Annotated in this window: 54 protein-coding genes (2 of these 54 only partly in view); 23 read left to right on the top strand and 31 right to left on the bottom strand. The window is 66.2% G+C overall.

Annotated elements, in window-relative coordinates:
• From betA to EPK82_RS06885, 8 genes are all read right to left on the bottom strand, one after another.
• On the bottom strand, nucleotides 1-1430 hold the 5' portion of the coding sequence (gene betA, locus EPK82_RS06920) for a choline dehydrogenase (protein ID WP_134676146.1). 277 nt of this gene lie to the left of the window's left edge; the window shows 1430 of its 1707 coding nt (coding positions 1-1430); its start codon is at nucleotides 1428-1430; its stop codon lies off the left edge, out of view.
• 119 nt (nucleotides 1431-1549) lie between these two features.
• The gene (gene betB, locus EPK82_RS06915) at nucleotides 1550-3022 is read right to left on the bottom strand and encodes a betaine-aldehyde dehydrogenase (protein WP_037050004.1); all 1473 of its coding nucleotides are present in this window, start codon (nucleotides 3020-3022) and stop codon (nucleotides 1550-1552) included.
• A gap of 156 nt (nucleotides 3023-3178) precedes the next feature.
• Nucleotides 3179-3769 (bottom strand): transcriptional regulator BetI, encoded by a 591-nt coding sequence (gene betI, locus EPK82_RS06910; protein WP_134676145.1) that lies wholly within the window; start codon nucleotides 3767-3769, stop codon nucleotides 3179-3181.
• Nucleotides 3770-3907: 138 nt separating this feature from the next.
• Complete coding sequence (locus tag EPK82_RS06905; RefSeq protein ID WP_037049999.1) at nucleotides 3908-4759, bottom strand: glycine betaine ABC transporter substrate-binding protein; 852 nt, start codon at nucleotides 4757-4759, stop codon at nucleotides 3908-3910.
• Between the two features lie 207 nt (nucleotides 4760-4966).
• Entirely contained in the window at nucleotides 4967-5911 is a 945-nt protein-coding gene (locus EPK82_RS06900; RefSeq protein ID WP_134676144.1) for a choline ABC transporter substrate-binding protein, read from the bottom strand.
• A 28-nt stretch (nucleotides 5912-5939) separates the two neighbouring features.
• Nucleotides 5940-6824, bottom strand: a complete 885-nt coding sequence (locus EPK82_RS06895) for an ABC transporter permease (RefSeq protein WP_037049993.1) — start codon at nucleotides 6822-6824, stop codon at nucleotides 5940-5942.
• Nucleotides 6817-8022: a quaternary amine ABC transporter ATP-binding protein gene (locus EPK82_RS06890; protein ID WP_134676143.1), complete on the bottom strand. Its 1206-nt coding sequence runs from the start codon at nucleotides 8020-8022 to the stop codon at nucleotides 6817-6819. The genes EPK82_RS06895 and EPK82_RS06890 overlap by 8 nt, the downstream gene beginning before the upstream one ends.
• Nucleotides 8023-8984: 962 nt before the next feature.
• Nucleotides 8985-9929 (bottom strand): ABC transporter substrate-binding protein, encoded by a 945-nt coding sequence (locus EPK82_RS06885; RefSeq protein ID WP_134676142.1) that lies wholly within the window; start codon nucleotides 9927-9929, stop codon nucleotides 8985-8987.
• A gap of 761 nt (nucleotides 9930-10690) precedes the next feature.
• On the opposite strand from EPK82_RS06885, the gene gbdR reads away from it, so the two are divergent.
• Nucleotides 10691-11785, top strand: a complete 1095-nt coding sequence (gbdR, locus tag EPK82_RS06880) for a choline metabolism transcriptional regulator GbdR (RefSeq protein WP_037049985.1) — start codon at nucleotides 10691-10693, stop codon at nucleotides 11783-11785.
• 94 nt (nucleotides 11786-11879) lie between these two features.
• Here the strand turns inward: gbdR and EPK82_RS06875 are convergent, their stop codons facing one another.
• The 7 genes from EPK82_RS06875 to EPK82_RS06845 form a co-directional block, all read right to left on the bottom strand.
• Nucleotides 11880-12131 (bottom strand): hypothetical protein, encoded by a 252-nt coding sequence (locus EPK82_RS06875; protein WP_037049983.1) that lies wholly within the window; start codon nucleotides 12129-12131, stop codon nucleotides 11880-11882.
• Nucleotides 12132-12176: 45 nt separating this feature from the next.
• Complete coding sequence (etfB, locus tag EPK82_RS06870; RefSeq protein WP_134676141.1) at nucleotides 12177-12950, bottom strand: electron transfer flavoprotein subunit beta; 774 nt, start codon at nucleotides 12948-12950, stop codon at nucleotides 12177-12179.
• Nucleotides 12951-13024: 74 nt separating this feature from the next.
• Nucleotides 13025-14254 carry an electron transfer flavoprotein subunit alpha gene (etfA, locus tag EPK82_RS06865; protein ID WP_134676140.1) on the bottom strand — a complete coding sequence of 410 codons (1230 nt, stop codon included), beginning with the start codon at nucleotides 14252-14254 and terminating at the stop codon, nucleotides 13025-13027.
• 88 nt (nucleotides 14255-14342) lie between these two features.
• On the bottom strand, nucleotides 14343-16304 hold the full coding sequence (gene dgcB / locus EPK82_RS06860; RefSeq protein WP_134676139.1) for a dimethylglycine demethylation protein DgcB: 1962 nt from the start codon (nucleotides 16302-16304) through the stop codon (nucleotides 14343-14345).
• Between the two features lie 114 nt (nucleotides 16305-16418).
• Nucleotides 16419-18479 carry a dimethylglycine demethylation protein DgcA gene (gene dgcA, locus EPK82_RS06855; RefSeq protein ID WP_037049972.1) on the bottom strand — a complete coding sequence of 687 codons (2061 nt, stop codon included), beginning with the start codon at nucleotides 18477-18479 and terminating at the stop codon, nucleotides 16419-16421.
• 89 nt (nucleotides 18480-18568) lie between these two features.
• Entirely contained in the window at nucleotides 18569-19099 is a 531-nt protein-coding gene (locus EPK82_RS06850) for a DUF5943 domain-containing protein (protein ID WP_037049967.1), read from the bottom strand.
• Between the two features lie 147 nt (nucleotides 19100-19246).
• Entirely contained in the window at nucleotides 19247-20224 is a 978-nt protein-coding gene (locus tag EPK82_RS06845) for a dipeptidase (protein WP_037049964.1), read from the bottom strand.
• A gap of 488 nt (nucleotides 20225-20712) precedes the next feature.
• On the opposite strand from EPK82_RS06845, the gene EPK82_RS06835 reads away from it, so the two are divergent.
• Genes EPK82_RS06835 through EPK82_RS06820 form a run of 4 tightly spaced genes read left to right on the top strand, consistent with a single transcriptional unit; the run spans nucleotide 20713 to nucleotide 25839 of the window.
• On the top strand, nucleotides 20713-21195 hold the full coding sequence (locus EPK82_RS06835; RefSeq protein ID WP_134676137.1) for a formate dehydrogenase subunit gamma: 483 nt from the start codon (nucleotides 20713-20715) through the stop codon (nucleotides 21193-21195).
• The gene (locus EPK82_RS06830; protein ID WP_134676136.1) at nucleotides 21189-22748 is read left to right on the top strand and encodes a formate dehydrogenase beta subunit; all 1560 of its coding nucleotides are present in this window, start codon (nucleotides 21189-21191) and stop codon (nucleotides 22746-22748) included. Before EPK82_RS06835 ends, EPK82_RS06830 begins: the two co-directional genes overlap by 7 nt.
• A complete protein-coding gene (gene fdhF / locus EPK82_RS06825) occupies nucleotides 22745-25621 on the top strand; it encodes a formate dehydrogenase subunit alpha (protein ID WP_134676135.1) in 2877 nt (958 codons plus the stop codon). The genes EPK82_RS06830 and fdhF overlap by 4 nt, the downstream gene beginning before the upstream one ends.
• Complete coding sequence (locus EPK82_RS06820) at nucleotides 25618-25839, top strand: formate dehydrogenase subunit delta (protein ID WP_037049955.1); 222 nt, start codon at nucleotides 25618-25620, stop codon at nucleotides 25837-25839. Before fdhF ends, EPK82_RS06820 begins: the two co-directional genes overlap by 4 nt.
• Nucleotides 25840-25847: 8 nt before the next feature.
• Here EPK82_RS06820 and EPK82_RS06815 read toward each other — a convergent pair whose 3' ends face one another.
• A complete protein-coding gene (locus tag EPK82_RS06815; RefSeq protein WP_134676134.1) occupies nucleotides 25848-26798 on the bottom strand; it encodes a GlxA family transcriptional regulator in 951 nt (316 codons plus the stop codon).
• Between the two features lie 213 nt (nucleotides 26799-27011).
• Between EPK82_RS06815 and choX the strand changes: the two genes are divergently transcribed.
• The 4 genes from choX to EPK82_RS06795 all read left to right on the top strand — a co-directional run bounded on the left by choX (nucleotide 27012) and on the right by EPK82_RS06795 (nucleotide 30589).
• Nucleotides 27012-27944 (top strand): choline ABC transporter substrate-binding protein, encoded by a 933-nt coding sequence (choX, locus tag EPK82_RS06810; RefSeq protein ID WP_134676133.1) that lies wholly within the window; start codon nucleotides 27012-27014, stop codon nucleotides 27942-27944.
• A gap of 98 nt (nucleotides 27945-28042) precedes the next feature.
• Nucleotides 28043-28930: a BKACE family enzyme gene (locus EPK82_RS06805; RefSeq protein WP_037049944.1), complete on the top strand. Its 888-nt coding sequence runs from the start codon at nucleotides 28043-28045 to the stop codon at nucleotides 28928-28930.
• A 105-nt stretch (nucleotides 28931-29035) separates the two neighbouring features.
• Entirely contained in the window at nucleotides 29036-30001 is a 966-nt protein-coding gene (locus EPK82_RS06800) for an L-carnitine dehydrogenase (protein ID WP_134676132.1), read from the top strand.
• Between the two features lie 111 nt (nucleotides 30002-30112).
• On the top strand, nucleotides 30113-30589 hold the full coding sequence (locus EPK82_RS06795) for a thioesterase family protein (RefSeq protein ID WP_037049939.1): 477 nt from the start codon (nucleotides 30113-30115) through the stop codon (nucleotides 30587-30589).
• A 7-nt stretch (nucleotides 30590-30596) separates the two neighbouring features.
• Here the strand turns inward: EPK82_RS06795 and EPK82_RS06790 are convergent, their stop codons facing one another.
• On the bottom strand, nucleotides 30597-30992 hold the full coding sequence (locus EPK82_RS06790; RefSeq protein ID WP_037049937.1) for a YkgJ family cysteine cluster protein: 396 nt from the start codon (nucleotides 30990-30992) through the stop codon (nucleotides 30597-30599).
• 309 nt (nucleotides 30993-31301) lie between these two features.
• Between EPK82_RS06790 and EPK82_RS06785 the strand changes: the two genes are divergently transcribed.
• From EPK82_RS06785 to EPK82_RS06755, 7 genes are all read left to right on the top strand, one after another.
• Nucleotides 31302-34937 carry a DUF2339 domain-containing protein gene (locus EPK82_RS06785; protein WP_134676131.1) on the top strand — a complete coding sequence of 1212 codons (3636 nt, stop codon included), beginning with the start codon at nucleotides 31302-31304 and terminating at the stop codon, nucleotides 34935-34937.
• The gene (locus EPK82_RS06780) at nucleotides 34934-36277 is read left to right on the top strand and encodes a DUF3999 domain-containing protein (protein ID WP_134676130.1); all 1344 of its coding nucleotides are present in this window, start codon (nucleotides 34934-34936) and stop codon (nucleotides 36275-36277) included. The genes EPK82_RS06785 and EPK82_RS06780 overlap by 4 nt, the downstream gene beginning before the upstream one ends.
• 194 nt (nucleotides 36278-36471) lie before the next feature.
• Nucleotides 36472-38142 carry a histidine kinase N-terminal 7TM domain-containing diguanylate cyclase gene (locus tag EPK82_RS06775; protein WP_134676183.1) on the top strand — a complete coding sequence of 557 codons (1671 nt, stop codon included), beginning with the start codon at nucleotides 36472-36474 and terminating at the stop codon, nucleotides 38140-38142.
• A gap of 62 nt (nucleotides 38143-38204) precedes the next feature.
• Nucleotides 38205-39212, top strand: a complete 1008-nt coding sequence (locus EPK82_RS06770; protein WP_037049929.1) for a class 1 fructose-bisphosphatase — start codon at nucleotides 38205-38207, stop codon at nucleotides 39210-39212.
• A gap of 3 nt (nucleotides 39213-39215) precedes the next feature.
• Complete coding sequence (locus tag EPK82_RS06765; protein ID WP_037049927.1) at nucleotides 39216-39830, top strand: DUF924 family protein; 615 nt, start codon at nucleotides 39216-39218, stop codon at nucleotides 39828-39830.
• 71 nt (nucleotides 39831-39901) lie between these two features.
• Entirely contained in the window at nucleotides 39902-40153 is a 252-nt protein-coding gene (locus EPK82_RS06760) for a hypothetical protein (RefSeq protein ID WP_134676129.1), read from the top strand.
• 12 nt (nucleotides 40154-40165) lie between these two features.
• Nucleotides 40166-40708, top strand: coding sequence for a lipocalin family protein (locus EPK82_RS06755; RefSeq protein WP_134676128.1), 543 nt, complete (start codon nucleotides 40166-40168; stop codon nucleotides 40706-40708).
• A 37-nt stretch (nucleotides 40709-40745) separates the two neighbouring features.
• Here EPK82_RS06755 and EPK82_RS06750 read toward each other — a convergent pair whose 3' ends face one another.
• On the bottom strand, nucleotides 40746-41183 hold the full coding sequence (locus tag EPK82_RS06750; protein WP_134676127.1) for a hypothetical protein: 438 nt from the start codon (nucleotides 41181-41183) through the stop codon (nucleotides 40746-40748).
• A gap of 186 nt (nucleotides 41184-41369) precedes the next feature.
• Here EPK82_RS06750 and pip point away from each other — a divergent pair, with 186 nt between their 5' ends.
• Nucleotides 41370-42341, top strand: a complete 972-nt coding sequence (gene pip, locus EPK82_RS06745) for a prolyl aminopeptidase (RefSeq protein ID WP_037049918.1) — start codon at nucleotides 41370-41372, stop codon at nucleotides 42339-42341.
• Complete coding sequence (gene dtd, locus EPK82_RS06740; RefSeq protein WP_047590082.1) at nucleotides 42338-42775, top strand: D-aminoacyl-tRNA deacylase; 438 nt, start codon at nucleotides 42338-42340, stop codon at nucleotides 42773-42775. Before pip ends, dtd begins: the two co-directional genes overlap by 4 nt.
• On the opposite strand, the gene EPK82_RS06735 is transcribed toward dtd, so the two are convergent.
• Nucleotides 42738-43235, bottom strand: a complete 498-nt coding sequence (locus tag EPK82_RS06735) for a DoxX family protein (RefSeq protein WP_208651096.1) — start codon at nucleotides 43233-43235, stop codon at nucleotides 42738-42740. The two genes, dtd and EPK82_RS06735, sit on opposite strands and share 38 nt — an antisense overlap.
• Before the next feature lie 89 nt (nucleotides 43236-43324).
• On the opposite strand from EPK82_RS06735, the gene EPK82_RS06730 reads away from it, so the two are divergent.
• Entirely contained in the window at nucleotides 43325-43912 is a 588-nt protein-coding gene (locus tag EPK82_RS06730) for a TetR/AcrR family transcriptional regulator (protein ID WP_167494328.1), read from the top strand.
• Between the two features lie 49 nt (nucleotides 43913-43961).
• Here EPK82_RS06730 and EPK82_RS06725 read toward each other — a convergent pair whose 3' ends face one another.
• From EPK82_RS06725 to ubiE, 9 genes are all read right to left on the bottom strand, one after another.
• The gene (locus EPK82_RS06725) at nucleotides 43962-44672 is read right to left on the bottom strand and encodes a 16S rRNA (uracil(1498)-N(3))-methyltransferase (protein ID WP_134676125.1); all 711 of its coding nucleotides are present in this window, start codon (nucleotides 44670-44672) and stop codon (nucleotides 43962-43964) included.
• Nucleotides 44669-45463, bottom strand: coding sequence for a twin-arginine translocase subunit TatC (tatC, locus tag EPK82_RS06720; protein WP_037049910.1), 795 nt, complete (start codon nucleotides 45461-45463; stop codon nucleotides 44669-44671). The genes EPK82_RS06725 and tatC overlap by 4 nt, the downstream gene beginning before the upstream one ends.
• Nucleotides 45460-45801: a Sec-independent protein translocase protein TatB gene (tatB, locus tag EPK82_RS06715; protein ID WP_037049907.1), complete on the bottom strand. Its 342-nt coding sequence runs from the start codon at nucleotides 45799-45801 to the stop codon at nucleotides 45460-45462. Before tatB ends, tatC begins: the two co-directional genes overlap by 4 nt.
• A 3-nt stretch (nucleotides 45802-45804) precedes the next feature.
• On the bottom strand, nucleotides 45805-46038 hold the full coding sequence (gene tatA, locus EPK82_RS06710) for a twin-arginine translocase TatA/TatE family subunit (RefSeq protein WP_037049905.1): 234 nt from the start codon (nucleotides 46036-46038) through the stop codon (nucleotides 45805-45807).
• 30 nt (nucleotides 46039-46068) lie between these two features.
• Nucleotides 46069-46401, bottom strand: coding sequence for a phosphoribosyl-ATP diphosphatase (locus EPK82_RS06705; RefSeq protein WP_037049903.1), 333 nt, complete (start codon nucleotides 46399-46401; stop codon nucleotides 46069-46071).
• Nucleotides 46394-46792: a phosphoribosyl-AMP cyclohydrolase gene (gene hisI, locus EPK82_RS06700; RefSeq protein WP_037049899.1), complete on the bottom strand. Its 399-nt coding sequence runs from the start codon at nucleotides 46790-46792 to the stop codon at nucleotides 46394-46396. The genes EPK82_RS06705 and hisI overlap by 8 nt, the downstream gene beginning before the upstream one ends.
• Before the next feature lie 70 nt (nucleotides 46793-46862).
• Nucleotides 46863-48446: a ubiquinone biosynthesis regulatory protein kinase UbiB gene (gene ubiB / locus EPK82_RS06695; RefSeq protein ID WP_134676124.1), complete on the bottom strand. Its 1584-nt coding sequence runs from the start codon at nucleotides 48444-48446 to the stop codon at nucleotides 46863-46865.
• Entirely contained in the window at nucleotides 48443-49060 is a 618-nt protein-coding gene (locus EPK82_RS06690) for a ubiquinone biosynthesis accessory factor UbiJ (RefSeq protein WP_134676123.1), read from the bottom strand. Before EPK82_RS06690 ends, ubiB begins: the two co-directional genes overlap by 4 nt.
• Nucleotides 49060-49830 carry a bifunctional demethylmenaquinone methyltransferase/2-methoxy-6-polyprenyl-1,4-benzoquinol methylase UbiE gene (gene ubiE / locus EPK82_RS06685; protein WP_047587328.1) on the bottom strand — a complete coding sequence of 257 codons (771 nt, stop codon included), beginning with the start codon at nucleotides 49828-49830 and terminating at the stop codon, nucleotides 49060-49062. Before ubiE ends, EPK82_RS06690 begins: the two co-directional genes overlap by 1 nt.
• A 147-nt stretch (nucleotides 49831-49977) precedes the next feature.
• Between ubiE and EPK82_RS06680 the strand changes: the two genes are divergently transcribed.
• The 3 genes from EPK82_RS06680 (at nucleotide 49978) to EPK82_RS06670 (ending at nucleotide 51769) form a co-directional block, all read left to right on the top strand.
• Nucleotides 49978-50253, top strand: a complete 276-nt coding sequence (locus tag EPK82_RS06680; RefSeq protein WP_037049889.1) for a polyhydroxyalkanoic acid system family protein — start codon at nucleotides 49978-49980, stop codon at nucleotides 50251-50253.
• Nucleotides 50254-50463: 210 nt separating this feature from the next.
• Entirely contained in the window at nucleotides 50464-50910 is a 447-nt protein-coding gene (locus tag EPK82_RS06675) for a phasin family protein (protein ID WP_037049887.1), read from the top strand.
• 10 nt (nucleotides 50911-50920) lie between these two features.
• Nucleotides 50921-51769: a phasin family protein gene (locus EPK82_RS06670; RefSeq protein WP_037049885.1), complete on the top strand. Its 849-nt coding sequence runs from the start codon at nucleotides 50921-50923 to the stop codon at nucleotides 51767-51769.
• Nucleotides 51770-51843: 74 nt separating this feature from the next.
• Here EPK82_RS06670 and EPK82_RS06665 read toward each other — a convergent pair whose 3' ends face one another.
• Nucleotides 51844-52458, bottom strand: a complete 615-nt coding sequence (locus tag EPK82_RS06665) for a TetR/AcrR family transcriptional regulator (protein ID WP_037049882.1) — start codon at nucleotides 52456-52458, stop codon at nucleotides 51844-51846.
• 91 nt (nucleotides 52459-52549) lie between these two features.
• Nucleotides 52550-54109 carry an MFS transporter gene (locus EPK82_RS06660; protein WP_134676122.1) on the bottom strand — a complete coding sequence of 520 codons (1560 nt, stop codon included), beginning with the start codon at nucleotides 54107-54109 and terminating at the stop codon, nucleotides 52550-52552.
• Between the two features lie 93 nt (nucleotides 54110-54202).
• Between EPK82_RS06660 and EPK82_RS06655 the strand changes: the two genes are divergently transcribed.
• Entirely contained in the window at nucleotides 54203-55033 is an 831-nt protein-coding gene (locus tag EPK82_RS06655) for a helix-turn-helix transcriptional regulator (RefSeq protein ID WP_134676121.1), read from the top strand.
• Nucleotides 55034-55045: 12 nt separating this feature from the next.
• On the opposite strand, the gene phaC is transcribed toward EPK82_RS06655, so the two are convergent.
• Nucleotides 55046-55225 carry the 3' end of a class II poly(R)-hydroxyalkanoic acid synthase gene (gene phaC, locus EPK82_RS06650; protein ID WP_134676120.1) on the bottom strand. It continues 1503 nt past the right edge of the window, so the window shows 180 of its 1683 coding nt (coding positions 1504-1683); its start codon lies beyond the right edge, outside the window — the gene reads right to left on this strand; the stop codon is at nucleotides 55046-55048.

The following is a 55225-nucleotide window of genomic DNA, read 5'->3' as shown; positions in this document are numbered from 1 at the left end:
GACGGGTGGAAGGCGGTTTCCGCGTGCTCGCGAATGAAGGCATCGAGCTGCGCGTCGCTCTGCACGTCGGCGCCCGGGCTGATCTCGCGGCCGCGGTAGGGATCGAGCGCCGGTTGCGCCATAATCTCGCGGGTCAGGCGGATGCCGTCGCGGAATTCCTGCCAGTCCTGTTCGCTGCTCATGTAATTGAAGAGGATGCTCGGGTGCTGGCGCGGGTCCTTGGACTTGAGCTGGACGCGGCCACGGCTCGGTGAGCGCATGGAGCCGACGTGGGCCTGGAAGCCATGTTCGCTCACCGCGTTGCTGCCGTTGTAGTTGATCGCCACCGGCAGGAAATGGAACTGGATGTTGGGCCAGGCGAACTCCGGGCGGGTGCGGATGAAGCCGCCAGCCTCGAACTGGTTGCTGGCACCGATACCCTTGCCGCCGAACAGCCATTGCGCACCGATCGCCGGCTGGTTGTGCAGCTTCAGCGCGGGGTACAGCGACACCGGCTTGGTGCAGGCGTACTGCAGGTACATCTCCAGATGGTCCTGCAGGTTCTGCCCGACACCCGGCAGATCGTGGACCAGGGTGATGTCCAGTTCGCCGAGCAGCGCCGCGGGGCCGACGCCGGAGCGTTGCAGGATCTGCGGCGAGGCGATGGCGCCAGCGCACAGCAGCACCTCGCGGCGGGCGTGGGCGGTGTGGGCGTCGTTCGAGTTGCCGAGCAGGTAGCTGACGCCGCTGGCGCGCTTGCCGTCGAAGAGGATGCGGTCGCTCGTGGCGTGGGTGACGATGGTCAGGTTCGGCCGCTCGCGGGCCTGGTCCAGATAGCCGCGTGCGGTGCTGGCGCGGCGACCTTGCGGGGTCACGGTCCGGTCCATCGGGCCGAAGCCTTCCTGCTGGTAGCCGTTGAGGTCGGAGGTGCGCGGGTAGCCGGCCTGCACGCCGGCCTCGACCATGGCGTGGAACAGCGGGTTGTTGCCCGCCTTGGGCGTGGTCACGCTGACCGGGCCGTCGCCGCCGTGGTAGTCGTCGGGCCCGATGTCGCGGGTTTCCGCCTTGCGGAAGTAGGGCAGGCAATCGAGGTAGGTCCAGTCTTCCAGGCCCTTGGCCTTGGCCCAGTTGTCGAAATCCAGGGCGTTGCCGCGGATGTAGCACATGCCGTTGATCAGCGACGAACCGCCGAGGCCCTTGCCGCGCCCGCACTCCATGCGCCGGTTGTTCATGTGCGGCTCGGGGTCTGTCTCGTAGGCCCAGTTGTAGCGGCGCCCCTGCAGCGGGTAGGCCAGGGCGGCGGGCATCTGGGTACGGAAGTCGAGGCGGTAGTCCGGGCCGCCGGCTTCGAGCAGCAGGACGCTGACGTCCGCATCTTCGCTCAGGCGGGTGGCCAGGACGTTACCGGCCGAACCGGCACCGATGATGATGTAGTCGAATTCCTGAGGCATGGCTCCTCCTGTTGCCCGGCGGTTATCCGGGAGAACGCGGGTGACTGTCCCCGGATCAGGGCCGGGGCTAGGGGGCGGCAATTCGGGCAGGTGCGGATCGCTCCTGCCCTGGCGGGTGGTCAGAACACCGAGGCGTAGTCGCCCAGCTCCACCTGCACCGACTTGATGCGCGTGTAGTGGCCGAGCGTGACCAGGCCGTTCTCGCGGCCCACGCCGGACTGCTTGTAGCCACCGACGGGCATCTCGGCCGGCGATTCGCCCCAGGTGTTGATCCAGCAGATGCCGGCTTCCAGCTTGTGGATGACCCGGTGCGCGCGATTCAGGTCGCGGGTCACCACGCCGGCGGCGAGGCCGTAGTCGGTGTCGTTGGCGCGGCGGATCACTTCTTCTTCGTCGTCATAGACGAGGATGCTCATCACCGGGCCGAAGATTTCCTCGCGCACTATGGTCATGTCGTCCCGGCAGTCGGTGAACACGGTGGGGGCCACGTAGGCGCCGCTGGCGTAGTCGCCGTCGGTCACACGCGAGCCGCCGATCAGCAGGCGCGCGCCTTCGCTGCGGCCCTTGTCGATGTAGCCGAGCACGCTTTCCATGTGCGCGAAGCTCACCAGCGGGCCGAAGTTGGTGGCGTCGGCCAGCGGGTCGCCGAGGCGGATGCGCTTGACCCGCTCCAGCACCTTGGCTTCGAAGCGCGCCTGCAGCATGCGCGGCACGAACACGCGGGTGCCGTTGGTGCACACCTGGCCGGAGCTGTAGAAGTTGGCCATCACCGCGATGTCGGCGGCGCGGTCCAGGTCGGCGTCCTCGAAGACGATCAGCGGCGACTTGCCGCCCAGTTCCATGGTCACTTCCTTGAGACTGGAACTGGAGGCGCTGGCCATGACCTTCTTGCCGGTGACGGTGCCGCCGGTGAAGGAGACCTTCTCGATGCCCGGATGCTCGGTCAGCCATTGGCCGACCTCCCGGCCGCTGCCGGTGAGCACGTTGAACACGCCGGCTGGCAGACCGGCTTCGCTGTAGATCTCGGCCAGCTTCAGGGCGGTCAGCGAGGTGACCTCGCTGGGCTTGAAGATCATCGCGTTGCCGGCGGCCAGGGCCGGGGCGGATTTCCACAGGGCGATCTGGATCGGGTAGTTCCAGGCGCCGATGCCGGCGACCACGCCCAGTGGCTCGCGGCGGGTGTAGGCGAAGGAGGTGTCGCGCAGCGGAATCTGCTCGCCCTCGATGGCCGGAATCAGGCCGGCGTAGTACTCCAGCACGTCGGCGCCGGTGACGATGTCGACGTAGCGGGTCTCGGAGAGCGGCTTGCCGGTATCGAGGGTTTCCAGCTCGGCCAGCTCGTCGTTGCGCTCGCGCAGGATGTCCACCGCCTTGCGCAGCACGCGCGAGCGCTGCATGGCGGTCATCGCCGCCCACACCTTCTGGCCCTCGGCTGCGCAGGCCACGGCCCGGTCGACATCCGCCTGACTGGCACGTTGCACCTTGGCCAGCACCTCGCCGGTGGCCGGGTTGATGCTGTCGAAGGTTTCTCCACTGCTGGCGGCGACGTACTGGCCACCGATGTAGAGCTGCTGTTCGGCGAAACGGGGCATGGGCTGTCCTCTGGATTCGGTCATCTGCTTGAGAACAGCCTATTTTATTTAAATTGAACGATCAATCAATAAAAACGACAGCATGCAGCCAATCACGACATGGCGACTGATCATGGAGTCAGCAGGCCGGGGTCTATGCGGTGGGTTACACCGGGCTTACGGCGTCTTGCTCAGCTGCAGGTCGAGGTAGTCGTAGGCGATGCGGCGTGCCTGCCCGGTGTCGAAGGCTTCGCCGGAGAGCGCACCGCGCAGCCACAGGCCGTCGATCAGCGAGGCCAGGCCGCGAGCGGCGAGGCGTGCCTGATCCTGTGGCAAGGCGCGATGGAACTGGCCGCAGAGGTTGGAGTAGAGGCGATGGTCGTTGACCCGCTGCAGGCGCCGCAGCGCCGGGTGGTGCATGCTGCTGGCCCAGAATGCCAGCCAGGTCTTCATGGCGGGGCCACTGACCTGACTGTCGTCGAAGTTGCCGTCTATCATCGCGCGCAGATGGGCGCTGGGGGCGTCGTCGCCGAGTGCCAGGCGGCGTTCGGCCACGGCGTCGCGCAGCGCCTGCATGAGGTGGCGCATGGTCGCCTCGAGCAGGCCGTTCTTGTCCTTGAAGTAGTGGCTGATGATGCCGTTGGAGACCCCGGCCAGTCGTGCGATATAGGCGATGCTGGCGTCGGCCATGCCGACCTGGTCCACGGCTTCCAGGGTGGCGGCGATCAGTTGAGAACGGCGAATGGGCTGCATGCCGACCTTGGGCATCGGTCTCTCCGTGCGGGCGGGGGAGCCGAAGTCTAGGCGGATTTTGATCGGGCGATCAATTAAACCTGCGCTCGAGCGAGCGTCAGAAACGACGAAGCGGGCCAGGGGCCCGCTGCGTCTGCTCGATGAAACCGAGCCTTACTTCAGCCAGCTGTCGACGCGCTCCGGGTGGGCGGCGATCCAGTCCTTGGCGGCCTGCTCCGGCTTGGCGCCTTCGCGGATGGCAAGCATCACGGCGCCCACTTCCTCGCCGCTCCAGGACAGCTTGGAGAGGAACGCGGCGGCGTCGGCGGCCTTGCCCTTCAGCTCCGGGTTGGCCACGGTGTCGACGCGCTCGTCATCGCCGTAGACCTTCTTCGGATCTTCGAGGAAGCGCAGTTTCCACTTGGCGAACATCCAGTGCGGGATCCAGCCGGTGACCACGATCGGCTTCTGTGCCTTCTCGGCGCGGGTCAGGGCAGTGGCCATGGCCGGGCCGGAGCTCGGCATCAGCTTGATGCTGGCCAGGTTGTATTCCTTGATGGCGTCTTCGGTGCGGCGCATCACGCCGGCACCGGCGTCGATGCCGGTGATCTTGCCGTCGAAGTCCTTGGCGTATTTCTCCAGGTCCTCGATGCTCTTGGCCTGCACGTACTCAGGCACGATCAGGCCGATCTTGGCGCCGGAGTAGTTGGTGCCGAGGATTTCGACCTTGTCCTTGAGCTTCTCGTAGTACTCGCCGTGAGTCGCCGGCAGCCAGGCGGAGAGGGTGGCGTCGAGGTCGCCACGGGCCACGCCCTGCCACATGATGGCCGGCTCGACCGGCTTCAGTTCGACCTTGTAGCCGAGTTTGCTCTGCAGGATCTCGCCAGCGACGTGGGTGACGGCGACGCTGTCGTCCCAGCCGTTGACGTAACCGATCTTGAGAGTGGGTTTTTCGGCAGCGAGGGCGCTGCCCATGCCGATGGCCAGGGCGGCGGCGCCGAGGCAGAGATGCTTGAATACGCGCATGTTCTTGTGCTCCGTCAGTTGAGTGGCAGTTGCAATATCGTTGACTGGCTCGTTCTCATTGCGGGCCTTGCGAATCCGTGTTGCGCAGCAGATTGCCGGTTCGCGGGCAGATTCTCCCCGCCACGACCAGAGGTCGGCACCTGGGTGCTGGAGGGGAGATTCCAGGCCCGGACCTGAGGTCGCGGGCCTGAATCGGGTCGTGGCCTGTTACAGCCCGACGTGTTTCTTCACGGCAGCTACACCGTCCTGGCCGTCGAAGGTGGTGACGCCGCTCAGCCACTGGTCGAGGATCGCCGGGTTGGCCTTGATCCACTCCTTGGCGACGGTCTGCGGGTTCTCCTTCTCCAGCACCTTCTCCATCAGCTGGCTTTCCATTTCCACGGTGAACTGCAGGTTGCCCAGCAGCTTGCCGACGTTCTCGCAGCGAGCCTCGTAGTCCGGCGGGACCACGGTGTAGACCTTGGCTGCGCCGTAGTCGGGGCCGAACACATCGTCACCGCCGGACAGGTAGGTGATGTCGTACTGGGTGTTCATCGGGTGCGGCGCCCAGCCGAGGAAGACCACTGGCTCCTTCTTCTTGATGGCGCGCGATACCTGCACCAGCATGCCAGCTTCGCTGGACTCGACCATGCGGAAGCCGCCGAGGTCGAACTGGTTGTTCTTGATCATGCCGTCGATCAGCAGGTTGCCGTCGTTGCCCGGCTCGATGCCGTAGATCTTGCCGCCCAGCTGGTCCTTGAACTTGGCGATGTCCTGGAAGCTCTTGAGGCCGGCCTCGGCTGCGTAGGTCGGCACTGCGAGGGTGTACTTGGCCCCTTCGAGGTTGGCCTTCTCCAGCACCTTGACGCCGTTGTCCTTGAGGAACGGCTCGATCACCGAGTCCATCGAGGGGGCCCAGTAGCCGAGGAATACATCGACCTGGCCGCTTTTCACGCCGGTGAAGGCGATGGGGACCGATGCCATGATCTTGCGCGGCTGATAGCCCAGGCCTTCGACCAGGGTCATGGCCACGCCGGTGGTCGCGGCGATGTCGGCCCAGCCGATCTCGGCGAAACGCACCTGCTTGCAGCTGGCCGGCTCGGCTGCCATTGCACCCTGCATCAGTGCGCACGACAGCAGGCCGATGGCGGCGGTGGTCTTGATCGTTTTCATCTGCGGTTCCCTGTGAAGTGAAACGGAATTAGGTGGACTGACGCTGCAGCTTGCCGCTGAACCAGGCGACGATGCCGCGCTTGTTCGTTTGCGGGGTGCCGAAGCTTTCGGTAATGCGGTCGAGGATGATCGCCAGCAACACCACGGCCATGCCGCTTTCGAAGCCTAGCCCGATATCCAGGCGCTGGATGCTGGCCAGTACGTCGTTGCCCAGGCCGCCGGCACCGACCATCGAGGCGATGATCACCATCGACAGGGCCATCATGATGGTCTGGTTGACGCCCGCCATGATCGACGGCATGGCATTGGGCAGCTGGACCTTGAACAGCAGCTGGCGGCTGGTGCAGCCGAAGGACTGACCGGCTTCGACGATTTCCTTGTTCACCTGGCGGATGCCCAGGCTGGTCAGGCGCACCGCCGGCGGCATGGCGAAGATCACCGTGGCGATGATGCCCGGCACGCGACCCAGGCCGAAGAGCATGGCCGCCGGGATCAGGTAGACGAACGCCGGCATGGTCTGCATGAAGTCGAGGATCGGCCGGATGATGGTCGCCACGCGCTCGCTCCTGGCGGCCCAGATGCCCAGCGGGATGCCCAGCAGCAGGCTGATCAGCGTCGAGGAGAAGGTCAGGCCGAGGGTCACGACGGTCTGTTCCCAGAAGCCGGTCATGACGATGAGGATGAAGGCTACCGCGGTGAATACGGCGAAGCGGGCACCGATGCGCCACAGGCCGAGGGCGACGAAGATGGCGATCAGCAGCCAGGCCGGCGGCAGCATCAGCAGGTTTTCGATGGCTTCGGAGAAGCCGCTGACGACCTGGCCGATGCTGTCGAAAGCACCGCTGTAGTTGTCCAGCAGGTGCTGGACGACATCGTTGACCCAGCTACCCAGGTCGAGCTTCTTGTCATTCATTGGCTTCACCCTGCAGTCGGGTCAGCAGGCGGCCCTTGCTGATGGCGCCACAGTAGTGGCCTTCGGCGTCGACCACCGGGATCGGCCCCTCGTTGTCCACGAGACGGGTGATGACGTCTTCCAGCGGCATGTCTTCCGGAACGGGAACGACCTGCTTGAGCGCCTCGCTTTCCAGCGGCCTGGGCTCGTCGCCATCGACCATCAGGGCGATCTTCTCCAGGCTGATGGAGCCCTGGAAATTGTTCTGCTCGTCGACGATGAAGGCGTAGTGCTTGTCCAGCGCCTGCAGTTCCTTGCAGATCTTCGCCGCATCCGGTGCCTTGCCGTTGTAGACGTAGGTCGGCACGCTGTCGGCCTTGAGCTGGCCGGCGGTGAGGTAGCGGCTGGTGTCGACGGTATCGAAGAAGTTGCGCACGTACTCGTTGGCCGGCTTCTCGATCAGCTCCTGCGGGGTGCCGACCTGGACCAGCTTGCCGCCCTCCATGATGCCGATGCGGGTACCGATGCGCATGGCTTCTTCGATGTCGTGGGAGACGAAGATGATGGTGCGGCGGTGGGTCTTCTGCAGCTCCAGCAGCACGTCCTGCATTTCGCGGCGCTTGAGCGGGTCGAGGGCGGAGAAGGCTTCGTCCATGATGATCATCGACGGGTTCACCGTCAGCGCGCGGGCCAGGCCGACGCGCTGTTGCATGCCACCGGACAGTTCATGCGGGTACTTGTGGGCGAAGGTGTCCAGGCCGACCTGGGTGAGCACTTCCATGGCGCGCTTCTCGCGCTCCTTGCGGCCGACGCCGGCAACTTCGAGGCCGAACGCGGCGTTGTCCAGCACGCTGCGCGAAGGCATCAGGGCGAAGGACTGGAAGACCATGCTCATGTCGCGACGACGCAGGTCGATCAGTTGCGACTGCGGCAGTTTGGCGACGTTCTGGCCATCGATGTAGACATCGCCGGCGCTGGGTTCGACCAGGCGGTTGATGAGGCGGATCAGGGTGGACTTGCCAGAGCCGGAGAGGCCCATGAGAACGAAGATTTCGCCTTCTTCGACACTGAACGAGACATCACTGACGCCGATCACGGCGCCTTTCTCGGCCAGGATCTTCTCCTTGCTCCAGCCTTCCTTGAGCAAGTCGATGGCTTCTTGTGGGTTTGAGCCGAAAACCTTGTACAGGTGTTCGACCACGATCTTTCCAGACTGCATGGGACGTTTCCCCTTCAAGCGATATTCAGGTCACGCTGGCACGGCCGAGCACGCGTCGTCGAAGCGTAGGTCAGCTGTGTCAGGTCTCTGATACCTGTGTGGGTGTTTGCTGAAGTGTCGAGGCTGGTGGGCGTTTCGCTGCTGGCCGGGTTGGTGACACTCGGGCACACCGCAACGCACGCGGCCGTTGGCAGGAACTGCCCGCTGCGTCGTCGCGACCTGTTGATGAGTGACCACTGTCTTGCCGTGCTGCAAACCGCTTTCCAAACCCTCTGGCAGTGTTTCGAAGCCCATTCCCTTGGGATTTCATGCGCCATCCTGGCGCATGCGTACATCCGAAATTTCTTGTTGGGCTGGCGCCCAATTGCGGGGGGGCCAGCGCTTGTTCTGTTCTTCGGTCCGGGGCGGAGGGCCCCGGTCTGCCGCTCTCTCTTGAGATGCGGCAGCGACGTCATCGGCTGACTCAACGATATAGTCTTGGGGTCTGCGCAATTGTCGATTTGCGACCCTGACGTGTTGGGCGACGACATACCCCATCACGTGGTGTGCATTCCCGTCGTTCTGACGTTTTCCGGGCTCCCGATTCCACTGCTCGATGCGCTCTCGAACCGTTTCCGGGCAGGTGCCGGGAGACGGTTTCGAGCGCGTGCCTTAAAAACCTTAACAGACTTTTTTACCCCTTGGCCAAGGCTGGAAGCCGCGCCGGGCGTGGTTCTTGCCCTTCCAGAGTGGCTCAGGCAGCGTATCGCGGGGGCTGTGGCGATGTTGAAAAAAATTTACAGAAAGGTGCATTCGCCCACTCCGTGGCGAGTGAAAACGGCTATCGGTTCGAGCTGACTCGGGAGTCACCCGGACCGCGGAACCGCGCTGCGCGGGAACACGTCGGCGAAGGTGTCTGGGTTTTCTTGTGTTCTTGAAAGATGAGTGATTTTTATCGCTTATTCTCGTCTTTTCGCCGTTTTTCAGTTACTGGAGGCCAAAGGCGTATCAAAGGCGGTGGTAATCGGCCCGCCCTGGTAGCGGGTGACGCCTTCGAGCCAGCTGGCCACTATTTGCGGGTTCTCCTCGATCCATTGCTTGGCTACGCGCCGGCGGTTGGTATTGCCTTCCAGTACCGCACTCATCAGGTGGTTCTCCGCCGAGATGGTGAAGGTCATGTTGCGAAACAGTCGCGCCAGGTTGGGGCATTGCCGGCTGAAGTCGCCCCGGGCCACGGTATTGACCTGGGCGGCACCGTAGTTGGCGCCGAAGAAGTCGTCACCGCCTGCCAGGTAGTTCATTTTCAGACGCTCGTTCATGGGGTGCGGTTCCCAGCCGAGGAAGACCGCCCACTTGTCCAGGCGCTGGGCGCGCTCGACATGGTTGAGCATGCCGCTCTCGCTGGACTCCACCAGGGTGAAACCGGCAAGGCCGAAGGTGTTGTCGCGGATCATCCCCTTGACCATCTCGTTGCCCTCGTTACCGGGCTCGATCCCGAAGATCTGCCCGCCGAGCTGGTCCTTGAAGCGGTGGATGTCGGCGAAATCCTTCAGTCCGGCCTCGTAGCCTGGCGTCAGCACGGCCAGGGTGTAACGCACCGTCGGCAGGTTGGTGTGCAGTTTTTCGATCTTGCCGCTGTCGAGGTGGTTCTGGACCAGGTCGGCCTGTGCCGGCATCCAGTTACCGAGGAACACATCCAGCTGACCTTCCGACAGGCTGCGGTAGGTATCGGGCAGGGACATGCGCTGCACCTGGGTGCGATAGCCGATTTCCCCGAGTACCAGTCGGGCCACTGCGGTGGTCATGGTGATATCGGTCCAGCCGACATCGCTCAGGCGTACCAGCTCGCAGCGTGCATCTTCGGCGGCTTGCAGCGTGGCGGAGCAGAGCAGGGTGGTGGCGAGCAGCAGCGGGCTAAGTCTGTTCATGAGCAGTCCTGTGTGCGGGGTGGCCAGAGATGGGTAGATCCTCTTGCGGTGCAGCGCGTGCGGGCTATTTCGTAGCAAGAGACAGGCCGCCGGGCCGCCTGAAAAACGACCTCCGCATGCCGAATCGAGACGTGGCCGGTGCGCCTGCCGCGGCGCCGCGCTCGGGCATGCCGGGGTCGGTGTCAGGCGTGATGCGGATGGTGAAAGCCCGATCATGGGCAGCGTGCGGCGAGCAGATGTGCAGTCGGATTCCGGCGCGCTCGGGTCGACGCTGTTCGCGTTGCGCAGGCGTCACGCGCGCGGCCTCGCGGGGCTTCGAGAGGTGCGTTCAGATGTGCCGGCGCGTGCTGATCCTTGCTGGTGCAAAATCGCCCCAGGAGGCTCTCTTTCGCGAGATTTTGGTGCGGCCGATACGGGCGTGAGGATCATGCAAAATGACCGGTCGGTCATGGCTGTTACCGGGCGAGCGTTACTGCGCGAACGGCGCCCCGTAGCACGTTGTCAGACGAGTGCTACCGAAATGCTCAAACCCTCTGCCCTCTTGGCTTTGCGCGTGCCTGGGTCGCCTCTTTCCAGGCCGTCTGAGCCGGCATTTTCGCGGTGTGCGTCGCGCGCGATTTATTTTTGAACGCGTAATCAATTTAGGCATGGCCTTTGCGTGAATTTGCATAGCTGCGCGGGTCCCTTGATCGGCGGCAGAACTAGAAGAGAGCCCCTCCTCGAGCGGGGTTCATACCGTGCTTGGCGTGAGGTGTTCATCGATGTCGCAGTTAGGCCAGGGGGGACAACCCCAGAATCGCGTTTCTCAGTCCATCGGCTTCCTGCTTCTGGACAACTTCACCCTGATTTCCCTCGCCTCGGCGGTGGAACCGCTGCGCATGGCCAACCAGCTTTCCGGCAAGGAACTGTTCCGCTGGCACACCCTGACCCACGACGGTCAGCCGGTCAGCGCCAGCGACGGCCTGCAGATCACCCCGGACACGGCCATGCACAACGCGCCGGCGCTGGATGCGGTGATCGTCTGCGGCGGTGTGGACATCCAGCACAGCGTCAAGCGCGAGCACGTCAGCTGGCTGCAACTGCAGGCGCGCCAGGGCCGGCAGCTCGGTGCGGTGTGCACCGGCAGCTGGGCGCTGGCGAAGGCCGGCCTGCTCGATGGCTATGACTGCAGTGTGCACTGGGAATGCCTGGCGTCGATGCAGGAAGCCTTCCCGCGTGCGGCCATCACCACGCGTCTGTTCTCCATCGATCGCAATCGTCACACCAGCTCCGGCGGTACCGCGCCGATGGACATGATGCTGCACCTGATCGGCCAGCAGCATGGTCGTGAACTGGCCGCCGGCATCTCCGAGATGTTCATCTACGAACGCATTCGCAACGAACAGGATCATCAGCGCGTGCCGCTCAAGCACATGCTGGGCAGCAATCAGCCGAAGCTGCAGGAAATCGTCGCCTTGATGGAAGCCAACCTGGAGGAGCCGATCGACCTCGACGAACTGGCCTGCTTCGTCGACATCTCCCGGCGCCAACTGGAGCGCCTGTTCCAGAAATACCTGCACTGCTCGCCGTCGCGTTACTACCTCAAGCTGCGCCTGATTCGCGCACGCCAGCTGCTCAAGCAGACCAGCATGTCGATCATCGAGGTCGCCTCGGTCTGCGGCTTCGTCTCCACCCCACACTTTTCCAAGTGCTACCGCGAGTACTTCGGTATTCCGCCGCGTGACGAGCGCGCGGGTCAGCAGGGCAACAACCTGGTGGTGCTGCTGCCGATCCCCGATCAGCAGGTCAACTCCAGTGCCGTGCTGGCGCTGAACCGAGCCCAGGGCGAGTCGACCTTCGCCAGCGTGCGCATCTGACCGCGCGGCAATGAAAAAGGGGCGCCACTGGCGCCCCTTTTTTTGCCCCTCCCACGCAGCAGGAGTCTGCTGGGAGGCAGCTTTGCTGTAGCGTTCAGCTGGGCTTGGGCACCAGCGCCGGCAGCAGATGCCGGCTGATGGCCTCGCGCACGTTGGGCAGCAGGGTGGCGCTGCCGCCCAGCAGTTCTTCCACCAGGCGCCGCAGGGCGATGGCGCGCTCGGCGCTGAGCCCGCTGACGGCCAGCTCGCAGGCCTGTTCCGGCGAGGCGCCCGGGGGGATGTTCAGGCCCAGGGCGATCAGGTGTTCGCGGAAGTCTTCCTGGTCGATCAGGTCGGCATGCATCATGGTCGTGGCTCCTCTTGGCAGCGCAGGTCGTCGTTCAGCCGCCTGCTAGCGCAGTACGCCTTCTTCGATCAATAGCTTGAAGATAGCCTCTGCGCCTTCCTGTGGCGAGACATCCTTGAGCACCTGACCACCGCCGCCACTGGCCTTGGCCGTCGCGGCCTTCATCCGTTCGGCACCGGTCTTGGCCTTGATCACCTTGAGCCGCTTCGGTCGCGGCCTGGCCGGTAGCAGGCTGGCTGCGGCCAGCAGCGGGTCGTCCACCACCGCGACTTCATGCGCCTCGATCAGGCCGCGTCGGGCCGGGCCGAAGGCACTCTGCCGCGCCACGGGGGCGGCGTTGTCGACGCTGGCGACGCATGGCAGGCGGACCTTGAGGCGTCGCCGCTGGCCACGGGGGAGGGCTTGCAGTACCTGCGCCACGCCATTCTCGACCTTCTCCACTTCGGCCAGGCCGACCACCATCGGCCAGCCCAGGTGCTCGGCGAGGAGGAACGGCAGCATGCCCGACCCCTCGCCGGTTTCCGCCTGGCTGCCGGTCAGGACCAGTTGGGTACGGCTGCCTTGCAGGTAGTCGACCAGCAACGGCAGGGCGTCGGCGCCCTCGGTCTGTTCGAGGACGTCGAGCTGCTCCAGGCCCATGCCCAGGTAGCCGCGCAGCGCTTCGGCCTGTGGGTCGCCGGCATGCAGTAGTTGCAGATTCTGTCCGGCCAGGCGCAGGCCGAGTTCCACCGCGCGGGCGTCCTGTTCGGCGCGGCGCGCCCGTCCCGAGGTCGGGTGTGCGCCAACCGAAACCAGGGCGACGATATTCAGATCAGGCATGGCTCCCCCTTGGCCCGGATGCACTCCGGGGATGGGTTGTGAGGGCTGCGGATTGCATCCGGGCTACGCAGGTTTCAGGCTGCATCGCGCTTGCCCTCCTGGCGCCAGGCGGCGACACGTTCGATCAGCGCCTGGAGGATCAGCGCCGAGTCTCCGATCACCGAGAGGTCGGCACGTTTGATCATGTCGCAGCCGGGGTCCATGTTCACCGCCACCACCTTGTCGCAGGCGCCGATGCCCTGCAGGTGCTGGATGGCGCCGGAGATCCCCACCGCAACGTACACGCGTGCGGTAACCCAGGTGCCGGTGGCGCCGACCTGGCGGTTGCGCGGCATGAAACCGTCGTCCACCGCCACGCGCGAGGCGCCTTCGGTGGCGCCCAGGGCAACTGCGGCCTGGTGGAACAGTTCCCAGTCCTTCACGCCGTTGCCGCCGGAGAGGATGAACTCGGACTCGGCCATGGGAATCTGCGCCGGGTCGACGGCGACGGAACCGAGGTCCTCGATGCGTGGCAGGCTCTGCGCGATCTTGCTGCTGAGCTCCAGCGGGCGCGCCTCATGACGCGTTTCGCTGACCGGCTCGGCGCATTCGGCGGCGGCCAGCAGCAGCCGGGGCAGCGCGCGCTGCAGGTCCTGCTGGCCGCTGCCGGCACGGCCGGTCACATGTTCGCCAGCCACCTGCCAGACGCGGGTGGCCGGACGCTCGCCGAGCTTGGCGGCCAGGCGCCGGCCCAGCTCGCCACCGCCGGTGCGGCTGTCGGGCAGCAACCAGTGGCGCGGCGCCAGTTGCGCCTCGACGGCGCTGAGGGCGAGCACGCGGGCCTCCGGCGCATAGCCGTCGAAGGTGTCGCCGGCGATGCGCAGGATGCGGTCCACGCCGGCGGTATCGAAGGCGCTTTCCTTGTCGTCACCGAACAGCACGGCGACCACTGCACCGCCATCGGCCGCCAGCTTGTGGGCCAGGCCGAGCAGGTCCTTGTCGTGGCTGGAGAGGCGGCCGCCGACCATGTCGGGCACCACCACGATGTGGTAGGCCGGTTGCTCGACCACGTGCAGCGGCAGCTGCACCTCCACGCTGGCGCTCTGTCGTTTGCCACTGGTGCCCTGCTGGGCGCCGCTGCGGTCGATGCGCTTGATGCCGGCCGGGCCGATAAAGCCGGTCGCCAGCGCGTGCGGGTTCTTGCGGATGATGCCGTTGGGGCCCATCCAGCTGGTCTCGGCCTTCTGCATCGACGCATGCAGCGGATGCAGGCGGTTGCGGGCGATCCACTCGGCGCGTGGGTCGCGGCGGATGATGTCGCTCATTGCATGGCCTCCAGACGGTGCGTAGGGCGGGTGCAACCCGCCGGACAGGTGCTGGCGGGTTGCCCCCGCCCTGCGTCGCTCGCGTTCATCACTGCACCTCCGCGGCTGCACGCTGGGCGTTCGGGCGCTTGGCCGGCACTTCGGTGGGCTCGATCAGCACCTCGGCGACCAGTTCGGCGATGTCCTTGATTTCCGGGCGTGGGGCGACCACGCCTTCGAGCATCGCCGTGCACTGCGGGCAGCCGACGGCGACCAGCTCGGCGCCGGTTTCCCTGATGTCGACCATGCGCATGTCGGGGATGCGTTGCTTGCCGGGGATGTCGGTGATCGGCGCGCCGCCACCGCCGCCGCAGCAGCGCGAACGGAAGCCCGAACGTTCCATCTCCCTGACCTCGATGCCGATGGCCCTGAGCACCGCGCGCGGCGCTTCGTACTCGCCGTTGTAGCGACCCAGGTAGCAGGGGTCATGGTAGGTGACGCTGGCGGCCTTGCTCTGCCCGAGGTTGAGCGAGCCATTGCGCACCAGCTCGTCGATGAAGGTGCTGTGGTGCAGCACCTGGTAGTTGCCGCCGAGCGCGCCGTACTCGTTCTTCAGTACGTGGAAACTGTGCGGGTCGCAGCTGACGATGCGCTTGAAGCGGTACTTGGCCATGGTCGCGATATTGCGCTTGGCCAGGTGCTGGAAGGTCGCCTCGTCACCCAGGCGACGGGCCACGTCACCGCTGTCGCGTTCTTCCAGGCCGAGCACGGCGAAGTCGACGCCGGCGGTCTTGAGGATCTTCACGAAGGCGCGCAGGGTGCGCTGGTTGCGCATGTCGAAGGCGCCGTCACCGACCCAGAACAGCACGTCGGTCTCGCCCTTGTCGGCGAGCAGTGGCAGGTTCAGGTCGGCGGCCCAGTTCAGGCGGCCGCCCGGGTTGAAACCGCCGGGGTTGTCGGTGGCGATCAGGTTGTCCAGCACCTCGGCACCCTTGTTCGGCGTGGCGCCTTTCTCCAGGGTCAGGTGGCGACGCATGTCGACGATGGCGTCGACGTGCTCGATCATCATCGGGCATTCCTCGACGCAGGCGCGGCAGGTGGTGCACGACCACAGCGTTTCGGCATCGACCAGCGCCTTGCCGTGCAGCGAGACGATCGGCTGGTGCGGGCCGCCGCTGTGTTCACCGAGCGGTTTGCCTGGGTAGGGGCTGCCGGCGAACTTGGCGTCGTTGCCGCCCGCCAGGCCGATGACCATGTCCTGGATCAGCTTCTTCGGATTCAGCGGCTGGCCGGCGGCGAAGGCCGGGCACATGGCCTCGCACTTGCCGCACTGCACGCAGGCGTCGAAACCAAGCAGCTGGTTCCAGGTGAAATCGCTGGGCTTTTCCACCCCCAGCGGTGCTTTCGGGTCGTTCAGGTCCAGCGCTTTCAGGCCGCTGGAGCGGCCACCACCGAAACGCTCGGCGCGGCGGTGCCAGGCCAGGTGCAAGGCACCGGCGAAGGCATGTTTCATCGGCCCGCCCCAGGTCATGCCGAAGAACAGCTCGGACACGCCCCAGGCCACGCCAACGGCAAGGAGGATGGCCAGAACCCAGCCACCGAAACCGGCGGGGAGAATGCCGGCCACCGGCAGGGTGGCGATGAAGAAGCTGGCCGCGAACATCAGCAGGCTCTTCGGCAAACGCATCCATGGGCCTTTCGACAGGCGCGACGGCGGGTCCAGACGACGCTTGGCGACGAACAGGGCGCCGCTGAACATCAGCACGGTGGCCGCCAGCAGGGCGAAGCCGAGGATGCGGTTGTGCAGGCCGAAACCGTGCACGAGGATGGCCAGCACGGCTGCCAGGACGAAGCCGCCGGCGGTGGCGACGTGGGTCCTGGACATGTACTTGTCGCGTTCGACCACATGGTGCAGATCGACCAGGTAGCGGCGCGGCATCTGCAGCAGGCCGCCGATCCAGTCGACCTTGGCCGGCCGGCCACGGCGCCACATGAAGAAGCGCTTCAGCGCGCCCAGCACGGCGAGGCCGAGGGCGGCGAAGAGCAGGATGGGAAGTAGAGTGCCAAGCATGGTGAAGCTCCCGCAAGGGTCTTGTAGGAGCTGGCTGGCCAGCGACTCGGACGCGCGAGCAACGCAGTCACGTCATCGTCTGTCGCCGGCAAGCCGGCTCCTACAGGAGGCTGCTTAAAAGTCTTTACAGAGCCGCAGGGCGTCGTAGATCGCCGCGTGCACGTTACGCTGCGCGACGCAGTCGCCGATGCGGAACAGCAGATAGCCGTCGCCCGGCTCGGAGAGGCAGGGCTGCGGCTTGATCGCGAACAGCGCCTCGACGTCGATCTGGCCCTTGTTGCGCGAGCCTTCCTTGAGCGCGTAGTAGAGGCCTTCGTCCGGACGCACGCCGTTCTCCACCACTACCTGGTCGATCACGCGCTCCTCTTTCTGGCCGGTGTACTCGTTCTCGAGTACCGCCACCAGCTTGTCACCCTCGCGGTAGACCTTCTCCAGCATCATGTCACCGGTCATGATGACTTCCTTCGGATACAGGCTGCGGTAGTAGGTGGGGAAGGTGGTACCGCCCATGGCCACGCCCGGCTTGATGTCGTCGGTGACGATCTCGACCTGCGCACCCTTGTCGGCGAGGAAGTCGGCCACCGACATGCCGGTGAATTCGCAGATGGTGTCGTACACCAGCACGTTCTTGCCCGGTGCGACCTTGCCTGCCAGCACGTCCCAGCTGCTCACCACCAGCCCTTCGGCGGCGCCCCAGTGTTCGTTCTGCTCGAGGAAGGAGTGGCCGCCGTTGGCCAGCAGCACGACATCCGGGCGCAGGTCGAGAATGGTCGCCTCGTCCGCCGGAGTGCTCAGGCGCAGGTCGATGCCCAGGCGCGCCAGTTCCAGCTGGTACCAGCGGGTGATGCCGGCGATCTGGTCACGCTGCGGCGCCTTGGCTGCCAGGGTGATCTGCCCGCCCAACTGGTCCTGCTTCTCGAACAGGGTCACGTCGTGGCCGCGCTCGGCGGCGACGCGCGCCGCTTCCATGCCGGCCGGGCCGCCACCGACGACCACCACCTTGCGCTTGGGCCCGGTGGTTTTCTCGATGATGTGCGGCACGCCCATGTATTCACGGCTGGTCGCGGCGTTCTGGATGCACAGCACGTCCAGGCCCTGGTACTGGCGGTCGATGCAGTAGTTGGCGCCGACGCACTGCTTGATCTGGTCGACCTGGCCCATCTTGATCTTGGCGATCAGGTGCGGGTCGGCGATGTGCGCGCGGGTCATGCCGACCATGTCGACGTAGCCGCCCTCGAGGATGCGCGTGGCCTGGTTCGGGTCCTTGATGTTCTGCGCGTGCAGTACCGGCACCTTGACCACTTCCTTGATCCCGGCCGCCAGGTGCAGGAAGGGCTCCGGCGGGTAGCTCATGTTGGGGATGACGTTGGCCAGGGTGTTGTGGGTGTCGCAGCCCGAGCCGACCACGCCGATGAAGTCGATCATGCCGGTGGCGTCGTAGTAGGCGGCGATCTGCTTCATGTCCTCGTGGGACAGGCCGTCCGGGTGGAATTCGTCGCCGCAGATGCGCATGCCCACGCAGAAGTCGTCACCGACCTCGGCGCGCACGGCCTTGAGCACTTCCAGGCCGAACTTCATGCGCCCCTCGAAGCTGCCGCCCCATTCGTCGGTACGCTTGTTCACCCGCGGCGACCAGAACTGGTCGATCATGTGCTGGTGCACGGCGGACAGCTCGACGCCATCCAGGCCGCCTTCCTTGGCGCGGCGTGCGGCCTGCGCGTAGTTGCCGATCACGCGCCAGATTTCCTCGACCTCGATGGTCTTGCAGGTGGCGCGGTGTACCGGCTCACGCACGCCGGACGGCGACATCAGGGTCGGCCAGTTGAAGCCGTCCCAGCGCGAGCGACGACCCATGTGGGTAATCTGGATCATGATCTTGGCGCCGTGCTTGTGCATGGCGTCGGCGAGATTCTGGAAGTGCGGGATGATGCGGTCGGTGGACAGGTTCACCGAGCTCCACCATTCCTGCGGGCTGTCGATGGCCACCACCGAGGAGCCGCCGCAGATGGCCAGGCCGATGCCGCCCTTGGCCTTCTCTTCGTAGTATTTGACGTAGCGCTCGGTGGTCATGCCGCCATCGGTGGCGTAGACCTCGGCATGCGCGGTGGAGAGCACGCGGTTGCGGATGGTGAGCTTGCCGATCTGGATCGGCTGGAACATTGCTTCGAAGGCCATTACGGCATCCTCACGGTAAGCGCTGTAGCGGTTCCGCTAGAGGGCTGCCGTCGCGGCTGAGGCCCTCTCGCGGATTTCTTATGGGTGACTCAGAGTGGCCGGGTGATGAACAGCCCGTCGTCATGGCCTTCTTCGGAGCCGCTGTATTCCTGCACGGTGACGGTGCGGATCGGGCTGCCCTTGGCGGCCAGGATCTGGTCGATGGCGCCGGAGAACCAGCCGGTGAACATGTAGTCGACCTTGCGGTTCACCTTGCCGTACACGTAGACGAAGGCCGAATGCTTGAGCTTGACCTCGGCGTAGCCGGTCTCCAGGTCCAGCTTCTGCGTTTCGAACAGGCCCCAGCCGCGCTGCGACAGACGCTTCATGTAGTGCTCGAACACCGCCGCGCCTTCGATGCCATGGCACTCGGCTTCCTTCTCGCACCAGTGCCACGCGGACTTGTAGCCGGCCTTGTAGAGGATCTCGGCGTACTTGTCGGCGCCGAGCACTTCCTCGATGCCCATGTGGTTGTTGACGAAGAAGTGGCGCGGCACATACAGCATCGGCAGCGCGTCGGTGGTCCAGACGCCGGTTTCGTCGTCGACCAGGATGGGCATTTCGGGGGCGTGGGTGGACATGTTGGCAACTCCGGAATCAGGTTGTAGGTAGGGTGGATGGCGCTTCATCCATCCACCGCAGCGTTAAGCCCGCCGCGTGCGGGGTTGGTGGATGAAAGAAGCTTCATCCACCCTACGAGATGCAGTCGATTGATTATCGTGGAGGGCTTACTCGCCCCAGACATCAGCCAGAACGCGTACCCAGTTCTCGCCCATGATCTTGCGCACCACGCGCTCGGAATGGCCGCGCCCCAGCAGGGTCTCGGTGAGGTTGGGGAATTCGCCCACGGTGCGGATGCCCAGCGGGTTGATGATCTTGCCGAAGTTGGTCAGGCGACGGGCGTAGCCCTTGTCGTGGGTCAGGTACTCGAAGAAGTCCTGGCCGTGGCCCTGAGTGAAGTCGGTGCCGATGCCGATGGCGTCTTCGCCGACGATGTTCATCACGTACTCGATGGCTTCGGCGTAGTCGTCGATGGTCGAGTCGATGCCCTTGGCCAGGAACGGCGCGAACATGGTCACGCCGACGAAGCCGCCGTGGTCGGCGATGAACTTCAGCTCTTCGTCGGACTTGTTGCGCGGGTGCTCCTTCAGGCCGGACGGCAGGCAGTGGGAGTAGGTGACCGGCTTCTTCGATTCGAGGATGACCTCCTCGCTGGTCTTGGAGCCGACGTGCGACAGGTCGCACATGATGCCGACGCGGTTCATCTCGGCGACGATCTCGCGGCCGAACCCGGACAGGCCGCCGTCACGCTCGTAGCAGCCGGTGCCGACCAGGTTCTGGGTGTTGTAGCACATCTGCACGATGCCGACGCCGAGCTGCTTGAACACCTCCACGTAGCCGATCTGGTCTTCGAAGGCATGGGCATTCTGGAAGCCGAAGAGGATGCCGGTCTTGCCCAGTTCCTTGGCCTTGCGGATGTCGGCGGTGGTGCGTACCGGCATCACCAGGTCGCTGTTCTCGCGGATCAGCTTGCTGCTGGCGGCGATGCTGTTGACGGTGGCCTGGAAACCCTCCCACACGGACACGGTGCAGTTGGCGGCGGTCAGGCCACCCTTGCGCATGTCTTCGAACAGTTCGCGGTTCCATTTGGCAATGATCAGACCGTCGATGACGATGCTGTCGGCGTGCAATTCGGCTGGGCTCATCAGGCTGTCCCCTTGGGTTCTTCTGCGCCGAATCGACTGTCGGCGCTTTGGGGGGAGCATATCCCCGGGACTTTGGGCGCTATCGCGTAAAAACGACTGGGGTATTGCCGAAAACGTCAAACCGGTCGCGGATAGACATGCGGGCTTCGCTGCGCCGCTTTCGCGTCTGCCTGGCGGGCTCCGGGCCATGGCGCGTTCGCGGTGACGGGCGCGATGGCGCGGCGAATCCTGTCGTCAACGCCTATAAAGGATGGGTGTGGTAGTGCTTCGTCGCCGGGCGTCGGTTTCAGTATGCGCGGCGTCGCTGCGGTGCAATCCCGCCGGTGCGGGAATGGCAAGCTCAGCCAATGCCCAGGCGCGTGCGCGCAGATGCACCGCCCTGGCCATCTTCGATGGTGATCGGCCCTGCAACCGTGGCGGGCCGCTCGCCACAGCCGAAACCTCCAGGCCCCAAGAACAACAACGGCCTGTGACAGAGGAACGCTGTAATGCCTGATGAGACGCTTCACCTGCCTTTGATCCAAGGCGTTCTGTACGCGCACAAGGACACCCCCGGCGCCCTGCTGCCCGTGCTGCACGCCATCCAGGACGGTATCGGTCACATACCGGATATCGCCATCGGCGAGATCGCCCATGCCCTGAACCTGACCCAGGCCGAGGTGCTCGGCGTGATCAGCTTCTACCACGACTTCCGCCGCGTCGCGCCGGCCAGGCACATCCTGCGCCTGTGCCTCGCCGAGTCGTGCCAGAGCCGTGGTGCCAGGGCGCTGGCCGCCCAGGTGCGCGAGCACCTCGACCTGGATGACCACGGCTCCAGCGCGGATGGCCAGATCAGTCTGCGCCCGGTCTACTGCCTGGGTGCCTGCGCCTGTTCTCCGGCCCTGGAGCTGGATGGCCAGGTGCATGCACGGGTGACGCCGCAGCGCCTGCACGAACTGGTCGAAGGCTGCCTGGAGAAAGAATCATGCTGACGCTCCATGTTCCCTGCGATTCGCTCGCCCGCGCGGTGGGTGCCGATCTGCTGGCCGAGGCCCTGCGCGAGGAGGCCGAGCGCCGCCAGTTGCCGCTGGAGATCCGCCGCAGCAGTTCGCGCGGCATGTACTGGCTGGAGCCATTGGTGGAGGTCGACAGCGCCGACGGGCGCCAGGGTTTCGGCCCGTTGTCTGCCGACCAGGCCGGCGCGCTGCTCGATGCCCTGACCGATGCCGGCAACCCGGCGCCGGCTGCCGTCGGACTGGTCGAGGCGCTGCCGTTCATCCACAGCCAGCAACGACTGATCTTCGCCCGTGCCGGTCTGACCCGGCCCACGGCGCTGGAGGATTATTGCGCCAGTGGCGGATTCGCGGGGCTGGCCCGCGCCATCGGCATGGACGGCGACGCCATCGTCACCGAGGTGCTCGATTCCGGGCTGCGCGGGCGTGGCGGTGCGGCCTTCCCGGCCGGCATCAAGTGGCGCACCGTGCGCGGTGCCCAGGCCGTGCAGAAGTATGTGGTGTGCAACGCCGACGAAGGCGACTCCGGCACCTTCGCCGACCGCATGCTGATGGAGGGCGACCCCTTCGTGCTGATCGAGGGCATGGCGATTGCCGGCCTGGCGGTCGAGGCGAGCATGGGCTACATCTACGTGCGCTCCGAATACCCGCAGGCCGTGCAGATCCTGCGCGAGGCCATCGAGGTCGCCCGCGCGGCCGGCTGGCTCGGCGCCGACGTGGGCGGTAGTGGCCGTGCCTTCGACCTGGAGGTGCGTGTCGGCGCTGGCGCCTACATCTGTGGTGAGGAGACCTCGCTGCTCGAATCCCTCGAGGGCAAGCGTGGCACGGTGCGGGCCAAGCCGCCGCTGCCGGCGCTGCAGGGCCTGTTCGGCCAGCCGACGCTGGTGCACAACGTGCTGACCCTGGCCTCGGTGCCGGTCATCCTGGCGCGTGGCGCCGCTTTCTACCGCGATTTCGGCATGGGGCGCTCGCTCGGCACCATGCCGTTCCAGCTCGCCGGCAACGTCCGCCAGGGCGGCTTGGTCGAGCGCGCCTTCGGCCTGACCCTGCGCGAGCTGGTGGAGGACTACGGCGGTGGGACCGCCAGCGGCCGGCCGATCAAGGCGGCGCAGGTCGGCGGCCCGCTGGGCGCCTGGGTGCCGCCGGCGCAGTTCGACACGCCGCTGGATTACGAGGCCTTCGCCGCCATGGGCGCGATGCTCGGGCACGGTGGCGTGGTGCTGGCCGATGACAGCCTGGACATGGCGCAGATGGCGCGCTTCGCCCTGGCGTTCTGCGCCGAGGAGTCCTGCGGCAAGTGCACGCCCTGTCGCATTGGCTCCACCCGCGGCGTCGAGGTGGTCGACCGCCTGCTGGCGGCCAGCGATGACGCTGCCCGTGACGAGCAGGTGATCATCCTCAAGGACCTGTGCGACACCCTGACCCACGGCTCCCTGTGCGCCCTGGGTGGAATGACGGCCTTTCCGGTGAGCAGTGCCCTCAAGCACTTCCCCGGCGACTTCGGGCTCAAGACCTCGGAGGCAGAACAATGATCAGCTACTTCGACCCCGCCACGGACACCGACTTCGGCACCCCAGCTCGCGAGAGCGAGGTGCAGGTCAGCCTGAACATCGATGGACGCAGCATCAGCGTGCCGGCCGGCACCTCGGTGATGCGCGCCGCCGCGATGCTCGGCACCAGCATTCCCAAGCTCTGCGCCAGCGACAACCTGGAAGCCTTCGGTTCCTGCCGCATGTGCCTGGTCGAGATCGAGGGCATGCGCGGCTACCCCGCGTCCTGCACCACGCCGGTCAGCGAGGGCATGGTGGTGCGTACCCAGACCACGAAGCTGGCGACCCTGCGCCGCAACGTGATGGAGCTGTACATCTCCGATCACCCGCTGGACTGCCTGACCTGCTCGGCCAACGGCAACTGCGAGCTGCAGACCGTCGCCGGCCAGGTCGGCCTGCGCGAGGTGCGTTACGGCTACGAGGGGGCCAACCACCTGAGCGAGGCCAAGGACGTCTCCAACCCCTACTTCGACTACGACCCGAGCAAGTGCATCGTCTGCAGCCGCTGCGTGCGGGCCTGCGAGGAGGTGCAGGGCACCTTCGCCCTGACCATCGACGGGCGTGGCTTCGACTCGCGGGTGGCGGCGGCGGGGGGCGAGGATTTCCTCAGCTCCGAGTGCGTCTCCTGCGGCGCCTGCGTGCAGGCCTGCCCGACCGCGACGCTGATGGAAAAGAGCGTGGTCGAGAAGGGCCAGCCCGAGCGCAGTGTGATCACCACCTGTGCCTACTGCGGTGTCGGTTGCTCGTTCCGCGCCGAGATGAAGGGCGACGAGTTGGTGCGCATGGTGCCGGACAAGAACGGCCAGGCCAACCACGGCCATTCCTGCGTCAAGGGGCGCTTCGCCTGGGGCTATGCGACCCACCCGGATCGCATCACCAAGCCGATGATCCGCAAGCGCATCAGCGATCCGTGGCAGGAGGTCAGCTGGGACGAAGCGGTGACCTACGCCGCCAGCGAGTTCCGCCGCATCCAGCTGGCCTACGGGCGTGACTCCATCGGTGGCATCACCTCCAGCCGCTGCACCAACGAGGAGGTCTACCTGGTGCAGAAGCTGGTGCGAGCCGGCTTCGGCAACAACAACGTCGATACCTGTGCGCGCGTCTGCCACTCGCCGACCGGCTACGGTCTCAAGCAGACCCTCGGTGAGTCGGCCGGCACGCAGAACTTCGATTCGGTGATGCAGGCCGACGTGATCCTGGTGATCGGCGCCAACCCCACCGACGCGCACCCGGTGTTCGGCTCCCAGCTCAAGCGCCGCCTGCGTCAGGGGGCACGGCTGATCGTCATCGATCCGCGACGCATCGACCTGGTGGATTCGCCGCACGCCCGCGCCGAGCTGCACCTGGCGCTGCGTCCGGGCACCAACGTGGCCATGCTCAACGCGCTGGCGCACGTCATCGTCAGCGAGGGCCTGCTCGACCAGACATTCATCGACGCGCGCTGCGAAGCCGCGGACTTCGCCCGCTGGAGCGCCTTCGTCGGCCAGGCGGAGAATTCGCCGGAGGTGCTCGGCCCGGTCTGTGGCGTCGAGCCGCAGCTGATTCGCCAGGCGGCGCGCCTGTACGCCACCGGCGGCAATGCGGCCATCTACTATGGCCTGGGCGTCACCGAGCACAGCCAGGGCAGTACCACCGTGATGGGCATCGCCAACCTGGCCATGGCCACCGGCAACATCGGCCGCGAAGGCGTGGGGGTCAACCCGCTGCGCGGGCAGAACAACGTGCAGGGTTCCTGCGACATGGGCTCCTTCCCGCACGAGCTGCCGGGTTACCGGCATGTCTCCAACGCCGAGGTCCGCGCCCAGTTCGAACAGGCCTGGGGCGTCACCCTGCAACCCGATCCGGGCCTGCGCATCCCCAACATGTTCGAGGCCGCGCTCGGCGGCAGCTTCAAGGCGCTGTACTGCCAGGGCGAGGACATCGCCCAGAGCGACCCCAACACCCAGCACGTCACCGCCGCGCTGTCGGCGATGGAATGCGTGGTGGTGCAGGACATCTTCCTCAACGAAACCGCCAAGTTCGCCCATGTGTTCCTGCCGGGCAGTTCCTTCCTCGAGAAGGACGGCACCTTTACCAACGCCGAGCGGCGCATCTCGCGGGTGCGCAAGGTGATGGAGCCACTGGCCGGCAAGTCCGACTGGCAGGCCACCATCGCCCTGGCCGAGGCGCTGGGCTACCGGATGGACTATCAGCACCCGGCGCAGATCATGGACGAGATCGCCAGCCTGACGCCGACCTTCGCCCGCGTCAGCTACGCCGAGCTCGACCGTCACGGCAGCCTGCAGTGGCCGTGCAACGATGCCGCGCCGGACGGTACACCGACCATGCACATCGACCAGTTCGTGCGGGGCAAGGGGCGTTTCATGCTCACCGGCTACGTGCCGACCGAAGAGAAGGTCAACAGCCGCTTCCCGCTGCTGCTCACCACCGGGCGCATTCTCAGCCAGTACAACGTCGGCGCGCAGACGCGGCGTACCGACAACGTCGCCTGGCACGAGGAGGACCGCCTGGAGATCCACCCCAGCGATGCCGAGAGCCGCGGTATCGGCGACGGCGACTGGGTCGGCGTGGGCAGCCGCTCCGGGCAGACCGTGCTGCGCGCGCGGGTCAGTGAGCGCGTGGCGCCGGGGGTGGTCTACACCACCTTCCACTTCCCGGAGTCCGGCGCCAACGTGATCACCACCGACAACTCCGACTGGGCGACCAACTGCCCGGAGTACAAGGTCACGGCGGTGGAGGTCACCCGGGTCTACCAGCCTTCGGAGTGGCAGAAACGCTACCAGGCCTTCAGTGACGAGCAGCGGCGTCTGCTCGCCGAGCGGCGCAGGCAGGAGAAAGCGGAGGTGCGTCGATGAGCGCCGAGAACCTGGTCAAGATGGCCAATCAGATCGCCCAGTTCTTCGCCACCGAGCCGGACAGGGAGCAGGCGGTCAAGGGGGTTCATCAGCACCTGCAGAACTTCTGGACGCCGGCGATGCGCATCGAACTGATGGCCTGGCAACTGGAGCGCCACGGCGAGAACCTGCACCCCCTGGTGCAGTCCGCGCTGGCCGAAATGGGCCGCTCCGTCTAGCACCCCGCTCAGGCGTGGGACGGGTGCTCGTGCCTGTCCCTGCTTGGCGTGCTGCCGAAGTGCGCCTTGTAGCTGCGGGAGAAGTAGCTCGATGACTCGAAACCGCAGGCCAGGCTCACCTCGAGCACGCTGAGATCGCTCTGGCGCAGCAGCTGGCGCGCCTTGTCCAGGCGCAGGCCGAGATAGAACGCCGACGGCGTGGTCGCCAGGTGGTGGCGGAACAGACGCTCCAGCTGGCGCACGCTGACGCCGACGCGCTCGGCCAGCACCTCGCCGCTCAACGGCTGCTCGCTGTGGCGCTCCATCTCGCCGATGACGCGGATCAGCTTGCGGTTGTGCAGGCCATAGCGGCTGGCCACCTGCATGCGCTGGTGGTCCAGGCGCGTGCGGATGCGACTGACCACGAACTGCTCGGAAACCTGCACCGCCAGGGGCTCGCCATGGTCCTGGGCGATCAGCCCGAGCATCAGGTCGAGGCTGCTGGTGCCGCCGGCACTGGTGATGCGCCGGCCGTCGATCTCGAACAGCTCCTGGGTCACCTGCAGCGCCGGATAGCGTTCGCGGAAGGCGTCGATGGCTTCCCAGTGCAGGGTCAGGCGCTGCTGCTGGAACAGCCCGGCCTCGGCCAGCACGAAACTGCCGGTGTCGATGCCGCCAAGCACCTTGAGCTCCGTTTCGCAGCGTTGCAGCCAGTGCGTCAGGCGACTGTCGTGGTGGGCCAGCGGGTCGAAACCGGCGACCACGAACAGCGCCTCGGTCGCCTCCACCAGTTCCAGTGCTCCGTCGACATTCAGCGACATGCCGTTGCTCGCCGCCACGGCGGCGCCGTCGCGGCTGAGCAGGTGCCAGCGATACAGGTCGCCGCGAAAGCGGTTGGCCACGCGCAATGGCTCGATCGCCGACATCAGGCCCATCATGGAAAAGCCGGGCAGGAGCAGGAAGCAGAAGGTCTGGGTCATCGTCGCTCCGCGCGTCTGCGCCAGGGAAGCAGGCGCAGATGTCGCATGAAACAGGTCGTCATAGGTCAAGTAATAGTCGGATAGGTTCGAATATTCTGCCAGTGGCCGGCGTAAGGTGGTGTCATCGGGAGACGAGATCCCCGAGCACGGTGGGGGCCACGAGCCTCTAGAAGAACGAAATAGAACCGCTGTGACACGATGAGGAGCACCCAGATGAAAGGTCTTACCGCGCTGGCCGCGTGCTGCACCCTGAGCCTGTTCAGTACCTCCCTGCTGGCCGATGATGCCAGCTGCAAGAACGTTCGCCTCGGCGCCGTCGGCTGGACCGACGTGGTCGCCACCACCGCAGTCGCCAGCGAGCTGCTGAAAGGGCTCGGCTACGAGACCAAGCAGACCCAGGCATCGCAACAGATCATCTTCGCCGGTATCCAGAAGGGCCAGGTCGACGCCTTCCTCGGCTACTGGAAGCCGATCATGGACGACAACATCAAGCCGTTCCTCGATGCCGGCGCGGTCAAGGTCGCCGCCGAGCCGTCGCTGAGCGATGCCGTGGCAGTGCTCGCGGTACCCAGCTACACCGCCGACAAGGGCCTCAGGACCCTGGCCGACATCGCCAGGTTCAAGGACGAGCTGGACGGCAAGATCTACGGTATCGAAGCCGGCTCCGGCGCCAACACCGCGATCCAGAAGATGATCGATGCCAACCAGTTCGGCCTGGGCGGCTTCAAGCTCGTCGAGTCCAGTGAGGCGGGCATGCTCGCGGCGGTCGGTCGCGCGGCGAAGAACCAGAAACCGGTGGTGTTCTTCGGCTGGAAACCCCATCCGATGAACCTGTCGATGCAGATCTCCTACCTGAGCGGCACCGACGATGTGTTCGGCCCCAACGATGGCGCCGCCACCGTCTCCACCGTGACTGCGCCGGACTACGCCGAGCGTTGCCCGAATGCCAATCGCCTGCTGACCAGCCTGCGCTTCACCAGCGACCAGGAGGCCGCGCTGATGCAGCCGATCATGGAGCGCAAGGCGCCGGAGCAGGTCGCGCGTGACTGGATCAAGGCCAACCCGCAGGTGGTCGACGCCTGGCTCGTCGGGGTCACCACGCTCGACGGCAAGCCGGCCAACGCCGCCCTGGTCGCCGGCAACTGAGCCCCTGGCGCCGGCCTGTGGCCGGCGCCCATCCCCATTTCTCCAACGCATGCGGCCATGCCGCAGGCACCCTCATGCCCTGCACAGGACAGCTCAAGATGAACTACGAGGTTATCGTCACCTGCGCGGTGACCGGCGCTGGCGACACCGTCGGCAAGCACCCGGCGATACCGGTCACCCCCAAGGAAATCGCTGCCGCTGCCATCGAGGCGGCCAAGGCCGGCGCCACCGTCGCCCACTGCCACGTGCGCGATCCACAGACCGGCAAGCCCAGCCGTGACGTGGCGCTGTACCGCGAGGTGGTCGAGCGCATCCGCGACAGCGACACCGATGTGATCATCAACCTCACCGCCGGCATGGGCGGCGATCTGGAGATCGGCGCGGGCGAGCAGCCGCTCGAGTTCGGCGCCGGTACCGATCTGGTCGGGCCCATCGAACGCCTGGCGCACGTCGAGGCGCTGCTGCCGGAAATCTGCACGCTGGACTGCGGCACGCTGAACTTCGGCGACGGCGACTTCATCTACGTCTCCACCCCGGCGCAGCTGCGTGCCGGCGCCAGGCGCATCACCGAGCTGGGGGTCAAGGCCGAGCTGGAGATCTTCGACACCGGGCACCTGTGGTTCGCCAGGCAGATGCTCAAGGAGGGGCTGCTGGAAGACCCGCTGATCCAGTTGTGCCTGGGCATTCCCTGGGGCGCGCCGGCCGACACCACCAGCATGAAGGCCATGGTCGACAACCTGCCGCCCGGCATCACCTGGGCCGGCTTCGGCATCGGCCGCATGCAGATGCCCATGGTCGCCCAGGCCATGCTGCTGGGTGGCCACGTACGCGTGGGGCTGGAGGACAACATCTGGCTCGATCGCGGCGTGCATGCCAGCAACGGCCAGCTGGTCGAGCGCGCCATCGAGATCATCGAACGCCTTGGCGGCCGTGCCCTGACCCCGGCCGAGGGCCGCGAGAAGATGAAACTCAAGCGGCGTGGCTGACACGTCACATCGTCCGGGGCGCTTGCGAGTGCCCCTCACCCTGAACCAGGGCCGAGAAAACCTTTGCCATCCCCCGGATTGCATCCGGGCTACCGGAGTTCAAGCATGACCTTCGTTACCGAGATCAAGACTTTCGCCGCCCTCGGCACCGGTGTGATCGGTGCCGGCTGGATCGCCCGCGCCCTGGCCCATGGCCTCGACGTGATCGCCTGGGACCCGGCCCCAGGTGCCGAGCAGGCGCTGCGCACGCGCCTGGCCAACGCCTGGCCCGCGCTGCAGAAGCAGGGGCTGGCGCCCGGCGCCTCGCTGGAGCGGCTGCGTTTCGTCGAGAGCATCGAGCAATGCGTGGCCAACGCCGACTTCATCCAGGAGAGTGCGCCCGAGCGCCTGGTACTCAAGTGCGAGCTGCACGCGAAGATCAGCGCCGCCGCGCGCCCCGACGTGCTGATCGGCTCCAGCACCTCGGGCCTGCTGCCCAGCGAGTTCTATGCCGATGCCGTGCGCCCCGAGCGTTGCCTGGTCGGCCACCCGTTCAATCCGGTCTACCTGCTGCCGCTGGTGGAGGTGGTCGGTGGCGCGAAAACCGCAGCGGAGGCCGTGCAGGCCGCGATCCAGGTCTATGCATCGCTGGGCATGCGCCCCTTGCACGTGCGCAAGGAGGTGCCGGGCTTCATCGCCGACCGCCTGCTCGAGGCGCTGTGGCGCGAGTCGCTGCACCTGGTCAACGACGGTGTGGCCACCACGGGCGAGATCGATGACGCGATCCGCTTCGGCGCCGGCCTGCGCTGGTCGTTCATGGGCTCCTTCCTCACCTACACCCTGGCCGGCGGGCCGGCCGGCATGCGCCACTTCATGGCCCAGTTCGGCCCGGCGCTGAAGCTGCCCTGGACCTACCTGGAAGCGCCGGAGCTGACCGAGGGGCTGATCGATGCGGTAGTCGAAGGGACGGCCGCGCAGCAGGGCGAGCGCAGCCTGGATGCACTGGAACGCTACCGCGACGACTGCCTGCTGGCGGTACTCGAGGCGATCCGCCAGACCAAGGCCAAGCACGGCTTCGATTTCGCCGAGTAGCCGAGTCCGTTCTGCGCAGGGCAACCCTGCGCTACGCTATCCAACCCTCCGCCCACCCCTCTCCTGCCTGCGGGAGAAGGGGCGGGGGGATGCATCCGGAGCCACATCGACATGTGCAACGCAGCCCTGACCACCTACCGCACGCGCATCCACGCCGACTGGGTCGACTACAACGGCCATCTGCGCGATGCCTTCTACCTGCTGATCTTCAGCCATGCCACCGATGCGCTGATGGATGCGCTGGGGCTGGACGAGGCCGGTCGTGCCCGTACCGGCCACACCCTGTACACCCTGGAGTGCCATCTCAACTTCCTGGCGGAAGTGAAGGGCGGCGAAGCGGTGGAAGTGCGTACGCAGTTGCTCGCCCACGACGCCAAGCGCCTGCATATCCATCACGCGCTGTATCGCCCGGCAGAGGCCGACAGCCTGGCGGAAAGCGAACAGATGCTGATGAACATCGACAGCGTCGCCGGCCGTTCGGCGCCCTTCGATGCCCAGGTGGCCGAGCAGGTGCAGCGCCTGGCGGCAGACCACCACGAGCTGGCGACGCCAGCCTGCGTCGGGCGGGTCATCGGCCTGCGCCGCTGACGGCGCTCTACTTCGGCTTGTACGCACAATAGCCCGGTCGCGGGCCGACCCTGGGATGGTGGCGGCAGGTGTCCGGGCGTTTCTCGTAGACGCTGCACAGGCGCGTCTTGCGGTCCAGGAACAGGCAGTCGTTGTTGGACATGCGCGTCAGGGTGAAGATGCCCGACTTCTGGTTGAAGCGCTCGATGGTGCCGTCCTTCTGCAGGCGCTTGGCGATGTTCTTGATCGGCTCGCTGCGTTCGAACTCATCCACCAGCTCCAGGCGGATCAGGTCGTTCAGGCGCACCTCCACGGGCAGGGTGCAGCAACTGGATATGCAGCTGTGGCACATGTCGGCGCTGTATTTGGCCCAGGTTTCCAGGCGGTCGATTTCTGCAGCGGCTATCAGGCGGGGCTTGATCATGGTTGGCTAGGGGCGGTCTGCGCCGCATCGGTCACGGGGCGGCGATGATAGCGGGCGCGGTGAATTTGTGAACCACCGGTCGGCGGCGGATTTTCCTTGTGCCTGTGATGGAGGTGGCAATCGTCTCTCTGGGTGTTGGACGGCGCGACTCCTATACTGGCGGGCGACTCTGAAAAACGGCCTGCGTGGTCAGCGCTGCGTTTGCAACAAGCTGACTACCTTGCCGAGCCTTTCGGAGGCACCCTGTGGCCACCTCGGGCTGCCAGCAGGGACGCGAGGCGACTTTCTCATCGGAACGGGACATGCTGCATGCAATGGATTTTCATGCTGGTCGGGTTGGTGCTCGGCACGGGCGCCAGCGAATCGCTAACCGGGGCGCTGCTGGGCGGGCTGATCGGCCTGAGCCTGGGCCAGGCGCTGCGCCTGCAGGGGCTCGAGAAGCGTAACGCGCAGCTGGCGGCGCAGCTCAAGGATTTCGCCGAGCGTTTCGAGCGCGGCACGCGGGCCATGCACGAGCGCCTGGTCAAGGTCGAGCAGGGCGGGGCTGTCGAGCCGGAAGGGGCTCCCGTGGCGGCGGAACCTGTCGTCAGCGCGCCCCCCACGGCAGAACCGCAACCCAGGGTGGCGGAGGCGCCTCGGCCAGAGCCCGAGCCACAGCCCGAACCAGAGCCCGAGCTGGACTGGACGCTGGACCCGCTTCCGGAAATCGCCCCCCCGCAACCGGCGCCACAGCCTGTGGCAGCTGCCGCATCGCTCGCACATGAGCCGACGCCTGCTCCGCAGCAAGGTCCCTGGCGCGAACAGGCGCCACGCGAGCCGAACCTGATCGAGCGCGGCATCGCCGCGGCGAAGGCCTGGCTGTTCGGCGGCAATACCGTGCTGCGGGTCGGTGTGGTCCTGCTGTTCCTCGGCCTCGCCTTCCTCCTGCGCTACGCCACCGAAGGTGTCGAGGTGCCGGTGGAGCTGCGCTACATGGGCGTGGCCGCCAGTGCCCTGGCCCTGCTGGGGCTGGGCTGGTGGCTGCGGCTGCGCAACCGCAGCTATGCCCTGGTGCTGCAGGGCACCGGCATCGCCGTGCTGTACCTGACGGTGTTCGCTGCCATGCGCCTGCATCCCTTGCTCGACCCGGGCATGGCGCTGGGCCTGCTGGTGGCGGTGACGCTGTTCTCGGCCATCCTCGCCGTGCAGCAGAATGCCCTGGGCCTGGCGGCGGCCGCGGCACTCGGCGGCTTTGCCGCGCCGATCCTCACCTCCACCGGCAGCGGCAACCATGTCGCGCTGTTCTCCTACTTCGCCCTGCTCAATGCCGGCATCTTCGCCATCGCCTGGTTCAAGGCCTGGCGCCTGCTCAACCTGATCGGCTTCGTCGGCACCTTCGGCATCGGTTTCGCCTGGGGGCTGCGCTCCTACGAGCCGCAGCTGCTGTGGAGCACCGAGCCGTTCCTGGTGCTGTTCTTCCTGATGTACGTGGCCATCGGCCTGCTCTTCGCCCGCCGCACCCTGCGTGACGCGGCGGATGCCCCTGAGGCGCGTGGCGAACTGCTGCGCTGGTCGCTGCAGCGCGGCGATTATGTCGATGCCACCACCCTGTTCGGTCCACCGCTGGTCGGCTTCGGCCTGCAGGTAGCGCTGGTGCGCCACATCGAATTCGCCGCCGCGTTCAGTGCACTCGGCCTGGGCCTGTTCTACCTGCTGCTGGCGCGTGTGCTGCAGCTGCGCGCCGGCGGACGTGCCCTGCTGCTGGTGGAAACCTGCCTGGCCCTGGGCGTGGTGTTCGCCAGCCTGGCCATCCCACTGGCCCTCGACGCTAGCTGGACAGCCGCTGCCTGGGCCGTGGAGGGTGCCGGGATCTACTGGCTGGGCCTGCGGCAGCAGCGGCCACTGGCGCGTGGCTTCGCCCTGTTGCTGCAGGTGGGGGCCGCCCTGGCGTTCGCCACAGGCCTGGAACCGGGCGACTCCAGCCTGCTCGACGGCTCGGCGCTGGGCGCGCTGATGCTCGGCGTGGCGCTGTTGTTCAGCTACTGGCAACTGCGCCAGGCGCCACAGGCTGCCAGCCCCTGGGAGGTGCGTCTGCAGCCCTGGCTGGGGCTGGCGGGGCTGGCCTTCCTCTGCCTGATCGCGCCGCTGACCTTCGAGGCGCCCGGCACGGCCATCGCCTGGGCGCTGGCCGGTCTGGTCACGCTGTTCGTCGGCCTGCGTCTGGCCGCGCCCGTTTTCGTCTACGCCGCCTTCGCCATCCAGCTGCTTGGCGGGCTGCTGTTCCTCGGCCAGATGGCGCTGGAGTCGCTGGAAGGGCGGGGCGGCTTCAACGCCGGCTGGTTCGGCCTGCTGGCGGCCTCGGTGGTCGGCTTCGGCCTGATCGCGGGCATGCTGCTGGCGGCGCGCGACCCGCTGATCCGTGACAACCGTCGCCAGCTTGCGGCCTTGTCCTGGGTGATGCTGGTGGGCCTGGTGTTCATCAACCTGGCGGTGCTGTTCGTGCTGCCCTGGGTGGCCGCTGCGGCGGTATGGGGAGCCAGCGGGCTGCTGACCCTGTGGCTGGCGCTCTACCTGCAGCAGCGTGCGGCCTTCTGGTTCAGCCTGGTGCTGCAGCTGTTCGCCGGCCTGGCCTTCCTGGCAGCCGGGCCGTTGCTGCTGTCGGGAATCAGTGGTGTCGGTCTGTCGCCACTGGCGCATACCGGTTTCTGGACACCTGCGGTGCTCGGCCTGGCTGCGCAGATCGGCGCCTGGCGCCTGCATGCGCTGCTGCGCAGTGGGCGGGACAGCGGGATCGATGGCGTCAGCGTGCAGCGTCTGGGGCAGCTGCTGCTGACCTGGGGTGCCGCCTGGTGGGCGCTGGCGCTGGCCAGCGAGGTGCTGCGTTTCGTCGCGGCGGAGCTGCAGGTCGGCGTGCTGCTGGTGCTGCTGGCGCTGAACATGGCGCTGTATGCCTGGCTGGCGACCCGCAACCGCTGGGTCGAGCTGGCCTTGCTCGATGGCCTGCTGGTCCCGCTGGCCGGCATGCTGCTGCTGTATGCCTGGCACCCCTTCTATCACCCTGCGGCGCAGTGGGGCTGGCTCGGCTGGGGCCTGGTGTTCGCCGCCCACCTGTGGTCGCTGCGGCGCCTGGCCGGGCTGCTGCCGGCCACGGCGGCCAGTGTCGCTCACGTGCTCGGCTGCTGGCTGTTGCTCGGCGTGCTGGCGCTGGAACTGCGCTACCTGCTGCTGAGTCTGGCCGATCACTACAATGCCTGGCGCTGGCTGGGCTGGGCGCTGCTGCCGACGGCTTATCTCTGGGCCATGGCGCAGGCGCGTCGGCTGCCCTGGCCGGTGGCTGGCTTCGAACGTGAATACCGCCTGTGGGCGGCTGCGCCCCTGGCCGTGTTGATGCTCGGCTGGTTCTGGCTGGCCAATGCCAACAGTGCAGGCGACAGCGACCCGCTGCCGTACCTGCCGCTGCTCAATCCGCTGGAGATCGGCCTGCTGCTGTGCCTGGGCGCGTTGTTCGTCTGGGGGCGTACCGCGCTGCCGCGCCTGGGCCTGGAACCGGGGCGTGCGCTGCAGCTGTTGCAGGTCGTGGTCGGCGTGTCGCTGTTCGCCCTGTTCACCCTGATGGTGATGCGCAGCGCCCATCACTGGGGCGGCGTGCCCTGGCACAGTGCAGCGCTGTTCGAGTCGATGCTGGTGCAGGCCGGGCTGTCCATCGTCTGGACCCTGATCGCCCTGGCGCTGATGCTGTTCGGGCACCTGCGTGCACGCCGCGAGCTGTGGCTGGTCGGGGCGGCGCTGATAGCCCTGGTGGTGGCCAAGCTGTTCTTCGTCGAGCTGGGCAATCGCGGCGGGCTGGAACGTATCGTGTCCTTCATCGGCGTGGGCGTGCTGCTGCTGGTGGTGGGCTATTTCGCCCCGCTGCCGCCGCGTCAGGCCGAGCGCGACGCACCCCACGAACAGGAGTCTGGCGCATGAAGATGACCGCTACGGGCCTGCTGCTGGCCCTGTCCATGGCGGCTGTCGCGCAGGCTGGAGAGCAGCTGCGCGACTTTCATGAAACCGCCGGCCTGCAGCTGTCAGGCGCGGGCCCCTGGTATCGCCTGGAGCTGCCCTTCGCCGCGCACCTTGCCGCCAGCCATGCTGACCTGCGTGATCTGCGGGTGTTCGATGCCAGTGGCCAGGCGCAGGCCTATGCGCTGATTCCCGCCAGCAGCGAACGGGTGGACCAGGAGCAGGAACATGGCGTGCGCTGGTTCCCGCTGCGTGGTCCCGCCGATACGCAGGATGTGCCGGCGTTGCGCGTCGAGCGCAACACCAGCGGCACCCTGATCGAACTGAGCGATGCCGCCCCGGCCGACGCCGGGCTGCAACTGCGCGGCTGGTTGCTCGATGCCAGTGCCATCGAGGCGCCGCTGGTGCGCCTGACCCTGGACTGGAGCGGTGCCGAGGAGGGGTTCCAGCGCTTCAGCATCGAAGCCAGTGACGACCTGCAGCACTGGCGCCGCTGGGGCGACGGACAACTGGCCCGCCTGAGCTTTGCCGACGAGCGTATCGAACAGCGCCAGGTCGAGTTGCCAGGGCAGCGTGCCCGCTACCTGCGCCTGCTCTGGCAGAGCCCGCTGCCGGCCCCGCAACTGCAGAGCGTGACGCTGCGCAGCCGCCGCCAGGACCAGCAGCCGGCGCCGCTGGTGTGGTCCGAGCCCCTGGCGGCCCGCGCGAGCGGCGATGGGCGCTTCCAGTGGCAGCTGCCACTGACGTTGCCGTTGCAGCGCCTGCGCGTCGCCCTGGAGCAGGACAACACGCTGGCCCCCGTGCGCTTCGAATCACGCACCGGCGACCAGGGAGGCTGGCAGCCGCTGGCCAATGCCGTGCTCTATCGCCTCCCCGAGGGCGGGCGCGAGGTGCTCAACGATGAGCTGAGCCTGCCGGGCTGGCCGCTGCGCCAGCTGCGCATGCAGCTGGACCCGCGTGGCGGCGGCCTTGGCCAGGACAGCGTGGCCATCCAGGTGGCGCTGCGTGCCTCGCGGCTGGTGTTTCTGGCTCGTGGCGAGCCGCCCTACGTGCTCGCACTGGGCAATGCGCATGCGCAGTCGGCGGCGCTGCCGTTGCACACCCTGATCCCCGGTTACCAGGCAGAGCGCCTGAGCAGCCTCGGTCGGGCGGAGCTGGCTGAACCGCTGCTCGCCGCTGCCACGGGCCAGGTCGAATCGCGATCCGACTGGCAGCGTTGGGGACTCTGGGCTGTACTGCTACTGGGAGTTGGGTTGCTCGCTGCGATGGCGGCGAGCCTGTTGCGCGGCCAGCCGAGGGCCTGACAGGCTGCGGAGGGCGAACAAAGCGCTGCTGTGGCAGGGCTTTTGCAGTATCTTAGCTGCCTTGCGCCAATCCAGCATTTGAGGTCAGGAAGGCCCTTGCGTATTTCGATTCGCGTCATTGCCCGTTCGTTCTGTGTCGGTGCCGCCGTGTTCGACCCGTTTGCCTGTCCCCCGCATGCAAGGAGGGACAGGTGATTCAGGCGTGCGTGGCTTCCGGCTGGAGCCTGTCGTCGCCGGTGTTGCTGACCCTGCTGGTGTGCTTCGGGGTCGTGATGCTGGCGCACTGGGTCACGCGTCAGCGCGACTTTCCCGGACGCGACAGCTTCATCCTGCTGCACCTGGCGAGCCTCTGGTGGATGGGGGCCGCGGCACTGGAAATGAGCTTTCTCGGTGCCGACTGCAAGATGTTCTGGGCCAGCATGGCCTGGCCGGGCATCGTTGCCACGCCGACCTTCTGGGCGGTGTTCCTCTGGCAGTACGTCAACAGCATGCGTGAACCGCTGCCGCGCAAGGGCATTCTCGGTCTCAGCGTGGTGCCACTGCTGGTCTGGGGCCTGGCGCTGAGCAACCCCTGGCATGGCCTGTTCTATGGCGCGGGCAGTGCGCCGATCGATGACAGCCTGGGTGCCCCCGTGCGTTACGAGCATGGCCCGCTGTTCTACGCCGCCGCGGTGTACGTCTACCTGTTCATGGCCTTCTGCATGGGCGTGGTGACGCGCGCGGCGGCGCTCAGCCAGGGGCTGCACCGCCGCCATTATCTGGCCTTCGTGCTGGTCACGGCGGTACCCTGGGTGGCCAACGTCGGCTACGTGGGGTTCGGCTGGACACTGTTCGGCTTCGACCCGACGCCGTTCAGCTTCGCCTTCACCCTCGTCGCCTTCTCATGGCTGATCGTGGGCGTGCGTCTGTTCGACCTGTTGCCGGTGGCCAGGCATCTGCTGCTCGAAGCCCTGCTCGATCCGGTGCTGGTGGTCGACCCCAGCCGGCGGGTGATCGAGGCCAACCCGGCGGCGCTGAAGCTGGCGGGGCTGCAGCAGGGCTGGCAGGGGCGTGAGCTGAAGCAATGGCCGGTGTTCGGTGCGGACCTGCAGGCGCTGCTGCTCGAGCACGCCGGTGAACACGACCGGCCGCTGACCCTGACCAGCGCGGCGCGCTACTACGAGGTGCGTCTGCGTGCCATCGAGCGTGCCACCCGCCATGGTCCGGCACTGCTCGGCCACATGATCTACGTGCGCGACGTCACCCAGCGTCACCTGAGCGAGCTGAAGCTGGCCGAGGCACTGGCGTTGAGCGAAGAGCGTCTGCGCACCATCTCCAGTCTGCATGAGCAACTGCGCGAGCAGGCGCTCTGCGACCCGCTCACCGGGCTGTACAACCGCCGCTACCTGGACGAATTCTTCGCGCGCGAGCTGGCCAGGGTCCAGCGCGAGAACCTGCCGCTGGCGGTGGCCCTGATCGATCTCGATCACTTCAAGCGCCTCAACGACGAGTGCGGACACCTGGTCGGTGACGATGTGCTCAAGGCCGTCGCCCAGCACCTGCTGGACAACCTGCGCAGTACCGACGCGGTGTTCCGCATCGGTGGCGAGGAGTTCCTGCTGATCCTGCCCGGCGCCGACCCCGACGAGGCGAGCGCGCGTCTGCAGAGTATCTGCTCGCAGCTGGCGGCGCGCGAGATCGCCACACGCGGTGGCGACCAGCGCGTGACCCTGTCCGCCGGCCTGGCGTACTGGCCCCAGCAGGGGCAGGCGCTCGACGAGCTGCTGCACGCCGCCGATGCGGCGCTCTACCAGGCCAAACGCACGGGGCGTAACCGTGTCTGCAGCCTGGATGAGAGTGCCCGAGTCAGCCATCCATCCCGCTAGGCAGCATTACGCGGCGACTCGGGTTAAACTGCGCGCGATTTTTTTCCTTTCCGGAGTCGTCCATGTCCCGCGTCACCCTCAGCCGCTACCTGATCGAACAGACTCGCAGCCACAACACCCCGGCCGACCTGCGTTTTCTCATCGAGGTCGTGGCCCGGGCCTGCAAGGAAATCAGCCACCAGGTATCCAAGGGCGCCCTCGGCGGTGTGCTCGGCAGTCTGGGTTCGGAGAACGTGCAGGGCGAGGTGCAGAAGAAGCTCGACGTGATCTCCAACGAGATCCTGCTCGAGGCCAACGAGTGGGGCGGTCACCTGGCCGGCATGGCCTCCGAGGAAATGGACAACGCCTACCAGATTCCGGGCAAGTACCCGAAAGGCGCCTACCTGCTGGTGTTCGACCCGCTGGACGGCTCCAGCAACATCGACGTCAACGTCTCGGTCGGCACCATCTTCTCCGTGCTGCGCTGCCCGGACCGCCAGGGCGAAACCGGTGACCTGGGCGAAGAGGCCTTCCTCCAGCCCGGCACCCAGCAGGTCGCCGCCGGTTATGCGATCTACGGCCCGCAGACCATGCTGATGCTGACCCTCGGCGACGGCGTGAAAGGCTTCACCCTGGATCGCGAACTGGGCAGCTTCGTGCTCACCCACGACGACATCAAGGTGCCGGAGTCGACCAAGGAATTCGCCATCAACATGTCCAACCAGCGCCACTGGGAAGCGCCGGTGCAGCGCTACGTCGGCGAACTGCTGGCTGGCGAGACCGGCCCGCTGGGGCGCAACTACAACATGCGCTGGATCGCCTCGATGGTGGCCGACGTGCATCGCATCCTCACCCGCGGCGGCGTGTTCATGTACCCGCGCGATGCCCGCGAGCCGGAAAAGCCGGGCAAGCTGCGCCTGATGTACGAGGCCAACCCGATGTCGATGATCATCGAGCAGGCCGGTGGTGCCGCCACCAACGGTCAGCAGCGCATCCTCGAGATCGAGCCGGAGTCCCTGCACCAGCGTGTCGCGGTCTTCCTCGGTTCCAAGGAAGAAGTGCTGCGCATCACCGCCTACCACCGGGGCTGATCGGTGCAGCCCTGGCAGCCGCTGCTCGACTGGTGGTTCGCTGCGGACGAACTCGGTTCGTCCGCCAGCGCCCGTGCCGTGTCGGCGGCGCGCCACGGCCTGTGGTTCGGCAAGCGCGAGAGTCAGGACCGCGAAGCCGAGCAGCGTTTCGCTGCTCAGGTCGAGCAGGCCCTGGCCGGTGAACTGCCGGGCTGGAGCAGCGACCCGCAGGGCTGGCTGGCCCAGCTGATCCTGCTCGACCAGCTGCCACGCATGATCTTCCGCGACACGCCGCGTGCCTTCGCCGGCGATCCCCTGGCGCGTCCTCTGTTGCAGGACGGCCTGGCGCGCGGTCTGGACCAGGCGTTGACGCCGATCCAGCGGGTCTTCGCCTACCTGATCTTCGAGCATGCCGAGGACCTGCCGTTGCAGGAGCGTGCCGTCGAGCTGTTCCGTGGCCTGCTGGACGAGGCCTCGGCGGACGACCGGGCGCAGTTCGCCAGCTTCCTCGACTTCGCCGAGCGTCACCAGCAGGTGATTGCCCGCTTCGCTCGCTTTCCCCATCGCAATGCCATTCTCGGGCGTGTCTCCACGGCCGAAGAAGAGGCCTTTCTGCGGGAACCTGGCTCGCGTTTCTGAACTCCAAGCGGGCAAGTCGTCGCCGGCTATGCCAAGCTTGCTGGCATCTTCCCATCAGGAGTGTCACCCCCATGAAGATGCGTTTCCTCGCCCTGGTCGCCTGCGGCCTGTTGGCGGCCTGTAGCAAGGTCAACCAGGACAACTATTCCAAACTCGAGGCTGGCATGAGCAAGGCCGAGGTCGAGAGCCTGCTCGGAGCACCGGGCGAGTGCGCCGGCGCGCTGGGCATGACCAGTTGCACCTGGGGCGACGACAAGGCCTATATCAGCGTCCAGTACGCCGGGGACAAGGTCATGCTGTTCTCCGGCAAGGGACTCAAATAGACAGGAGCCTCCATGCGTTCGATCCTACTCGCCAGTGCCCTTCTCGCCCTCGTCGGTTGTGCCAACTCCGGCACTGGCAACATCCCCAAGCCGGAGCCGGAAACTGTCCAGGTCGATTTGCAGCGCTACCAGGGCACCTGGTACGAGCTGGCTCGTCTGCCGATGTTCTTCCAGCGCAACTGCGTGCAGTCCGAAGCCCACTATGGCTTGCGCGACGACGGGCGTATCGACGTGACCAATCGCTGTCGCGATGACGACGGCGAGTGGATTGAAGCCAGGGGCATCGCCGAACCCCAGGTCGAAGGGCGCACCGATAAGCTCTGGGTCAGCTTCGACAACTGGACCAGCAAGCTGCTGCCGATCAAGGGCGAGTACTGGGTGCTGTACCACGACGAGGACTACCGCGTGGCGTTGGTCGGGCATCCGCAGCACAAGTACCTGTGGCTGCTCTCACGTACCCCCGAGGTCGATCAGGAAACGCGTGACAAGCTGCTTTCGGTCGCCCGCGAGCAGGGCTACACCACCGGCGAGCTGATCTGGCGCAAGACCGATTGATGACCCGTGGCGTGCCCCGATGCGTGCGGGGCGTGCCTCACTCCCAGTCCAGGCGGGCCAGCTTCCACTCGTCGCCTTCGCGCCACCACTCCAGTTTCACCGAGTAGTGCCGTGCGGCGTCGGGGATCAGGCCTTCGGCGCCACTCACGCCGACCTGCGCCTCGCTGTAGCCCTTGCTGGGGATCGCCGGGTCGATCCAGCTGGTTTCGCCGAGGGCGATCACCTTGACGTTCTTGTGGCGCAGGAACAGCAGGGCCATGGTGCGCCTGGCCCAGTCGCGGTCGAACTCCTGGCGGGCCTTGAAATCGGCATGCAGCTGTTCCAGAACCGCGTTGCTGCGCTTGCCTTCGATGTTGTCCTGCAGCGCCTGCACGGCGGCTTCCAGCGCCGCCTGCGGGTCGTCCTTGGCGCCGCAGGCACCCAGCATCAGTGCGGCAAACAGCAACAACGGTACGAGCAGAAAACGTGCTGACATGCTGAACTCCCTTTTCATGGTTATGATGCCGGGCAGAGTGCGATACGGTAGTCGCAGCCCGCCAGCCTAGAGCCTGTTCACGATCTGCTGCGCGGCGCCCAGGCGGCGTTGAAAATCACCCAGGTGGTTTTCGCGAGCGTCCGCCCCAGGTGCGCCATTCGCAAGCGGATTCCAAGGAGCCCAACGATGCAGACTTTGTACCCGGAGATCAAACCCTACGCCCGCCACGAGCTGGCGGTCGAGCCACCGCACGTGCTGTATGTCGACGAGAGCGGCTCGGCGGACGGGTTGCCGGTACTGTTCATCCATGGCGGCCCGGGCGCCGGCTGCGATGCCGCCAGCCGGCGCTATTTCGATCCGAACCTGTACCGCATCGTCACCTTCGACCAGCGCGGCTGCGGGCGCTCCACGCCCTACGCGAGCCTGGAGAACAACACCACCCAAGCGCTGGTCGCCGATATCGAGCGCATCCGCGAACACCTGGGCGTCGACAAGTTCGTGCTGTTCGGCGGCTCCTGGGGTTCGAGCCTGGCGCTGGCCTACGCCCAGGCACATCCGCAGCGCGTGCATGGCCTGATCCTGCGCGGCATCTTCCTCTGTCGCCCACAGGAGTTTCACTGGTTCTACCAGGAAGGTGCCAGCCGCCTGTTCCCCGATTACTGGGAAGACTACATTGCGCCGATTCCGCCGCAGGAGCGCGGCGATCTGATGGGCGCCTTCTACAAGCGGCTGACGGGGAGCGACCAGATCGCCCAGATGCACGCGGCCAAGGCCTGGTCGACCTGGGAAGGGCGCACCGCCACGTTGCGTCCCAACCCGCAGGTGGTCGACCGCTTCAGCGAGGCGCATCGCGCGTTGTCCATCGCCCGTATCGAGTGTCACTACTTCGTCAACGACGCCTTTCTCGAGCCCGATCAGCTGCTCCGCGACATGCCCAGGATCGCCCACCTGCCGGGCATCATCGTGCATGGCCGCTACGACGCGATCTGTCCCCTGGACAACGCCTGGGCGCTGCACCAGGCCTGGCCCAACAGTGAGTTGCAGATCATCCGTGATGCCGGCCACTCGGCAGCCGAGCCGGGCATCACCGATGCGCTGGTGCGTGCTGCCGAGGAGATGGCCCGGCGCCTGCTCGACCTGCCCCCGGAGGATGCATGAAGCTGCTGATCCAGCGCGTCAGCGCGGCGCGGGTAGAGGTCGAAGGTGAGGTGGTGGGCAGCATCGACCAGGGCCTGCTGGCACTGGTCGGCATCGAACCGCACGATGACCAGGCCAGCGTCGGCCGCGCCTTGCACAAGCTGCTGGGCTACCGCGTCTTCAGCGACGAGGCCGGCAAGATGAATCTCTCGCTGAAGGATATCGGCGGTGGCCTGCTGCTGGTCTCGCAGTTCACCCTGGCGGCCGATACCAGGAGCGGCATGCGTCCCAGCTTCTCCAGCGCCGCACCACCTTCGCAGGGGGCTGCCCTGTTCGACATGCTGGTCGAGCGCGCCCGCAGCGAGCATGGGCTGGTCGCCACCGGGCGCTTCGGCGCCAACATGCAGGTGCATCTGGTCAACGATGGGCCGGTGACCTTTCTCCTGGATCTGTGAGGGCTGCGCGCCCTTTCAGGACACCCGTTGCATAGAGTGTCCACAGGATGATCAGCGGCTGGAATGGCAGGCGTGCCCAGTAGTACCAGCGCGCACTCGGCAAGCCCTGCGCATCGAGGCCATGCAGGGCGTTGTGCAGGTTGGCCGGAAACACGCAGACGAAGTAGACGGCCAGCATGATGCCGGCGAGTCGGCGTGTCCGTGGCCACATCAGGCCGATGGCGCCGGCGATCTCGCAGGCGCCGGTGAACAGCACCAGGGGCTCGTGCAGCGGCAGGTAGGGCGGCATCATCGCCAGGTAGCGAGCGGGTGTCAGCCAGTGGTCCACACCGATCAGCAACAGAGCCAGGCTCAGTGCCAGGCGCATGCGTGCCCGCCATGACGGCAACAACGGCAGACCCAGACGCTGCGGGAGTGCGGCAATGAGGGTGAGGAGCATGAGCAGGGCGACAAATAGCATGAGGGCATCTCCGGGTTGTCTGGCTGGCACTGGGGACTGGCTGGATGCAATATGTAGGCGATGTCAACATTCTGAAGGAGATGTTGCTGGTGTCAACACTGCGTGAAGAGGGCATTCGTGCCTATCACCATGGCGATTTGCGCAAAGCGCTGCTCGATGCTGCGTCCGCGCTACTCGCCGAGGTGGGTGTGGCGGCGATCAGCCTGCGTGAAGTCGCACGACGCGCCGGGGTTTCGCATAACGCGCCCTACCGTCATTTTGCCGACCGTGATGCCTTGTTGGCGGCGCTGGCGCTGCAGGGGTTCGAGGTTCTGGTCCGGCGTATCGAGGCGCTGCCGGTGGCCGATCTGGGTCGGCGCGGCGAGTGCTACGTTGCCTATGCGCTGGAGTTTCCCGGACATTTCGCCCTGATGTTCGGGCCGCAGCTCGACAGGGCGGCTTATCCCGAGCTGCAACAGGTTGCCCGGCAGCTGTTTGCCCAGCTCGAAGCCAGCGTGCGAGCGCTGCGCCCGGACGAGTCGGTAGAGACGGCCAGCCTGGCGGCGTGGAGTCTGGTGCATGGGCTCAGTCAGTTGCTGCTCAACGGGCAGTGCCCGGTCGAGGATGTGTCGGTCACGGCTCGCGCAGTCACCGGGCTGTTCGTCGAGGGGTTGCAGGTAGGCCGCTCTCCCGCCTAGAGCCGTTTGCAGGGTAGGCAGCCTGTAGCGCTGTCCAGCGCTCGAGGCCTCAGAACAGCCTGGCCAGCAACACCGGCACGGCGGTTTCCACCCGCAGAATGCGCTCACCCAGCTGCACCGGCTGCAGGCCGGCGGCCTGTTGCAGCAGATCGACCTCGTAGGGAATCCAGCCACCTTCGGGGCCGATGGCCAGGGTCACCGGGCCGTCGACCGCGCGCGGGCAGGCCGGATAGTCGCCGGGGTGCCCGACCAGGCCGAGTGTACTGGCGGCCAGTGCCGGCAGGCGATCCTCGACGAAGGGCTTGAAGCGCTTCTCGATGCTGACATCGGGCAGCACGGTGTCGCGCGCCTGCTCCAGGCCGAGGATCAGTTGTTCGCGCAGTGCGTCGGGCTGCAGGAACGGCGTCTGCCAGAAGCTCTTCTCCACCCGGTAGCTGTTGACCAGCACCAGGCGCGGCACGCCCATGGCGCTGACGGTCTGCAGCACGCGCTTGAGCATCTTCGGGCGGGGCAGGGCGAGGACCAGGGTCAGGGGGAGCTTGGCCGGTGGCGGCTGGTCGAGACAGACCTGCAGCTCGGCCTGTTCGGCATCCAGGCTGAGCAGCTGACCTTCGCCCATCAGGCCGCCGAGACGGCCGACGCGCAGGCAGTCACCCGCTTCGGCACGATGTACCTCGTGCAGGTGCTTGAGGCGCCGGCCACTGAGGCGAACACGATCGACGCCGACGAAGTCGGCGTCTTCCAGCAGCAGGAGGTTCACGGTTGTGGCGCGGGGGGCTGGTCTTCCGGCTCGGCTTGTTCGTCGCTCTGCTCGTCGTCGCGCTTGCGACGGACCAGTGCGCCGGCCAGCAGGCCGCTCTCGAACAGCAGCCACATGGGCAAGGCCAGCAGCGTCTGCGAGAAGACGTCAGGAGGCGTCAGCACCATGCCGATCACGAAGCAGCCGACCACCACGTAGGGGCGGCTCTTGCGCAGGGTGGCGACGTCCACCAGGCCGACCCAGATCACCAGGAAGGTGGCGATGGGGATCTCGAAGGCCACGCCAAAGGCGAAGAACAGGGTGAGGACGAAGTCCAGGTACTGACCGATGTCGGTCATCATCGCCACGCCTTCCGGGGTCACGCTGGCGAAGAAGCCGAACATGATCGGGAACACCACAAAGTAGGCGAAGGCCATCCCAGCGTAGAACAGGAAGATGCTCGAGATCAGCAGCGGCACCGCGATGCGCCGCTCGTGGGTGTACAGCCCCGGCGCGATGAAGCCCCAGGCCTGGTGCAGGATCACCGGCATGCCGAGGAACAGCGCGCACATCAGGGTCAGCTTGAAGGGCGTGAGGAAGGGCGAGGCGACGCCGGTGGCGATCATCGTCGCCCCGGCCGGCAGGTAGGCGCGCAGTGGCGCCGCCACCAGCGCGTAGATGTCCTGGGCGAAGTAGAACAGGCCGGCGAAGATCAACAGGATGATCACCACGCAGCGCAGCAGACGCGTGCGCAGTTCGGTCAGGTGCGAGACCAGGGGCATTTCCTGATCTTCTTCCGGCTTTCTGCTCATGGTTGGGGATTCTTGTCCTGAACGCTCGGAGCAGCGTCGCTGCTCGGTTCTGCACGTTGCTCTGTGGCAGGCTGGCCTGTGCCCGTACCGAGGATGTCCTGCTTCATCGCCTTCATCTCACGCTCGAGCTCGAGAATCCGCTCGTTGTGCAGTTGGCGGCGGATCTCGTCGGCGCCGATCTCGCGCTCGACCTCGGCCTTGATCGAGTTGAAGCTGCGCTTGATTCGGCCGATCCACAGGCCGGCCGTGCGCACGGCCCCAGGCAGGCGCTCGGGACCGAGCACGACCAGGGCGACCAGGCCGACCAGCAGCAGTTCGGTGAAGCCAATGTCGAACATGGCTCAGTCTTTCTTCGCTGGCTCTTCGACCTTGCGTGCCTGGGCGTCGATGGTCTGCCCCTTGCCGTCTTCCACGGCCGGCTTGTCGGCGTCGCTGTTGTCCATCGATTTGCGGAAGCCCTTGATCGCGTCACCGAGGTCGGAGCCGAGATTCTTCAGGCGCTTGGTGCCGAACAGCATGACGACGATGAGCAGGACGATCAGGAGTTGCCAGATGCTGATACCACCGAATCCCATGATGTGTTCTCCGTTGTAGTAGTTGTCAGGTCATTGTGGCGAGCGTGCGGCTTTTTCCGCATGCCCGGACAGGCCGAAACGGCGGTCGAGTTCGTCCAGCACGGCCTGCGGATGCTGCCCGAGGGCGGCGAGCATGACCAGGCTGTGGAACCACAGATCGGCGGTTTCGTAGATGAGGTCCTTGCAGTCGCCGCTGGCAGCGGCGTCCTTGGCGGCGAGGATGGTTTCCACCGACTCCTCGCCGACCTTTTCCAGAATCTTGTTCAGGCCCTTGTGATAGAGGCTGGCGACGTAGGAGCTGTCGGGGGCTGCGCCCTTGCGCGCTTCCAGTACTTCGGCCAGGCGGGTCAGGGTGTCACTCATGGCTGTGTCCTGCATAGATGGCGTGCGGGTCTTTCAGCACGGCGTCGACGGTCTTCCAGCCGCCATTCTCATAGACGCGATAGAAGCAGCTCTCGCGCCCGGTGTGGCAGGCGATGCCGCCCAGCTGCTCGACCATCAGCACGATGACGTCGGCGTCGCAGTCGAGGCGCAGCTCATGCAGCTTCTGCACGTGCCCGGATTCTTCGCCCTTGCGCCACAGCTTGCCACGCGAGCGTGACCAGTAGATGGCGCGCTGCTCGCTGACGGTGAGGGCGAGGGATTCGCGGTTCATCCAGGCCATCATCAGGATACGGCCGGTCTTGTGATCCTGGGCGATGGCCGGCACCAGGCCGTCTTCGTTCCAGTGGATTTCGTCGAGCCAATCGTTCATCGGTGTTCCAAGTCTGCCGGGCCTCGCGGCCCGTGAATTCGCCAAGTGTGCCAGTGCGACGGCCAACTGGCTATCGGCGCAACACCAGATACAGCCCGCCACCGACCATCAGCCAGGCTGGCCAGGTAGCCAGCAGTGGCGCCAGCCCCTGCATGGCGCCGGCACCGATCAGGGCAGCGCCCAGCAGACGCAGCGGCCAGTGGTCGCCGCTGCGGGGCTGCTCCGCCTGTTGCGGTTGCTGCAGGCGCTCCAGCGTGTCGCGGGCGATCTGCGACAGGTGCGGTACCTGCTCGGCCTGCTGCTGCAGGTTGCGCAACAGATGCAGCGGGCTGACACGCTCGCGCATCCAGCGCTCGAGGAACGGCTGTGCGGTGCTCCACAGGTCGAGGTCGGGGTACAGCTGGCGGCCCAGGCCTTCGATGTTGAGCAGGGTCTTCTGCAGGAGAACGAGCTGCGGCTGCACTTCCATGTTGAAGCGCCGCGCGGTCTGGAACAGGCGCAGCAGCAGCTGGCCGAAGGAGATGTCCTTCAACGGTTTCTCGAAGATCGGCTCGCAGACGGTGCGGATCGCCGCTTCGAATTCGTTGACCTTGGTGTCGGCGGGCACCCAGCCCGAGTCGATGTGCAGCTGCGCGACCTTGCGGTAGTCGCGCTTGAAGAAGGCGATCAGGTTGCGCGCCAGGTAGTCCTGGTCTTCGTCGGTGAGGCTGCCGATGATGCCGCAGTCGATGGCGATGTACTGCGGGCTCCACGGCGTGCGCGTGCTGACGAAGATGTTGCCGGGGTGCATGTCGGCGTGGAAGAAGCTGTCGCGGAACACCTGGGTGAAGAAGATCTCCACACCACGCTCGGCCAGCAGCTTCATGTCGGTACGCTGGTCGGCCAGGGTCGCCAGGTCGGTGACCGGGATGCCGTAGATGCGCTCCATCACCAGCACCTGGTGGCGGCACAGGTCCCAGTACACCTGTGGCACGTAGAGCAGCGGCGAGCCTTCGAAGTTGCGCCGCAGCTGGCTGGCGTTGGCGGCCTCGCGCAGCAGGTCGAGCTCGTCGAAGATGGTCTTCTCGTAGTCGCTGACCACCTCGACCGGGCGCAGGCGACGGGCATCGGCCGAAGCCTTTTCGGCGATGCGGGCGATGAGGAACAGCCAGGCCAGGTCTTGGCGGATGATCGGCTTGAGGCCGGGGCGCACGACCTTGACCACCACTTCCTCGCCGCTTTTCAGCTGTGCAGCGTGCACCTGGGCCACCGAGGCCGAGGCCAGCGGCTGGCTGTCGAAGCGGGCGAACACTTCGTTCACCGGGGCGCCGAGCTGGCGCTCGATCAGGGCGATGGCCTGATCCTCGGGGAAGGGTGGGACCTGATCCTGCAGGCGTGCCAGCTCATCGGCGATGTCCGGCGGCAGCAGGTCGCGGCGGGTGGACAGCAACTGGCCGAACTTGATGAAGATCGGCCCCAGGTCTTCCAGCGCCAGGCGCAGGCGCGCGCCGCGTGACAGGTCCAGTGGCTTGCGTGGCAGCCAGCGCCAGGGCAGCAGCCAGGACAGTGCGCGCAGCCAGATGGGCAACGGCAACTCGAGGAGCATCTCGTCCAGCTGGTAGCGGACGACGACACGCTGGATACGGAACAGGCGGCGAACGGCAAGCAGCTTCATGCGTCGGGCTTATGGGCAGAAGTGAGGCGCTCGATGCGTGCTTCCAGGCGGTCGAGGGCGAGTTTCAGTCGGTCCAGTTCGGCGAAGCGCACATCGGCTTCGCGCTGTCCGACCAGGGTGCGTGATTCTTCGGCCAGGTAGTCGGCCAGGTCCTGCCTGAGGCTGGCGGTGCCGTTGCTGGCCAGGCTCACCCGGCTGCGCAGGTGGCTGGCGAGCAGGGTGGTGGCCACCGGGCCGAGCCAGCGCGAGACTTCGTATTCCCAGTCCAGCTCCAGGTCCTGGAGAATCTCGGCCAGTTGCAGCAGCGCAGCGCTGTCGCCGTCGAGGGACACGTCCGGGCGATGCAGCACGGCGGTCTTGTCGCGGCTCAGGGCCAGACGCGCCAGGCTGGCGGCCGGCGCGGTGAGGGTGCAATCGGCCGGGGCGTGCCACTGCGCGGCCAGTCGCAGGCCGTCGCCGCTGGGCAGGATGAACAGCTCCAGCGTCGGGCTCTGGCACTGCACGGCGATGACCTTGCCGCTGAGCGCCTGCAGGCGCGGCAAGGCCGTGCCGTCGAGGCGCAGAACACGATTGAGGCCGGCTTCGACGCTGGCCAGCAAGCCGGTTATCAGCATCAGGGCTTGATGCCGCGATGCAGGGCGACGATGCCGCCGGTCATGTTGTGGTAGGTGACGCGTTCGAAACCGGCGTCGACCATCATCGCCTTGAGGGTTTCCTGATCCGGGTGCATGCGGATCGACTCGGCGAGGTAGCGGTAGCTGTCGGCATCGTTGGTGATCAGCTTGCCGGCCAGCGGCATGAAGCTGAACGAGTAGGTGTCATAGGCCTTGGCCAACAGCGGGTTGCCGGGCTTGGAGAACTCCAGCACCAGCAGGCGGCCGCCGGGCTTGAGCACGCGCAGCATGGAGCGCAGGGCCTCGTCCTTGTGGGTGACGTTGCGCAGGCCGAAGGCGATGGTGACCACATCGAAGTGGTTGTCGGGGAACGGCAGCTTCTCGGCATCGGCCTGAACGAACTGCACGTTGCCGGCCACGCCCTTGTCCAGCAGGCGGTCGCGACCGACCTTGAGCATGGAGTCGTTGATGTCGGCCAGGACCACTTCGCCGGTCGGCCCGACGATGCTGGAGAACTTGCGGGTCAGGTCACCGGTGCCGCCTGCGATATCCAGCACGCGGTTGCCCGGGCGCACACCGGACAGCTCGATGGTGAAGCGCTTCCACAGGCGATGCAGGCCGCCGGACAGCACGTCGTTCATCAGGTCGTACTTGGCCGCCACCGAGTGGAAGACTTCGGCCACCTTGTCCGCCTTCTGGCTTTCCGGCACGTCCTGGAAACCGAAGTGGGTGGTGGGTTCCTGCTCCTGGGCCTTGCGTGGATCGCTCATGTCGCTCTCACCGGGTAGAAAACCGCACCATTCTAAAGCTGCGTGCGGTCTTTGTCTTGCCTGGGTGCCCCACCGTGCGGTGGGCTGGTAGAGTGACGCGACCTCATGCCGCAGCCTTGCGGCGCGCTGCCAGTTCAAGGAGTTGTCATGTCCCGCATTCGTGTCGAACGATCCCATTCTCTCGGTCGTGAGGGGGCCCGCGAAAAAGCCGAGCGCCTGGCCGAACGCCTGGCCAGCGAGTACGACGTGCGCTACCGCTGGAACGGCGACACCCTGGAGTTCAAGCGCAGCGGTGCCGACGGCAGCATCGCGGTCGGTGAAGACACCGTGCGCGTGGAGCTCAAGCTCGGCCTGCTGCTCTCGCCCATGGGCAGCATGATCCAGCGCGAGATCGAGCAGGTGCTGGACAAATCCCTGGCCTGAGAAAGTAACTGCAAGCCACGAGCTTCACGTCAGTGCGTAGGGTGGATGGCGCTGTTTCCATCCACCAGGCCGGTGGATCGGTGACGCGTGCTCCTTCCGACCCGCTGCAGCTGCTCCTAGTATGCGATTTCTAATTTTTCTCCTTAGGGTGTACCCAAGCCTGCATTCCGTGGGCGTTTCCGCTAACTGTCAAAGCGCGTGAGGTGCACCATGTCGAAAGTTGCCGTGAAGAAAAAAGTCGAAGCCGTGGTCGAAGACAAGGCTGGTCTGCTCGATGACGTGAAGGGTTATGCCCGCAAGATCTACCTCGCTGGCCTGGGTGCTTATGCCAAGGCGGGTGCCGAGGGGGCCGAGTACTTCAAGGAACTGGTCAAGACCGGTGAAGGCGTCGAAAGCAAAGGCAAGAAACTGGTCGACGAGCAGGTAGAAGCCGCCAACAGCCAGATCGAATCGGTCAAGCAGTCGGTCAACAGCAACGTCACCAGCGTCAAGGGCAAGGTCGAAGTTCAGCTCGACAAGATCGAGAAGGCGTTCGACACCCGTGTGGCTGCCGCGCTGAATCGCATCGGCATTCCGTCCAAGCAGGATGTTGAAGCACTCTCTGCTAAGCTGGATGAGCTGAGCGCGTTGCTCGAGCACGTCGCGCGTACCAAATAAGGAGATCAGGATGGCTGTTAAGAAGAAAACCGAGAAACAGACCAGCTCCTGGATCGGCGAGGTCGAGAAATACTCGCGCCAGATCTGGTTGGCAGGCTTGGGCGCTTATTCCAAGGTCAGCAAGGACGGCACCAAGCTGTTCGACTCGCTGGTCAAGGATGGCGAGAAGGCCGAAAAGCAGGCCAAGAGCGAAGTCGACAAGCAGGTCGATGCGGTGAAAGCCGGCGTCGGTTCCAAGGTCGGCTCCGCCCGCTCCAAGGTCGACGAGGTCCGGGGCAAGGCGATCGGCAAGTGGGGTGAGCTGGAGGAAGCGTTCGACAAGCGTCTGAACAATGCCATCTCGCGCCTGGGCGTGCCCAGCCGCAACGAAGTGAAGGCGTTGAACGACAAGGTCGACAGCCTGACCAAGCAGCTGGAGAAGATCGCCGGTGTATCGGCCAAGTCGGTCGCCAAGCCTGCCGCCAAGGCCGCTCCGAAACCAGCAGCCAAGCCGGCAGCGAAAGCCGCAGCCAAACCTGCAGCCAAGGCGCCTGCCAAGCCAGCGGCCAAGCCCGCTGCGAAACCGGCCGCCAAGCCTGCAGCAGCCGCCAAGCCGGCACCTGCCAAGGCCGCCGCCAAGCCAGCGGCAAAGCCGGCCGCGAAAGCTGCGGCCAAACCGGCTGCCAAGCCAGCGGCCAAACCCGCAGCGAAACCGGCCGCCAAGCCGGCGGCGGCGAAGAAGCCTGCAGCGAAGAAACCAGCCGCGCCCAAGGCCGCCGCCGCGAAACCGGCGGCACCAGCCCCGGCACCGGCTGCTACCGCGCCTGCTGCTGCACCGGCCCCGGCTGCCGCTCCGGCAACGCCAGCCAACCCGTCCTGAGTTTCTCGGGATCAAGAACGCCCGGCCCAGTGCCGGGCGTTTGCGTTATGCGCCCGCAAAGGCGCAAGCGCGTATCAGGCTTCCAGGTAGCGTTGCGCGAGGTGCTCGACGGCGCCGCGTGAGGGCTGATTCAGGTGTGGCGCGACCAGCATCATGATCTGGAACACCACCAGCCGCACTTCGCCTTCCTGGTCGAGGATGCGCTGGTAGTCGAGGGAGAACAGCAGCGTCAGAGTGATCTGCTCGACCAGTTGTCCCAGCGCCTGGGTGCCGCTGTTCAACTGACCATCAGCCATCAGGCGCGCCAGCAGTGCCGCCAGGGTGCGCTTGAGTGCGTTGAGCCAGTGGCGGATGCCCCGTGCCAGCTTGGGCAGGCGCCCGGCCAGGTTCGACAGGTCCTGAAAGAGAAAGCGGTACTGCGACAGGCGCTCGACGATCAGGTGCAGGAACAGCCAGTAGTCCTCGACGTCGAGCCGGGCATCTGCCGGTGGGTCGAGCAACGGCGCCATCTCGGCCTGGAAACGCTCGAACAGCTCCAGCACCAGCGGCTCCTTGCCGTGGAAGTGGTAGTAGAGATTGCCGGGGCTGATATCCAGCTCGTTGGCGATCTCCAGGGTGGAGACGTTGGGTTCGCCCTGCTCGTTGAACAGAACCAGGGCGGTTTGCAGAATGCGCTCGCGGGTTTTCATGGCGCTCTTCTTCTGGCGCGGAAGTGGCGACGATAACCGGCAGTGGCGACGGAGACCAGCCTTGATCAACTTGGCGAGCGCTGAAGTGCGCTCACTCGCCTATCGACGCGACATGCCGCAAGGCCAGCGCAGCCAGTATCGCCAGTGTCAGGATGGCCAGGGCGCTGGCAGTGGCCGCCACACTCAAGCCGAAGGTGAAGGTGGTCCTGGCCTGCTCCAGAAGCTGTTCCGGGATATGCACCATCAGTGACGGTGCGATCCACAGGCCGTTGCCAATGGCCTGCGCCGCATCCTCCGGCAGGGCCGATGGAATGTGTTCCTGAATGCGCCCGCGGTAGAGCGTGGTGGCGAGGCTGCCCAGGACGGCCACTCCCAGTGCGACACCCAGCTCCTGCACCATCTCGGACATGGCCGAAGCCGCGCCGGCCTTTTCCGCTGGTGCTGCGGCAACCACGAGTTCCGTACCCAATGCCGCGATGGTTCCCAGGCCGAGGTAGATCAGTGCGAATCCCCCCACTACCAGGCCGACGCCAGGCACATGATGCACCTGAGCGAGCAGCAGATACCCCAGCGCGGACAGGGCCAGGGCGCACGCCACCACGAAGCCGGGGCGTATGCGGCGTGCGAGCAGCGGTGCGCTGATGCCTGTGACGACCATGGTCAGTGCAGACGGCGCCATCCACATGCCTGCCGCCAGTGGTGACAAGCCCAGCACCAGTTGCAGGTACTGGGTCGCCAGCAGCATGGCGCCACCGACTGCTACCAGTCCCGTCAGCAGCACTACCAGTGCGGCGCTGAAGGCTCGATTGGCGAACAGGCTCAAGTCCAGGAAGGGAACGCTGAGACGCCGTTGTCGATGAATGAACATCGCGCTGAAAACCAGGCCGACGCTCAGTGACAGCAGTGCATCGCTCTGCAAGCCATGCTTGGCAACGTCCTTCAGGCCGTAAACGCTCGGCAGGATGGCCGCGAGCGACAGTGCGACGCTGAGCAGGTCGAAGCGGCCACCGTGGGGCGAGCGGTACTCCGGCAGCAGGAGCGGCGCGCAGACGAGCAACAGTGCAACGACCGGGAGCGCCAGGAGGAATGCCGCGCCCCAGCCGAAATGTTCCAGCAGCACGCCACCCACCAGCGGGCCTACAGCCATGCCCAGGGCGAACATGGTCGCCCATATGCCAATCGCCTGCGCACGCTGGCGGGTGTCGCTGAACATGTTGCTGATCAACGCCAGGGTCGAGGGCATCAGGGTCGCCCCGGCCACGCCAAGGGCCGCTCGCGCGAAGATGAGCATCTCGGCGCTGCTGGCGCAGGCGGCCAGCAGTGAAGCGCCACCGAACGCGGCTCCTCCGATCATCAGCAGCTTGCGGCGGCCGATGCGATCGCCCAGCGTGCCCATGGTGATCAGCAGGCCGGCGATCATGAAACCGTAGATGTCCATGATCCACAGCGCCTGGGTGCTGCTGGGCGCCAGGTCCGCAGCCAGCGCGGGAAGCGCCAGGTACAGCAATGTCGCGTCGAGGCCGAGCAACAGAGTGGGCAGTGCCAGCACGGCCAGACCCAGCCATTCCCGGCTCCCGGCGCGAGCCGGGTGCGTGCAGCTCGCGTCGGGCAGGCCCGCGGTCAGGGCGTTTCCAGTGCAGTCGTGGCTCATTGCGCCTTCTCCTTCGTGACAGAGGGCGGCAGTATTTGAGCCTTGAAGTAGTATTACAATTTAACAAATTATCCTATTACTAGAGGCAATACCTTGACCCCGGGACGCACGCTCGATCGCACTCGCCAGGAGCTTTCTGAGTTTCTTCAGTTGCATCGGCGCAAGCTTGGCCCCGCTGATGTGGGCCTGCCAGCCATAGGGCGCCGGCGTACGCCGGGGCTGCGGCGAGAGGAGGTGGCCGCTCTCGCCGGTGTTGGCCTCACCTGGTACACCTGGTTCGAGCAAGGGCGCGATATCGGCGTATCCGAGAGCTTCCTGCTACGTGTGGCGAAGGCCCTGAGGCTGGATGACGCCGAGTGCTGCCATCTCTTTCTGCTTGCCCATGGGCGTCCGCCACCGGCGCAGGCCTATCAGTGGCCGTCCGTCTCGCCTCTGATTCAGCAACTGATGGATGACCTGAGGGAACGACCGGCCTATGTGATCAATCTGCGCTGGGACGTGATCGCCTGGAACCAGGCCGCCGACCGCCTGTTCGGCTTTGCTTCCAGGGCGCTGCAGGAGCGCAATTTCATCCGTATGGTTTTCGCGACTCCGGAGCTGCGTACGCGGCTGCCCGAGTGGCGCGAGGATGCGCGGCGACTCCTGGCGCACTTTCGTTGCGACCTGGCGGTGGCGCCGCGGGATGATCCGGCCATTGCCGCGCTTACCGATGAGCTGCAACGGCTCTCGGCAGATTTCCGTCTCTGGTGGACAGCGCCCGATACCGGTGACTACAGCCGCGGCGTTCGCGCCATCCTGAGCCCCGAGGATGCAGCCCGCCTGGATTTCCAGCATGAGATTCTTACGGTCGACGAGCACCGTCACCTGCGCATGGTCGTCTACTTTTCCGGACAGCCCGCCGGCGCAGCGGGCGACGGGTGCTAGGGCTTCAGGCCATCAACGGATGTGCACATAGGTGCCTGGCGCCTCCTCCATGGCCGGATGGTGCTGGTTGCCCAGCGCCATGACGGTTTCGCGCTGTTCGCCGGAGCGGGCCTGGATCCACTCCAGCCATTGTGGCCACCAGCTGCCTTGCTGGTGCTGGGCGTCGTGGTACCAGGCGCGTGGGTCGGAGGT

Origin of the sequence: Ectopseudomonas khazarica (assembly GCF_004521985.1) — a bacterium.
Lineage (GTDB): Bacteria > Pseudomonadota > Gammaproteobacteria > Pseudomonadales > Pseudomonadaceae > Aquipseudomonas > Aquipseudomonas khazarica.
Note: the sequence above shows the minus strand (reverse complement) of the source record. Positions and strands in the feature narration are given on the sequence as shown.

Bases quoted from the DNA above. Each gene is read 5' to 3' on its own strand.
- EPK82_RS06755 (WP_134676128.1), top strand. From the start codon at position 40,166: ATGCGTTCGATCCTACTCGCCAGTGCCCTTCTCGCCCTCGTCGGTTGT.
- EPK82_RS06670 (WP_037049885.1), top strand. From the start codon at position 50,921: ATGGCTGTTAAGAAGAAAACCGAGAAACAGACCAGCTCCTGGATCGGC.
- EPK82_RS06675 (WP_037049887.1), top strand. From the start codon at position 50,464: ATGTCGAAAGTTGCCGTGAAGAAAAAAGTCGAAGCCGTGGTCGAAGAC.
- EPK82_RS06885 (WP_134676142.1), bottom strand. From the start codon at position 9,929: ATGAACAGACTTAGCCCGCTGCTGCTCGCCACCACCCTGCTCTGCTCC.
- tatA (WP_037049905.1), bottom strand. From the start codon at position 46,038: ATGGGATTCGGTGGTATCAGCATCTGGCAACTCCTGATCGTCCTGCTC.
- EPK82_RS06760 (WP_134676129.1), top strand. From the start codon at position 39,902: ATGAAGATGCGTTTCCTCGCCCTGGTCGCCTGCGGCCTGTTGGCGGCC.
- betI (WP_134676145.1), bottom strand. From the start codon at position 3,769: ATGCCCAAGGTCGGCATGCAGCCCATTCGCCGTTCTCAACTGATCGCC.
- pip (WP_037049918.1), top strand. From the start codon at position 41,370: ATGCAGACTTTGTACCCGGAGATCAAACCCTACGCCCGCCACGAGCTG.
- EPK82_RS06850 (WP_037049967.1), bottom strand. From the start codon at position 19,099: ATGTCCACCCACGCCCCCGAAATGCCCATCCTGGTCGACGACGAAACC.
- hisI (WP_037049899.1), bottom strand. From the start codon at position 46,792: ATGAACGATTGGCTCGACGAAATCCACTGGAACGAAGACGGCCTGGTG.
- ubiE (WP_047587328.1), bottom strand. From the start codon at position 49,830: ATGAGCGATCCACGCAAGGCCCAGGAGCAGGAACCCACCACCCACTTC.
- EPK82_RS06780 (WP_134676130.1), top strand. From the start codon at position 34,934: ATGAAGATGACCGCTACGGGCCTGCTGCTGGCCCTGTCCATGGCGGCT.
- EPK82_RS06750 (WP_134676127.1), bottom strand. From the start codon at position 41,183: ATGTCAGCACGTTTTCTGCTCGTACCGTTGTTGCTGTTTGCCGCACTG.
- EPK82_RS06900 (WP_134676144.1), bottom strand. From the start codon at position 5,911: ATGAAAACGATCAAGACCACCGCCGCCATCGGCCTGCTGTCGTGCGCA.
- EPK82_RS06770 (WP_037049929.1), top strand. From the start codon at position 38,205: ATGTCCCGCGTCACCCTCAGCCGCTACCTGATCGAACAGACTCGCAGC.
- EPK82_RS06785 (WP_134676131.1), top strand. From the start codon at position 31,302: ATGCAATGGATTTTCATGCTGGTCGGGTTGGTGCTCGGCACGGGCGCC.
- EPK82_RS06845 (WP_037049964.1), bottom strand. From the start codon at position 20,224: ATGAGCCCAGCCGAATTGCACGCCGACAGCATCGTCATCGACGGTCTG.
- gbdR (WP_037049985.1), top strand. From the start codon at position 10,691: ATGTCGCAGTTAGGCCAGGGGGGACAACCCCAGAATCGCGTTTCTCAG.
- fdhF (WP_134676135.1), top strand. From the start codon at position 22,745: ATGATCAGCTACTTCGACCCCGCCACGGACACCGACTTCGGCACCCCA.
- etfB (WP_134676141.1), bottom strand. From the start codon at position 12,950: ATGCCTGATCTGAATATCGTCGCCCTGGTTTCGGTTGGCGCACACCCG.
- tatB (WP_037049907.1), bottom strand. From the start codon at position 45,801: ATGTTCGACATTGGCTTCACCGAACTGCTGCTGGTCGGCCTGGTCGCC.
- choX (WP_134676133.1), top strand. From the start codon at position 27,012: ATGAAAGGTCTTACCGCGCTGGCCGCGTGCTGCACCCTGAGCCTGTTC.
- EPK82_RS06680 (WP_037049889.1), top strand. From the start codon at position 49,978: ATGTCCCGCATTCGTGTCGAACGATCCCATTCTCTCGGTCGTGAGGGG.
- EPK82_RS06875 (WP_037049983.1), bottom strand. From the start codon at position 12,131: ATGATGCATGCCGACCTGATCGACCAGGAAGACTTCCGCGAACACCTG.
- EPK82_RS06800 (WP_134676132.1), top strand. From the start codon at position 29,036: ATGACCTTCGTTACCGAGATCAAGACTTTCGCCGCCCTCGGCACCGGT.
- EPK82_RS06830 (WP_134676136.1), top strand. From the start codon at position 21,189: ATGCTGACGCTCCATGTTCCCTGCGATTCGCTCGCCCGCGCGGTGGGT.
- EPK82_RS06790 (WP_037049937.1), bottom strand. From the start codon at position 30,992: ATGATCAAGCCCCGCCTGATAGCCGCTGCAGAAATCGACCGCCTGGAA.
- dgcB (WP_134676139.1), bottom strand. From the start codon at position 16,304: ATGCTTGGCACTCTACTTCCCATCCTGCTCTTCGCCGCCCTCGGCCTC.
- dtd (WP_047590082.1), top strand. From the start codon at position 42,338: ATGAAGCTGCTGATCCAGCGCGTCAGCGCGGCGCGGGTAGAGGTCGAA.
- tatC (WP_037049910.1), bottom strand. From the start codon at position 45,463: ATGAGCAGAAAGCCGGAAGAAGATCAGGAAATGCCCCTGGTCTCGCAC.
- ubiB (WP_134676124.1), bottom strand. From the start codon at position 48,446: ATGAAGCTGCTTGCCGTTCGCCGCCTGTTCCGTATCCAGCGTGTCGTC.
- etfA (WP_134676140.1), bottom strand. From the start codon at position 14,254: ATGAGCGACATCATCCGCCGCGACCCACGCGCCGAGTGGATCGCCCGC.
- betB (WP_037050004.1), bottom strand. From the start codon at position 3,022: ATGCCCCGTTTCGCCGAACAGCAGCTCTACATCGGTGGCCAGTACGTC.
- EPK82_RS06735 (WP_208651096.1), bottom strand. From the start codon at position 43,235: ATGCTATTTGTCGCCCTGCTCATGCTCCTCACCCTCATTGCCGCACTC.
- EPK82_RS06890 (WP_134676143.1), bottom strand. From the start codon at position 8,022: ATGCAGTCTGGAAAGATCGTGGTCGAACACCTGTACAAGGTTTTCGGC.
- EPK82_RS06815 (WP_134676134.1), bottom strand. From the start codon at position 26,798: ATGACCCAGACCTTCTGCTTCCTGCTCCTGCCCGGCTTTTCCATGATG.
- EPK82_RS06820 (WP_037049955.1), top strand. From the start codon at position 25,618: ATGAGCGCCGAGAACCTGGTCAAGATGGCCAATCAGATCGCCCAGTTC.
- EPK82_RS06665 (WP_037049882.1), bottom strand. From the start codon at position 52,458: ATGAAAACCCGCGAGCGCATTCTGCAAACCGCCCTGGTTCTGTTCAAC.
- EPK82_RS06905 (WP_037049999.1), bottom strand. From the start codon at position 4,759: ATGCGCGTATTCAAGCATCTCTGCCTCGGCGCCGCCGCCCTGGCCATC.
- dgcA (WP_037049972.1), bottom strand. From the start codon at position 18,479: ATGGCCTTCGAAGCAATGTTCCAGCCGATCCAGATCGGCAAGCTCACC.
- EPK82_RS06835 (WP_134676137.1), top strand. From the start codon at position 20,713: ATGCCTGATGAGACGCTTCACCTGCCTTTGATCCAAGGCGTTCTGTAC.
- EPK82_RS06705 (WP_037049903.1), bottom strand. From the start codon at position 46,401: ATGAGTGACACCCTGACCCGCCTGGCCGAAGTACTGGAAGCGCGCAAG.
- EPK82_RS06895 (WP_037049993.1), bottom strand. From the start codon at position 6,824: ATGAATGACAAGAAGCTCGACCTGGGTAGCTGGGTCAACGATGTCGTC.
- EPK82_RS06795 (WP_037049939.1), top strand. From the start codon at position 30,113: ATGTGCAACGCAGCCCTGACCACCTACCGCACGCGCATCCACGCCGAC.
- EPK82_RS06690 (WP_134676123.1), bottom strand. From the start codon at position 49,060: ATGCTGATAACCGGCTTGCTGGCCAGCGTCGAAGCCGGCCTCAATCGT.
- EPK82_RS06805 (WP_037049944.1), top strand. From the start codon at position 28,043: ATGAACTACGAGGTTATCGTCACCTGCGCGGTGACCGGCGCTGGCGAC.
- EPK82_RS06660 (WP_134676122.1), bottom strand. From the start codon at position 54,109: ATGAGCCACGACTGCACTGGAAACGCCCTGACCGCGGGCCTGCCCGAC.